Source organism: Serratia sp. TMDUHS_CL (assembly GCF_037137105.1).
GTDB lineage: Bacteria > Pseudomonadota > Gammaproteobacteria > Enterobacterales > Enterobacteriaceae > Serratia > Serratia nevei.
In genome coordinates this window covers 1-54,077 of sequence record NZ_JBBBDV010000007.1, presented here as the reverse complement: position 1 = coordinate 54,077, position 54,077 = coordinate 1, and the positions used below count along the sequence as shown (strand labels likewise).

At 58.8% G+C, this 54,077-nt stretch carries 61 protein-coding genes (1 of these 61 running past the window's edge); 23 read left to right on the top strand and 38 right to left on the bottom strand.

All coding sequences use genetic code 11. From position 1 onward, the window contains the following. The 3 genes from WCL58_RS14495 to WCL58_RS14485 all read right to left on the bottom strand — a co-directional run. Positions 1-24: the 5' portion of an RNA polymerase sigma factor gene (locus tag WCL58_RS14495; RefSeq protein ID WP_060423284.1), read on the bottom strand. The gene continues 477 nt to the left of window position 1, outside the view; only the first 24 of its 501 coding nucleotides appear in the window; its start codon is at positions 22-24; its stop codon lies beyond the left edge, outside the window. A gap of 144 nt (positions 25-168) precedes the next feature. Next, positions 169-369: a YaiA family protein gene (locus WCL58_RS14490; protein ID WP_046688340.1), complete on the bottom strand. Its 201-nt coding sequence runs from the start codon at positions 367-369 to the stop codon at positions 169-171. Between the two features lie 47 nt (positions 370-416). Next, a complete protein-coding gene (locus tag WCL58_RS14485) occupies positions 417-821 on the bottom strand; it encodes a nuclear transport factor 2 family protein (protein WP_336851346.1) in 405 nt (134 codons plus the stop codon). A 96-nt stretch (positions 822-917) separates the two neighbouring features. Between WCL58_RS14485 and WCL58_RS14480 the strand changes: the two genes are divergently transcribed. Further along, entirely contained in the window at positions 918-1,661 is a 744-nt protein-coding gene (locus WCL58_RS14480) for a helix-turn-helix domain-containing protein (RefSeq protein WP_336851316.1), read from the top strand. Between the two features lie 36 nt (positions 1,662-1,697). Here the strand turns inward: WCL58_RS14480 and aroL are convergent, their stop codons facing one another. The 4 genes from aroL to WCL58_RS14460 form a co-directional block, all read right to left on the bottom strand. Next, positions 1,698-2,222 carry a shikimate kinase AroL gene (gene aroL / locus WCL58_RS14475; protein WP_336851315.1) on the bottom strand — a complete coding sequence of 175 codons (525 nt, stop codon included), beginning with the start codon at positions 2,220-2,222 and terminating at the stop codon, positions 1,698-1,700. A 109-nt stretch (positions 2,223-2,331) separates the two neighbouring features. After that, positions 2,332-2,850, bottom strand: coding sequence for a GNAT family N-acetyltransferase (locus tag WCL58_RS14470; protein ID WP_070915512.1), 519 nt, complete (start codon positions 2,848-2,850; stop codon positions 2,332-2,334). Positions 2,851-2,903: 53 nt separating this feature from the next. Continuing rightward, positions 2,904-5,027, bottom strand: coding sequence for a TonB-dependent siderophore receptor (locus WCL58_RS14465; RefSeq protein ID WP_164114086.1), 2,124 nt, complete (start codon positions 5,025-5,027; stop codon positions 2,904-2,906). Continuing rightward, on the bottom strand, positions 5,020-6,135 hold the full coding sequence (locus tag WCL58_RS14460) for an ABC transporter substrate-binding protein (RefSeq protein ID WP_060423264.1): 1,116 nt from the start codon (positions 6,133-6,135) through the stop codon (positions 5,020-5,022). The genes WCL58_RS14465 and WCL58_RS14460 overlap by 8 nt, the downstream gene beginning before the upstream one ends. 214 nt (positions 6,136-6,349) lie before the next feature. Between WCL58_RS14460 and WCL58_RS14455 the strand changes: the two genes are divergently transcribed. Then, the gene (locus WCL58_RS14455; RefSeq protein WP_060423260.1) at positions 6,350-6,811 is read left to right on the top strand and encodes a GNAT family N-acetyltransferase; all 462 of its coding nucleotides are present in this window, start codon (positions 6,350-6,352) and stop codon (positions 6,809-6,811) included. Here WCL58_RS14455 and WCL58_RS14450 read toward each other — a convergent pair whose 3' ends face one another. Beyond that, positions 6,812-7,369: a class I SAM-dependent methyltransferase gene (locus WCL58_RS14450; RefSeq protein ID WP_060423257.1), complete on the bottom strand. Its 558-nt coding sequence runs from the start codon at positions 7,367-7,369 to the stop codon at positions 6,812-6,814. 240 nt (positions 7,370-7,609) lie between these two features. Continuing rightward, positions 7,610-7,894 carry a YdgH/BhsA/McbA-like domain containing protein gene (locus WCL58_RS14445; protein WP_038873191.1) on the bottom strand — a complete coding sequence of 95 codons (285 nt, stop codon included), beginning with the start codon at positions 7,892-7,894 and terminating at the stop codon, positions 7,610-7,612. Positions 7,895-8,203: 309 nt separating this feature from the next. On the opposite strand from WCL58_RS14445, the gene WCL58_RS14440 reads away from it, so the two are divergent. Further along, positions 8,204-9,379: a low temperature requirement protein A gene (locus WCL58_RS14440; RefSeq protein ID WP_180548155.1), complete on the top strand. Its 1,176-nt coding sequence runs from the start codon at positions 8,204-8,206 to the stop codon at positions 9,377-9,379. 198 nt (positions 9,380-9,577) lie between these two features. Here the strand turns inward: WCL58_RS14440 and WCL58_RS14435 are convergent, their stop codons facing one another. Beyond that, positions 9,578-10,939, bottom strand: coding sequence for an esterase-like activity of phytase family protein (locus tag WCL58_RS14435; RefSeq protein WP_336851314.1), 1,362 nt, complete (start codon positions 10,937-10,939; stop codon positions 9,578-9,580). A 426-nt stretch (positions 10,940-11,365) separates the two neighbouring features. On the opposite strand from WCL58_RS14435, the gene aqpZ reads away from it, so the two are divergent. Next, a complete protein-coding gene (gene aqpZ / locus WCL58_RS14430; protein ID WP_025301712.1) occupies positions 11,366-12,061 on the top strand; it encodes an aquaporin Z in 696 nt (231 codons plus the stop codon). 57 nt (positions 12,062-12,118) lie between these two features. Here the strand turns inward: aqpZ and WCL58_RS14425 are convergent, their stop codons facing one another. Then, positions 12,119-12,889, bottom strand: a complete 771-nt coding sequence (locus WCL58_RS14425; RefSeq protein ID WP_336851313.1) for a class I SAM-dependent methyltransferase — start codon at positions 12,887-12,889, stop codon at positions 12,119-12,121. A gap of 117 nt (positions 12,890-13,006) precedes the next feature. On the opposite strand from WCL58_RS14425, the gene WCL58_RS14420 reads away from it, so the two are divergent. The 3 genes from WCL58_RS14420 (at position 13,007) to WCL58_RS14410 (ending at position 15,335) form a co-directional block, all read left to right on the top strand. After that, entirely contained in the window at positions 13,007-13,792 is a 786-nt protein-coding gene (locus WCL58_RS14420; protein ID WP_038873182.1) for a helix-turn-helix transcriptional regulator, read from the top strand. Between the two features lie 125 nt (positions 13,793-13,917). Then, positions 13,918-14,691, top strand: a complete 774-nt coding sequence (locus WCL58_RS14415) for a DUF2076 domain-containing protein (protein ID WP_336851312.1) — start codon at positions 13,918-13,920, stop codon at positions 14,689-14,691. Positions 14,692-14,786: 95 nt separating this feature from the next. Continuing rightward, positions 14,787-15,335, top strand: coding sequence for a GNAT family N-acetyltransferase (locus WCL58_RS14410; RefSeq protein WP_336851311.1), 549 nt, complete (start codon positions 14,787-14,789; stop codon positions 15,333-15,335). On the opposite strand, the gene WCL58_RS14405 is transcribed toward WCL58_RS14410, so the two are convergent. The 6 genes from WCL58_RS14405 to WCL58_RS14380 form a co-directional block, all read right to left on the bottom strand. Further along, positions 15,326-15,577 (bottom strand): hypothetical protein, encoded by a 252-nt coding sequence (locus WCL58_RS14405; protein ID WP_033642017.1) that lies wholly within the window; start codon positions 15,575-15,577, stop codon positions 15,326-15,328. The two genes, WCL58_RS14410 and WCL58_RS14405, sit on opposite strands and share 10 nt — an antisense overlap. A gap of 86 nt (positions 15,578-15,663) precedes the next feature. Further along, the gene (locus WCL58_RS14400; protein WP_070915503.1) at positions 15,664-16,116 is read right to left on the bottom strand and encodes a thiol-disulfide oxidoreductase DCC family protein; all 453 of its coding nucleotides are present in this window, start codon (positions 16,114-16,116) and stop codon (positions 15,664-15,666) included. Positions 16,117-16,191: 75 nt separating this feature from the next. Beyond that, positions 16,192-16,521, bottom strand: coding sequence for a hypothetical protein (locus WCL58_RS14395; RefSeq protein ID WP_025301705.1), 330 nt, complete (start codon positions 16,519-16,521; stop codon positions 16,192-16,194). A 236-nt stretch (positions 16,522-16,757) separates the two neighbouring features. Then, positions 16,758-17,933: a type I restriction endonuclease gene (locus WCL58_RS14390; protein ID WP_060440607.1), complete on the bottom strand. Its 1,176-nt coding sequence runs from the start codon at positions 17,931-17,933 to the stop codon at positions 16,758-16,760. Between the two features lie 305 nt (positions 17,934-18,238). Then, positions 18,239-18,865, bottom strand: coding sequence for an isochorismate family cysteine hydrolase YcaC (gene ycaC, locus WCL58_RS14385; RefSeq protein ID WP_004928476.1), 627 nt, complete (start codon positions 18,863-18,865; stop codon positions 18,239-18,241). A 117-nt stretch (positions 18,866-18,982) separates the two neighbouring features. Further along, a complete protein-coding gene (locus WCL58_RS14380; protein WP_038873171.1) occupies positions 18,983-19,864 on the bottom strand; it encodes a pirin family protein in 882 nt (293 codons plus the stop codon). A 125-nt stretch (positions 19,865-19,989) separates the two neighbouring features. Between WCL58_RS14380 and WCL58_RS14375 the strand changes: the two genes are divergently transcribed. Continuing rightward, on the top strand, positions 19,990-20,898 hold the full coding sequence (locus WCL58_RS14375; protein WP_049273915.1) for a LysR family transcriptional regulator: 909 nt from the start codon (positions 19,990-19,992) through the stop codon (positions 20,896-20,898). Here the strand turns inward: WCL58_RS14375 and WCL58_RS14370 are convergent, their stop codons facing one another. Together WCL58_RS14370 and WCL58_RS14365 are read right to left on the bottom strand one after the other, a co-directional pair. Continuing rightward, positions 20,899-21,282 (bottom strand): VOC family protein, encoded by a 384-nt coding sequence (locus WCL58_RS14370; RefSeq protein ID WP_060423221.1) that lies wholly within the window; start codon positions 21,280-21,282, stop codon positions 20,899-20,901. A 2-nt stretch (positions 21,283-21,284) separates the two neighbouring features. Continuing rightward, positions 21,285-22,067: a DeoR/GlpR family DNA-binding transcription regulator gene (locus WCL58_RS14365; RefSeq protein ID WP_060423217.1), complete on the bottom strand. Its 783-nt coding sequence runs from the start codon at positions 22,065-22,067 to the stop codon at positions 21,285-21,287. Between the two features lie 138 nt (positions 22,068-22,205). Between WCL58_RS14365 and WCL58_RS14360 the strand changes: the two genes are divergently transcribed. Both WCL58_RS14360 and WCL58_RS14355 read left to right on the top strand, forming a co-directional pair. Next, positions 22,206-22,895, top strand: coding sequence for a ZIP family metal transporter (locus WCL58_RS14360; protein ID WP_060440611.1), 690 nt, complete (start codon positions 22,206-22,208; stop codon positions 22,893-22,895). A 106-nt stretch (positions 22,896-23,001) separates the two neighbouring features. Continuing rightward, on the top strand, positions 23,002-23,619 hold the full coding sequence (locus WCL58_RS14355; protein ID WP_047728779.1) for a hypothetical protein: 618 nt from the start codon (positions 23,002-23,004) through the stop codon (positions 23,617-23,619). A gap of 35 nt (positions 23,620-23,654) precedes the next feature. Here the strand turns inward: WCL58_RS14355 and WCL58_RS14350 are convergent, their stop codons facing one another. The 4 genes from WCL58_RS14350 to WCL58_RS14335 all read right to left on the bottom strand — a co-directional run bounded on the left by WCL58_RS14350 (position 23,655) and on the right by WCL58_RS14335 (position 25,810). Beyond that, on the bottom strand, positions 23,655-23,918 hold the full coding sequence (locus WCL58_RS14350; RefSeq protein ID WP_004940597.1) for a putative hemolysin: 264 nt from the start codon (positions 23,916-23,918) through the stop codon (positions 23,655-23,657). 50 nt (positions 23,919-23,968) lie between these two features. Beyond that, positions 23,969-24,457, bottom strand: coding sequence for a DUF2501 domain-containing protein (locus WCL58_RS14345; protein ID WP_015376789.1), 489 nt, complete (start codon positions 24,455-24,457; stop codon positions 23,969-23,971). 126 nt (positions 24,458-24,583) lie between these two features. Then, entirely contained in the window at positions 24,584-25,174 is a 591-nt protein-coding gene (gene pagP, locus WCL58_RS14340; protein WP_336851310.1) for a lipid IV(A) palmitoyltransferase PagP, read from the bottom strand. A 156-nt stretch (positions 25,175-25,330) separates the two neighbouring features. Continuing rightward, the gene (locus tag WCL58_RS14335) at positions 25,331-25,810 is read right to left on the bottom strand and encodes a universal stress protein (protein ID WP_060423210.1); all 480 of its coding nucleotides are present in this window, start codon (positions 25,808-25,810) and stop codon (positions 25,331-25,333) included. A 674-nt stretch (positions 25,811-26,484) separates the two neighbouring features. Between WCL58_RS14335 and WCL58_RS14330 the strand changes: the two genes are divergently transcribed. Then, a complete protein-coding gene (locus tag WCL58_RS14330; protein WP_336851309.1) occupies positions 26,485-28,164 on the top strand; it encodes an alpha-keto acid decarboxylase family protein in 1,680 nt (559 codons plus the stop codon). Positions 28,165-28,217: 53 nt separating this feature from the next. Here WCL58_RS14330 and WCL58_RS14325 read toward each other — a convergent pair whose 3' ends face one another. Further along, positions 28,218-29,321: a DUF1615 domain-containing protein gene (locus tag WCL58_RS14325; protein ID WP_060423200.1), complete on the bottom strand. Its 1,104-nt coding sequence runs from the start codon at positions 29,319-29,321 to the stop codon at positions 28,218-28,220. A gap of 178 nt (positions 29,322-29,499) precedes the next feature. Between WCL58_RS14325 and tehB the strand changes: the two genes are divergently transcribed. Beyond that, entirely contained in the window at positions 29,500-30,363 is an 864-nt protein-coding gene (gene tehB, locus WCL58_RS14320; RefSeq protein ID WP_060423195.1) for an SAM-dependent methyltransferase TehB, read from the top strand. On the opposite strand, the gene WCL58_RS14315 is transcribed toward tehB, so the two are convergent. After that, positions 30,358-31,071 (bottom strand): 2OG-Fe(II) oxygenase, encoded by a 714-nt coding sequence (locus tag WCL58_RS14315; RefSeq protein WP_336851308.1) that lies wholly within the window; start codon positions 31,069-31,071, stop codon positions 30,358-30,360. The two genes, tehB and WCL58_RS14315, sit on opposite strands and share 6 nt — an antisense overlap. Next, on the bottom strand, positions 31,068-32,123 hold the full coding sequence (ada, locus tag WCL58_RS14310) for a bifunctional DNA-binding transcriptional regulator/O6-methylguanine-DNA methyltransferase Ada (protein ID WP_060440615.1): 1,056 nt from the start codon (positions 32,121-32,123) through the stop codon (positions 31,068-31,070). Before ada ends, WCL58_RS14315 begins: the two co-directional genes overlap by 4 nt. A gap of 237 nt (positions 32,124-32,360) precedes the next feature. Here ada and leuE point away from each other — a divergent pair, with 237 nt between their 5' ends. Further along, positions 32,361-32,999 carry a leucine efflux protein LeuE gene (gene leuE, locus WCL58_RS14305; protein ID WP_016928933.1) on the top strand — a complete coding sequence of 213 codons (639 nt, stop codon included), beginning with the start codon at positions 32,361-32,363 and terminating at the stop codon, positions 32,997-32,999. 159 nt (positions 33,000-33,158) lie between these two features. Then, entirely contained in the window at positions 33,159-34,658 is a 1,500-nt protein-coding gene (locus WCL58_RS14300) for an aldehyde dehydrogenase family protein (RefSeq protein ID WP_336851307.1), read from the top strand. A gap of 33 nt (positions 34,659-34,691) precedes the next feature. Here the strand turns inward: WCL58_RS14300 and feaR are convergent, their stop codons facing one another. Further along, entirely contained in the window at positions 34,692-35,591 is a 900-nt protein-coding gene (gene feaR / locus WCL58_RS14295) for a transcriptional regulator FeaR (RefSeq protein WP_060440616.1), read from the bottom strand. 222 nt (positions 35,592-35,813) lie between these two features. Between feaR and WCL58_RS14290 the strand changes: the two genes are divergently transcribed. Further along, positions 35,814-36,536, top strand: coding sequence for an acid phosphatase (locus tag WCL58_RS14290; protein WP_336851306.1), 723 nt, complete (start codon positions 35,814-35,816; stop codon positions 36,534-36,536). A gap of 35 nt (positions 36,537-36,571) precedes the next feature. Here the strand turns inward: WCL58_RS14290 and WCL58_RS14285 are convergent, their stop codons facing one another. Further along, positions 36,572-37,213: a DsbA family protein gene (locus tag WCL58_RS14285; protein WP_336851305.1), complete on the bottom strand. Its 642-nt coding sequence runs from the start codon at positions 37,211-37,213 to the stop codon at positions 36,572-36,574. Positions 37,214-37,320: 107 nt separating this feature from the next. Beyond that, positions 37,321-37,725: an Exc2 family lipoprotein gene (locus WCL58_RS14280; protein ID WP_197783854.1), complete on the bottom strand. Its 405-nt coding sequence runs from the start codon at positions 37,723-37,725 to the stop codon at positions 37,321-37,323. Between the two features lie 193 nt (positions 37,726-37,918). On the opposite strand from WCL58_RS14280, the gene WCL58_RS14275 reads away from it, so the two are divergent. Continuing rightward, positions 37,919-38,167: a hypothetical protein gene (locus WCL58_RS14275; RefSeq protein ID WP_038873128.1), complete on the top strand. Its 249-nt coding sequence runs from the start codon at positions 37,919-37,921 to the stop codon at positions 38,165-38,167. Here the strand turns inward: WCL58_RS14275 and WCL58_RS14270 are convergent. Next, complete coding sequence (locus tag WCL58_RS14270; protein WP_197847940.1) at positions 38,164-38,931, bottom strand: NAD(P)H-dependent oxidoreductase; 768 nt, start codon at positions 38,929-38,931, stop codon at positions 38,164-38,166. The two genes, WCL58_RS14275 and WCL58_RS14270, sit on opposite strands and share 4 nt — an antisense overlap. An 84-nt stretch (positions 38,932-39,015) precedes the next feature. On the opposite strand from WCL58_RS14270, the gene WCL58_RS14265 reads away from it, so the two are divergent. Next, positions 39,016-39,396, top strand: a complete 381-nt coding sequence (locus tag WCL58_RS14265) for a winged helix-turn-helix transcriptional regulator (protein ID WP_038873124.1) — start codon at positions 39,016-39,018, stop codon at positions 39,394-39,396. Here the strand turns inward: WCL58_RS14265 and WCL58_RS14260 are convergent. Continuing rightward, complete coding sequence (locus WCL58_RS14260) at positions 39,393-39,974, bottom strand: flavin reductase family protein (RefSeq protein ID WP_033641194.1); 582 nt, start codon at positions 39,972-39,974, stop codon at positions 39,393-39,395. The two genes, WCL58_RS14265 and WCL58_RS14260, sit on opposite strands and share 4 nt — an antisense overlap. Positions 39,975-40,148: 174 nt before the next feature. Between WCL58_RS14260 and WCL58_RS14255 the strand changes: the two genes are divergently transcribed. The 5 genes from WCL58_RS14255 to WCL58_RS14235 all read left to right on the top strand — a co-directional run bounded on the left by WCL58_RS14255 (position 40,149) and on the right by WCL58_RS14235 (position 45,765). Then, the gene (locus WCL58_RS14255; protein ID WP_055312975.1) at positions 40,149-41,750 is read left to right on the top strand and encodes an ABC transporter substrate-binding protein; all 1,602 of its coding nucleotides are present in this window, start codon (positions 40,149-40,151) and stop codon (positions 41,748-41,750) included. A gap of 278 nt (positions 41,751-42,028) precedes the next feature. After that, positions 42,029-42,553 (top strand): cytochrome b561, encoded by a 525-nt coding sequence (gene cybB, locus WCL58_RS14250; RefSeq protein ID WP_072265465.1) that lies wholly within the window; start codon positions 42,029-42,031, stop codon positions 42,551-42,553. Between the two features lie 53 nt (positions 42,554-42,606). Continuing rightward, complete coding sequence (locus WCL58_RS14245; protein ID WP_336851304.1) at positions 42,607-43,893, top strand: hypothetical protein; 1,287 nt, start codon at positions 42,607-42,609, stop codon at positions 43,891-43,893. Continuing rightward, positions 43,890-45,053, top strand: coding sequence for a hypothetical protein (locus WCL58_RS14240; RefSeq protein WP_336851303.1), 1,164 nt, complete (start codon positions 43,890-43,892; stop codon positions 45,051-45,053). The genes WCL58_RS14245 and WCL58_RS14240 overlap by 4 nt, the downstream gene beginning before the upstream one ends. Before the next feature lie 16 nt (positions 45,054-45,069). Further along, a complete protein-coding gene (locus WCL58_RS14235; RefSeq protein WP_336851302.1) occupies positions 45,070-45,765 on the top strand; it encodes a hypothetical protein in 696 nt (231 codons plus the stop codon). A gap of 3 nt (positions 45,766-45,768) precedes the next feature. On the opposite strand, the gene WCL58_RS14230 is transcribed toward WCL58_RS14235, so the two are convergent. Further along, positions 45,769-46,884 (bottom strand): hypothetical protein, encoded by a 1,116-nt coding sequence (locus tag WCL58_RS14230; protein ID WP_336851301.1) that lies wholly within the window; start codon positions 46,882-46,884, stop codon positions 45,769-45,771. A 485-nt stretch (positions 46,885-47,369) separates the two neighbouring features. Between WCL58_RS14230 and WCL58_RS14225 the strand changes: the two genes are divergently transcribed. Continuing rightward, on the top strand, positions 47,370-47,903 hold the full coding sequence (locus tag WCL58_RS14225) for a hypothetical protein (RefSeq protein WP_060423146.1): 534 nt from the start codon (positions 47,370-47,372) through the stop codon (positions 47,901-47,903). 51 nt (positions 47,904-47,954) lie between these two features. On the opposite strand, the gene WCL58_RS14220 is transcribed toward WCL58_RS14225, so the two are convergent. The 6 genes from WCL58_RS14220 to WCL58_RS14195 all read right to left on the bottom strand — a co-directional run bounded on the left by WCL58_RS14220 (position 47,955) and on the right by WCL58_RS14195 (position 53,362). Continuing rightward, a complete protein-coding gene (locus WCL58_RS14220; protein ID WP_015376761.1) occupies positions 47,955-48,173 on the bottom strand; it encodes a TM2 domain-containing protein in 219 nt (72 codons plus the stop codon). 613 nt (positions 48,174-48,786) lie between these two features. Beyond that, positions 48,787-49,677: a nucleoside hydrolase gene (locus WCL58_RS14215; RefSeq protein WP_197794065.1), complete on the bottom strand. Its 891-nt coding sequence runs from the start codon at positions 49,675-49,677 to the stop codon at positions 48,787-48,789. A 10-nt stretch (positions 49,678-49,687) separates the two neighbouring features. Further along, on the bottom strand, positions 49,688-50,896 hold the full coding sequence (locus tag WCL58_RS14210; RefSeq protein ID WP_197794064.1) for a PfkB family carbohydrate kinase: 1,209 nt from the start codon (positions 50,894-50,896) through the stop codon (positions 49,688-49,690). A gap of 490 nt (positions 50,897-51,386) precedes the next feature. Further along, on the bottom strand, positions 51,387-51,794 hold the full coding sequence (locus WCL58_RS14205; protein WP_197794063.1) for a LuxR C-terminal-related transcriptional regulator: 408 nt from the start codon (positions 51,792-51,794) through the stop codon (positions 51,387-51,389). A gap of 846 nt (positions 51,795-52,640) precedes the next feature. Continuing rightward, positions 52,641-52,844: a helix-turn-helix domain-containing protein gene (locus WCL58_RS14200; RefSeq protein WP_070915477.1), complete on the bottom strand. Its 204-nt coding sequence runs from the start codon at positions 52,842-52,844 to the stop codon at positions 52,641-52,643. Between the two features lie 2 nt (positions 52,845-52,846). Further along, positions 52,847-53,362: a DUF2975 domain-containing protein gene (locus tag WCL58_RS14195; RefSeq protein WP_070915475.1), complete on the bottom strand. Its 516-nt coding sequence runs from the start codon at positions 53,360-53,362 to the stop codon at positions 52,847-52,849. Positions 53,363-54,077: the final 715 nt, after the last annotated feature.

Genomic DNA, 54,077 nt, shown 5'->3' with positions numbered 1-54,077 from the left:
CGCCTGCAACTCGGAATTGGACATCTCTTTTCCCAGAAGTGAAACACCCAATAGGGGCGATAAAAATCACATAAATGATTATCATTATCAATATTGTTCTGGGAAATATGTGCTAAGGCGGGGATAAACAGGAAACCGGCCTGACGCCGGTTTCCGCTGGGCTGCAGGTCAGAGCTCTAACGCCTCGTCCTCATAGCGATGCTTGGCGTCGAGCGCTTCCTGCTCGGTTTCATGTTCACTGAGCAGCGTATTCGGCTCAATGTCGTCGGTGCGCACTTCAAAACGGCGCAGATGCAGGCTCGGGTCGCCCCGAAACACCTCTACGACGCGGGCGCTCCGTGGATAAGCAGGTTGATCATTTTCGCGCATGCCGTTCTCCCGTGTGTTTCACACAGTAGCAAGTATAGCAGCCGCCCTCATTCCGACACGCGCGAGCCAAGATCGCGATCGCCGGGGGAGCCCGCCAACAGCTCGGTCAGTTCGTCACAGGCGCAAATGCGGCCCTCACGCACGGTGAAGTGCGCCAGCACCCGCACGCGGCTGCAGGAACCATCGCACTTTTCCAGCTCGACCAGATGGTGGGTCAGCACCGCCTCGCCCTGCTCCGCCGCCGCGATCACGCTCAGCGTCATGCGGCGGGTTTGCCGCTTCAGCAGCGCCATGTGTTGCTCAAACTGCTCGAAGTTCAGCGCCTTGCCATCCACCTGCTGGCGGTAGTCAGCGCTGAAACGGGCGGCGATCTGCGTCGGCCGGTGCTCCGGGCTGGCGACGACCTGCTGCAGCGTATCGAGTACCAGATCCAGTGGGGTAAGTTGAGTCATCATGTTTCTCCGAAATAGGGTGAACGACGATCCTATCCCGCTCAAGCGATGGCATAATAACCACATCAAGACTTTTAATAACGTTAAACGGCCAACATGACGCAGATCCGCAGCCAACGCCTTCAGCATGAAAAAAAACACCTGACGCCCTGGCACCGGCACGAAGGCGGCCAGATCTATCTCTTGACGCGCGGCATGCTGGCCATGGAACTCCCGGGCCGGCAATGGGCGATCGCCGGCGGTACGCTGGGCTGGCTGCCGCCGGGATGCGCCCATCAGGCGCTGGCCTGCGGCGACGTGGCAGGCTGGAGTCTGTATCTGCCGGTGGAAAGCGTGCCGGAGATGCCGCCGCAGCCGCAGCTGTTCACGGCCTCTGCGCTGTTGCAGGCCCTGGTAGAGCGCATCGCGCAGTTCCCCGCCGGCCCGCTGAGTGCGCCGCAACGGCGGCTGCTGCAGGTGCTGCTGGACGAAATGCACGCGGCAAGCCGCGCCCCTTTGCAATTGCCGCTGCCGCAGGACGCCCGGTTGCTGAACATCGCCCGGGCGCTGCTGAACGATCCCGCCAGCCTGCGCAGCCAGCGCGACTGGGCCGCCTGGGCCGGGCTCAGCCCGCGCACCCTGAGCCGCCGTTTTCTGCAGGAAACCGGCATCAGCTTCGCGCTGTGGCGCCAGCAGGCGCGGGTATTGCGTTCACTGGAGGGATTATCACGCGGCGAAGCGGTCGGCGAGGTGGCCGACGCCTGTGGCTATGACAACGTCAGCGCCTATATCGCCGCCTTTCGCCGCCGCTTCGGCGTCACGCCCGGGGCGTACTTTGCGCCGGCTCGGCAAACGGAATAAGAAAACGGGCGCCCAGCGCCCGAAGAGAAGAAAGGGTTACTTCACCGTCTCACGCGGCAGCACCGCGAGGATTTGTTCCACCACCCGCTGCGGATCGGCGGCGCCGTCTATCACGTAATGCGCGGCGTCCTGATACAGCGCTTCGCGCGCCGCCAGCACCTCGAGCATCTCCTCGGCGATCGGCCTGCCGGTGAGCGTCGGGCGCTGCGCATCTTCCGGGTACTCTGCCAACCGCCGCGCCAACACGCTGGCCGGCGCGCGCAGGTAGATAACGGTGCCATGCTGACGCATAAACTGACGGTTCTCCTCCGCCAGGATCGCCCCGCCGCCGGTGGCAACTATAGTTGACGGCTTGGTCACGGTTTGCAACGCGATGGTCTCGCGGCGGCGGAACCCCAGCCAGCCCTCGCGCTCGACCATTTCCGCCACGCTCATCTGCGCCGCCTGCTGCATAAACAGATCGGTATCGACGAACTGATAGCCCAACGCCAACGCCAATGCGCTGCCTACCGTGGTCTTGCCGGCTCCGCGAGCGCCTATCATGAACAGGGTTTGTGTCATTACGGGTTGTCCCTTATGCGGTGACTTGAGTGCATTGCATACCAAAATACCGAGCGGGTGCGATGGCGTGGTGGTGGCATCATACCCTGCCCGCTCTGTATTTCAACATTTACGATAGTGTAAATTCCATGGCACAGCGACTGCCTGCGGCAAAGCCGTGCGCCAGATCCTCATCCAGATGCCGCCGCAGGGCAGCCGTGAGCCGCGCGTCGTCGAGCGGCCGGAATCCCAGCCGCCGGTAGTAAGGCGCATTCCACGGTACCTCGATGAAGGTGGTGAGCGTCAGGCGGCCAGCGCCCTGCCGTTTGGCCTCTTCCGCCACCGCGCCGATCAGGCGACGGCCGACGCCCTGCCGCTGCCAGGTGCCGGCGACCGACAATTCGGCGATGTGCCAATCGCCCCCCTGAACCTGCACGGCGATAAAACCGGCGCACTCGCCGTTGTCGCTTTCCGCCAGCCATTCACGGCGTTCGGCAATAAACGCGGCATGCTGCTGCGGGGCCATCACCTCGCCTTCGGCGATAAAGCGCCATTCCGGCTGCTGGCGAAACAGCTGCGCCGCCGAACGTTCAACCGCCATCAGATGCACGATATCCCGCTGCTGCGCCAAACGAATCTGCAGGCTCATGGGTTCTCCTTAACGTTGGGGCGGTTATTTAAGCAAATTTCACCGCCCGTAGCTTAGAAATCGATACTGCCGCGCAGCACCACCTCACGCGGTTCCCCCACCGCCACGCGCAAATTACCGCCGCTGGACGGGTAGTAAGTTTTATCGAACAGGTTCTTCACGTTCAGCTGCCATTTCACCCGATAGCCGTTGATCGGCATGGTGTAAGCGGCGAACGCATCGGCAACGGTGTAATTATCCAGGGAGAAACTGTTGGCAGCGTCACCCGGGCGGCGTCCTACGTAGCGCGCACCGGCGCCAATGCGCACCTCATCGCCGCTGTAGAAACCCGGGCTGCCCAGGTTCTGGGTCAGGAACAGCGAGGCGGTGTGGCGCGCCACGTTGGTCATCTCTTTCCCCTTGTTGTCCGGATCGTCCACCACCCGCGCGTCGGTATACGCATAGGAGCCGATCAGGCTCAGCGAATCGGTGAGGTTACCGGCTACGTCCAGCTCCACGCCCTGCGAACGTACGCGCCCGGCGGTGCGCGTCACGGTTTCGCCCTCCACCAGCTCATTGACCATCACGTTGCGCTTGGTGATGTCGAACAGCGCCAGCGTGCCGGTGACGCCGTTCGGCAACGCCAGCTTGCCGCCGACTTCCCACGACTTGCCCTGCTCCGGCGGCAGCGAACCAATTTGGGTGGCGATGGAAGAGTTCGGCTTGAACGACTCGGTATAGCTGCTGTACAGCGACACATAAGGCGTCAGCTTGTACACCACCCCCGCGCGCGGCACCAGCTTGCTGTCCGAGCTGTCGGTATTGGCCTGGAACGGCCGCCCCTTGCCGGCATAGACGTCGAAAGCATCGTAACGCAGGCCGCCCATCACCAGCCATTTATCGGTTAGCTGGATGGAGTCCTGCATAAACCAACCGTAGCTGGTGAGGTTTTCCCGCTGGTCGCTGTCTTTGGCGCTGACCGCCGTCGACGGCGGCATCAGGCCGTATACCGGATGATAGATATTGAAATCGCTGTTCTTTTTGCCGCGGATCATGTCGCCGCGGTAGGTGCGGTTATCTTCAAAATCGAAGCCGAACAGCATCTGGTGGTTGATGCTGCCCCAGTCCACGTCGCCATTGAGCGTCAGCTGCACCGCGTTGGCGTGGCTGACGGCGTTGGCGGTCGAGTCGGCCTGGCGGCTCAACACGCCGGTCACCGGGTTCAGCGCCGTGGCGCGCGCCTGGTTGTCGCTGTAGCTGTTGCGGCTGTAGGCGTAGGTCAGTGAGCTTTTCCAGCGCTCGTTGAGCGTCTGATCGATCTGCAGGGTAATGCTGTCCTGATCGCCGCGGGTGGCATTATAGGCTTCGTCGAAACGGCGATCGCGCGGCGTATTCACCGGTTTGCCGGTGCGCGAATCGATAATGGTGCCGCGATCGAACGGCACCAGATATTCCATATGTTCATAGGCCAAGCGCACGGTGGTGTTCTCGCCGTACCACATCAACGACGGCGCGATCACCGTCTGGCGATTGCGGCCAAAGTTGCGCCAGTAATCGGTTTCATCGTGATCGACGATCATGCGATAGGCAAACCCCGACGTGCCGAGCGGCCCGGTAACGTCGAGCTGGCCGCCGCCGCCGTTGAAGCTGCTGCCCCAGCCTTCCACGTGGGTATGCTGCTGCAGCTGGGGCTTTTTGGTGATCATGTTGATCATCCCGCCCGGCTCGCCCATGCCGTACAGCATCGAGGCCGGCCCCTTGAGCACCTCCACCCGCTCGGTGGTCGGCGTAAAGTTGCGCGCCTGCACCGAGCGCACGCCGTCGCGCAGAATGGAGCCGTCGCGGTTGTCGCCGAAGCCGCGTTTCATGACCGCGTCCTGGGTGCCGCCCAGCGTGTTGGCCTGGGTAATGCCGCTGACGTTGTACAGCGCTTCGTCCAGGCTGCTGACCGCCTGATCAGTAATCACCTGCTGCGGCACCACGTCGATCGCCTGCGGCACGTTCAGCAGGTTGGTTTCGCTGCGGGTGCCGGTGACGCTGGTCAACGGCTGATAGCTCTGCACGCCGTCGGCATCTTTGCGGCCGACCACGACCAGGCTCTCTTCCTGCGGCGCGGCTTTCTCCGCCGCCCACGTCGGCGATGTCGCGCAGGCCGCCAAAGGCAATGCGCACCACCAGCCGCGCTTGTTGTTATTCATTATCTAACTGACTCCAATAGGTCCCTGAAAAAGGTAACGGCAAAAACTGCTGATACAGCTGTTGGAAGGTCTGCTGCGGGTTAATGTCGGCGAACAGATCCGGGTAAAACGCTTTGGCGAACATCTCGACCAGCACCACGTGGTATGGGCTGAGGTAAAAGTTGTGCCAGACGCTCCAGGCGCGGTGATGCTTCACCGCCTGCAGGCTGGCCAGCATCGGCTGTGTGGCGATCAGCCGGCGGAAGCTGTCGGCGGCGTCCTGTTGGCTGACCTGCGGCCCGAGGCGCAGATCGGATAGCCGCTTGCCCTGCGGCCCGGCCATGCCGGTGGCGAGGTAAACGTCGGGATTGGCGCTCAGAATGGTTTCCGGGTTCAGCTCGCCGTACACCCCTTTGACGCTGGCGTTGGCGATGTTGTCGCCGCCGGCGAAGGTCAGCAGATCGCCGAGGTTGCCGTGCGCGGCGGTGGTGCAGCAGGTGTCACGCCGCCCCAGATGCAGGTGCAGCATCACTTTGGGCTTCGGCCCCTGATAGCCCGCCAGCCGCTGCTGAATCACAGCCATATGCTGCTGATAAAACGCGATAAACTGCTCAGCGCGCTGCTGGCGATTGAGCACTTCGCCCAGCAGCCGCACGCTCGGCACGGTGTTGTTCAGCAGATCGATGCGCAGATCGACGTAGATTACCGCCACGCCGGCCTTGTTCAGCGCGGAAACCAGCAGATCGTTATCGCCGTCTTCACGCGCGTAGCGCGCCAGGATCACCAGATCCGGCTTCAGCTGCAGCAGGCTTTCAATATTGACCTGGCGGAAATTATTGCCGCTGATAATGGGGATCGCGGCGATCTGCGGGAACTTCTGCGTATAGAGCTGCCAGCTTTGCGCATCGAACCGCGCCAGATCCGCCGGCCAGCCGACGATGCGCTGCGCCGGGTTGCCCGGCTCCAGCAGCGCCAGCGTATACAGCATGCGGCTTTCCCCCACCACGATGCGCTGCGGGTTGTCCGGCACCACGACCTGGCGGCCGGTGATATCGGTCACCGTCTTCGCCTGAGCGGAGAACACGCCGAAGCACAGGGAAAGCAGCAGTAAAATGAGGGAATTGCGCATGATTAAGCCGACACGGGGAAATAGTGTGCGCATGATAATCACTCTCATTAGCACTTGCAATCCTGCACGGCGATTGCCAAAAGAAATCCGGGAAACGGCACCGGGCGCGCGGCGAAACATGGCGAAACCGCTAAAAGAGCGGCTTTAAAAAGTTAAAAAAATGGCGGGGAAATCGGTTAAATAGAGCGGAAACCACCAAAATAGGGAGACATCCATGGATCAACGCATTATTCCGCTGTCGGAGTGCCCGCAGTTTGCCGATGTGTGCGCCGCCTGGGCCTTCGGCCAGTGGGGTTCACAACGCGGCGGCACGCTGGAGCGCACCCAGCTGCGCTTCGCCCAATGCAGCCGGCCAAGCGACGATCACCTGACGCTGATGATGATCGACGGCGATCGCCCGGTGGGCATGGCCAGCCTGTGGCCCAGCGACGATCATCAGCGCCAGGATCTCACCCCGTGGCTGGCCGGCGTCTTCGTGCATCCCGATCACCGCCGCAAGGGCATTGCCCACCGCCTGGAGATGGCGATCGTCGAAGCGGCGCGGCAGCGCCATCATTCGATTTTGCATCTCATCACCGACAAATCGGAAGCGCTGTACGCCGGCTGGGGTTGGCAACCTCTGGAACGCCGGCGGCAGTATGACGAAGACGTGGTGGTGATGGTGAAAACGCTGTAGTTAACGCGGCGTACAGACATACACCAGCGCCGGCGGGAAATTGCGCACCACCCGCAGGCGCTTCCAGTGAAAATAGCGGGACAGCAATTTTTCCGACAGGTGGCTGTATTGGAACAGCACCAGCGTGCCGTTGCGCGCCAGCAGCCGCTGCCGGGCCTGCTGAAGGATGCGCACGCTGATCCTGACCGGGATCGACAGCAGCGGTAGGCAGGAAAACACCACGTCATAATCCGTGGCCATTTGGGTCGCCGAATGGGCCATCACCTGCAACCGCCGATCGTCTATCCCCCGCAGCCGATGCACGAAATGCGGTTGGATCTCGAAAGCCTCCAGCGCCGCATCGGCGCGCATCCGCCCCAGAATGCGTTTGGTCAATACGCCGTCCGCCGCCCCCAGCTCCGCGATCGACAGCGCCCGGGTCCATTCAACCTGGTTCAGCATCGCCTGGCACAGCCACGGGGAAGAAGGCGCCAGCGTACCGACGGTGCGCGGTGAAGCCATAAATTGCTGCAGGTAAGCGAAGTGATTCATCAGTTGCAGCCGGGTCGCATTTAACATTGAGGCCTCCTTGGGTTAAGTCCTCAATGTGAGCCGAATTTCTTAAGTATTCATTAACATGATTCCGAAAGCGGCGGACACAGTTGTAATAAAATGCAACCTCAGCCGCAGCGGAAAAATGAAAAACGATCGTAATAATGACCTGAAAATAAGCCGCCCACGCGCGCCCTATCAGATAATTATTACGACCGTTTATTTTATTGGCCACGTTGCCGTGGCCAGAGGGTAAAAAACCAACGCTTAGCGATAAATTTCCGCATTGCCGCGCCAGTTGCTGGAATCCCCGGGGGTGTCCAGACCGATAATGCGGTAATGGCCGGCGCCGTCCGCCGCGGCTTTTTCTTTCAGGGCGTGAATGGCGTCATGCGGTGAGCCGCTAATGCCGGAAACCGACACCACGCCGAGGCTTTGCAGATTGGCGGCCTGTTCGCTGTTGACCTGTTTCACCGACGACAGCGGCGCGGCGAAAGTGGAGAAGGAAGCGGCGGCGATCAATACTGCTGCGATGCTTGGGATAAGTTTCATGATTGACTCCAGGTGTTCTTGTTTATTAGCTCGTTGTCAGTGATGTTAATTATCCGCTAGCCAATGAAAACGGACGTCATGCAACGTAAAGAACATCAATCATTGTGAGGAGAATAAGGAGGAAGTGAGAGCGAGTGTGTATTTTAAGGCGGAAATGACTTTATAGGGTTCACCTTACCCCTATTTGATGAACAATTAAAGACAGGGCGAAAGAAAGAACGCGCGCCGCCGCTATTTAAGATTTTTTACCCGCCGGGGCGCGCTGAGCTACGCTGATTTTGTGGCTTACCCTTTTAAGGAAGAACGCTTATGTCGCAAAACCTGCTGCGCGTGCGTGACGGTCAGGGCGCTTCGGTCTCGTTTTCCGAGCTGCTGTTCGATCTGATCTACGTTTTCGCCGTGACCCAACTTTCCCACTATCTGTTGCATCACCTGACGCTGACTGGCGCGCTGGAAACCCTGTTGCTGTGGTTCGCCGTCTGGCTGGCCTGGCAATACACCGCCTGGGTCACCAACTGGTTCAATCCGGATACCCGTCAGATCCGCCTGCTGCTGTTCGCTATCATGCTGCTGGGGCTGTTCGCCGCTGCCGCGCTGCCGCAGGCGTTTGGCGAGCGCGGCCTGATCTTCGCGCTGTTCTATGTCGCCATTCAGGTCGGGCGCTCCGTCACGGTGCTGCGCCTGCTGGCGCCCGGTCATCCGTTAAAACGAAACTTTCACCGCATTCTCGGCTGGCTGTGCATCTCTGCCGTCTTCTGGATCGCCGGTGGGCTGGAGGAAGGCAACGCCCGCCTGGCGCTGTGGGCGGTCGCGGTCTTGTGCGAATACGTCTCGCCGATGTTCGGCTTCCGGCTGCCGGTGCTGGGGCGCTCGGACAGCAGCAGCGAATGGACCATCGAGGGTCACCATCTGGCGGAGCGCTGCCAGCTGTTCGTTATCGTGGCGCTGGGGGAAACCATTCTGATCACCGGCGCCACCCTGAGCGAGATGGAAAGCTGGAGCCTGCCGGTGCTCATCGCCTCGCTGGTGGCCTTTCTCGGCAGCCTGGCGATGTGGTGGGTCTACTTCGACACCAGCAGCAAAGCCGGCAGCCACGCCATCAGCCAAGCGGAAAACCCCGGCCAGCTGGGCGCTTACTTCCATTACGTGCACGTCGCGCTGGTGGGGGCGATCATCGTCTGCGCCGTGGCCAACGAGCTGGTGATCGCCCATCCCGACGGCCACATCCAAAACGCCACGGCGGCGGTGTTGCTGCTCGGGCCGGCGCTCTACCTGTTCGCCAACGCGCTGTATAAACGGCTGGTGTATCATCGCTTCCCGCTGTCGCACCTGGTGGGGCTGCTGGCGCTGGCGGTATTGGCCCCCGTCGCCTATTTCACCGATCTGCTGATGGTCAATGGCCTGACGACACTGATCATGGTGGTGGTGGCGGTGTGGGAAAGCATCTCGCGCGGCAGAGCGCCGCAGCGGCACGCGGAAGCCTGAAGCAAACGGGGGCGTCACCGCCCCCGCTGTGAGATTGATGACAAACCTCATGCCATTGCCGGGTTTGCAGAGGGCAGCGGATAAAAAAACAAGGAAAATCAATTTATTGATTTTCGGCTGATGGCCACAAAGGAGGAAAAACCACGTTTTTTCCTCCTTTGTCAACGGTCTGACGGGGGCGCTATCGCCCCCGCTGTCTCACTTCAAGGGATGCGGCAAGGTGAGCACCCAGAGCTCGCTCAGCGACTCCGGCTGCTCCAACGGGCGCAATTCGATACGGGCGTCGGTCTTGTCGCCGTCGAGGCTCAGCCGCCCTTCTTTCTCCAGCTGATAATCGCCGATTTTCTTGCTCTTTGGCGATGCGTCCACCAGCTTGGCCTGCAGGCCGAAATCGTTGTCATTAATCACCGCCAGCGTGCGATCGTCGATCAGCGCCAACCCTTCCGCTTTCTCCTGGCGCCAGCCCAACTGGCGCAGGTCCGCCACTTCCCGTTTCTGCGCCAGCTTCACGCCGCGTTTGGCGAGATCTTTCGCATCGTCGAACTCCAGCGCTTTCCCCTGGCCGTCAAACGCGCTCAGATCGCTGGCCTGCGCGAGATCCACCAGATAGATCTTGTTGATCATCGTCTTATCTTTACCGGTTCCTTGTTCAATCAACAGGATACGCTGGTTGTCCAACGCCACCACATCGCCAATCTTGGCGTCTTTGGCTTTTTTATAGCTGTCGATATCGATGGGATAGCCGTACATAGCGGTTTTGCCACTGCGCGGATCGAAGCTCACCAGCCGGGTAAACTGCGCCTTGTTTTTGCTTTTGCCATCGACATCCAGCGTGCTCTGCACCGCCGCCAGAATGCGCCCATCCGGCATCCGGGTCAGCCCCTCAAAACCACGGTTGGGCTGGCGCCACTTCAGGATGTTCGGCAAACCGCCCGCGACCGCCTGCTCGCCGGCCTGCGGCGTTGGGCCGTATTTGGCGAGAATTTTACCTTTGCCGTCGATATGGATCAGAAACGGACCGTACTCATCACACAGCCAATAACCACCGTTGCCGTCACCGGTAATGCCTTCGGTATCCAACCCGCGGCGATCGCCGGGCAGCGGCTGCAACGCGTCGTTCAACGCCACTTCGTTCGTGGAACCAATCAGCTCGCTCGGCAGCGGCAGCCCGCTAATCGGCCCTTTTTCGTCATGCAAGGACCGTGCATTCTCGGCCACGGCCTTGCCGCCACCGATACGAATGTCCATCAACAGAGGCACGAATTGCGGGTTGGCGAAAATTTTGGCTTCTTGCTTGCCCACCGCCGGGGCATCGGCATTCGGGCCGCGATCGGTCAGCGTCGTCAGCACCAGATCGTCGCCCTGCTTGCGATTGAACGTCAGCCCGGAGCCGATCCCCACCGGCAGCCCCTGCGGGAAATTCTTGGCGAACGCCCCCTGATAGGCGACGCGTTCCCCGCCGGGGAAGCCGACCACATAACGCGCTACCTCAATATCTGCAGCGTAGGTGAATACAGGAAACAGTGAAGCCAACAGCAGGGAGAGCGATTTTATTTTCATGGTTTTTACCCGAGGTTGAACGAAGCGTTATCAGGCAGAAGAAGATATTAATTTAGCATGACACTGAGATGACAACAGGCGTTTCGTCAAATGTGCAATAGGCAACAAGGTTGACTGGCAAATAGAAATTAGCAATTAACCTGGGGATATTGAATGGAGAAAACCGCTGGAAAAAAGCGCCTGAAAATAACCCGTCATTTCGCTTAGGGTAAATTCTTATATCAAAGATAAAAAAATCGGCAAACGCGCGCCGGCACGGCGAAAAACGGCGTTTTTCTCATAGACAAAATAAAATACCGGGGATTTAATACCGCCGTTATTCAAGGTGCATTAAGAAAATTCTATAGAATATCTGCATGAACTGAAAAAGCTGTTCTATAGTTTTTAGTGCTAACACCCGTTAGTCTATTCCGCAGGATGGAATCTATGTCAAAGCGACTTTTTGCCGAATTTTTTGGCACATTTTGGTTGGTGTTTGGTGGTTGTGGTAGCGCAGTATTAGCCGCGGCATTCCCACAGCTGGGTATTGGTTTCCTCGGCGTCGCGCTCGCTTTCGGCCTGACCGTGGTGACGATGGCCTATGCCGTCGGCCATATTTCCGGCGGGCACTTTAACCCGGCAATCACCGTTGGCTTATTCGCCGGCGGCCGTTTCGCGGCGAAAGACGTGATTCCTTACGTTATCGCACAGGTGATCGGCGGTATCGCCGCAGCGGCGGTGCTGTATTTGATCGCCAGCGGCAAAGCCGGTTTCGACGCCACCGCAGGCGGTTTCGCCTCCAACGGTTACGGCGAACACTCTCCGGGCGGTTATTCTCTGCAATCAGCAATCGTGATTGAACTGGTGCTGACGGCCTTCTTCCTGATCGTTATTCATGGCGTGACCGACAAACGCGCGCCGGCAGGCTTTGCCCCGCTGGCGATCGGCCTGACGCTGACCCTGATCCACCTGATCAGCATCCCGGTGACCAACACCTCCGTCAACCCGGCGCGCAGCACCGGCGTAGCGATCTTCCAGGGCACCTGGGCGCTGCAGCAGCTGTGGGTCTTCTGGCTGGTGCCGCTGGTCGGCGGCATTATCGGCGGCCTGATCTACCGCTGCCTGCTGGAAGACAAAAAATAAGCGCATCGCAGCCGATAGCGTTTCACGGGGCAGCCTTCATCGGCTGCCCCGTTGCTTTCAGCCCTTCGTCACGTCAAACATCATGATATCGCTGGTAAAGGAGCCGTCCGGCTGAATGGCGAAATGCGCCGCCACCTCCTGCGATACGCTTTGCTGCAGCGCACGGATCGCGGTAACGAAATGCGCCGGCGTGCGCATGCGCGCCACCCAGCTGCCGAACTCCAGCATCAACCGATCCGACGTCACCTCACGCACCACCAGCCCGGCCTCGGTCAATAACGCCAGCCACTCGCCCGGCGCATAGTTGCGCACGTGTGAGGTGTCGCGCAGCACTTCCACGGTTTGCAGGTAGATATCCAGCAGCGGATGCCCCGGCGAGACCACGTCCATAAAAATCGCTCTGCCGCCCGGCTTCAATACCCGCCTGACTTCGCGCAGCGCCTGGCCGACGTCATGCCAATGGTGCGCCGAATAGCGGCTGATAACCAGATCGAAGCTGGCGTCCTCAAACGGTAAAGACTCCGCCACGCCCTGCTGCAGCTGAATGTTACTCAAGCCTTTTTCCGCCGCCGCCTGCTCCACCACCGCCAACATTTGCGCCGACAGATCGTAGGCCACCACCTGCGCCACCCTGGCCGCCGCCGTGAAGCTGGCGTGCCCGGCGCCGCAGCCCAGATCGAGCAAGCGCGCGCCGGCGTGCGGTTCCAGTAACTGTGCAAGGCGTTGCAAATCCTTGCCCTGCGCGTGCACCGCGCTGGTTAAGTAGGCGTTGGCCTGCTCGCCGAACTGCCGGTCTACCGCGTTTTTATGGCTGTTGCTGATGCTCATGTTTACTCCCGTTATTATCCGGCTTGCGCCTGTGCCTGAAGGCTTTCGGCTACTATAATCAGGCTACTATACGGGTACAATATGAGCAGTTATCCTGGTATAAATAGGTACCACGCTATGTCATCAGAAGCCTTATCCGGGCCAAAGGCCCTCGGCGCATTCCTGCGCGCGCACCGCGAGCGCATCACGCCGGAAATGCTCGGCCTGCCCAGCTCCTCGCGCCGCCGCACCAGCGGCCTACGGCGCGAAGAGCTGGCGCAAATCAGCGGCATCAGCGCCACCTGGTATACCTGGATCGAACAGGGGCGCGAGGTGTCCATTTCCCCCTATACGCTGGCACGCATCGCCAAGGCGCTGCGGCTCGGCCCCGCCGAACGCCACTACCTGTTTACCCTGGCGCGCGTCGCCGATCCCGAGCAGGAAACGCACCGCGAAACCGCCAACGACGCGGTGCTGCAAAGCGTGCACCAGATGACGGTGCCCTGCTACCTGCTGGACGTGACCTGGAACGTCGTCGCCTGGAACCCGCAGGCGGCGGCGCTGTTCAGCGGCTGGCTGGATGTGGCCAACAGCCCTAATTTGCTGCACTTCATGTTCTTCCACCCGCTGGCGAAAACGCTGGTCAGCGATTGGGAAGAACGTGCCCGCCGCGTGGTGGCCGAGTTTCGCGCCGAGACCAGCCATCACCAAAACACCGAAGAGATGCGCGCCTTCGTGCGCAACATGACGCACAACAGCGCGGACTTTAATCACTGGTGGAAACAGCATGACGTGATGGCGCGCGAAGGCGGCGAGCGCGCGTTCGAGCACCCTCAGCAAGGTGCGCTGCGCTATCGCCAGCTCACCTTCCATCCGGCGGAGCACGGCGGTCTGAAGCTGGTGATGCTGATCCCGCTGCCGTAATTGGTAACAAATTCATAGACAGGTTTACCCGCCATTTATTTATTGGTTCATGCAAACGCGCTAGGGTGATTGTTACCGATGACAACGATCATCCAGCACCGTTATTTATCTCCCGAGGTACGCCTATGCAATCCGAAGAACAACGCCTTATCGATGGTCTGTTTGGCCGCCTGAAAGAAGCCGAGACCAAGACGGGCCCACGGGATCTCCAGGCAGAACAGCAAATCAATCAGCATATTCGCGAGCAGCCTTCCGCCCCTTATTACATGGCGCAGGCGATGATCATTCAAGAAGCGGCGCTCAAGCAGATGGACCAGCGGGTCAAAGAGCTGGAAGCCCAGGTCGCGCAGCTGCAGCAAACCGCCAGCGGCCAACAGAGCAGCGGCGGCTTCCTGGCCGGCCTGTTCGGCGGCGGCTTCCTGGCCGGCCTGTTCGGCGGCGGCAGCCGCAGTACGCCAAGCCCGCGTGAACAGTATCAGGCGCAGCAGCAAAATACGGCGGCCTGGAACAACGCGCAGCAAGGGGGCTACTCACAGCCGCAGCAGCCAGCCTATGCCCAACCGCAGCAGGCGGCGCCTTCGCGCGCCGGCGGCTTCCTGGGTGGGGCTTTGCAAACCGCGGCGGGCGTCGCCGGCGGCGTGGTATTGGCCGACATGCTGACCGGCATGTTCCGCCATTCGCAGCCGCAGGAAATCGTGAATATTATCGAAGAAAACCCGGCACCGCCGGACGACAGCGCGATGCGCAATTTCGACGCCTCCAACAACCTTGATACCTTCAACAACGGCGACGGCGGCAGCTTCCTGAATCAGGACAACGGCTTCCAGAACGCCAACTATCAGGATGACACGGACTACGCCGACGACGATTACAACGACGACGACGATTCCTTCCTGTAATGCTCCTCTCCCCCTCTCACTCGCAGAGGGGGATTTCCCGTTTCGCCGATCTGGACTACAGTGAACGCTGTTCATTGATCCGGCCGGGAGAAACGATGCCGAGCTTTAATCCTTCAGCCCCGTACTTCAGCGAGCGCCTGCAGATGCGGCCGCCGGTGATGGCGGACCTCGAACGTTTCTACGCCATCTTTGGCGATCCGCAAACCCAACTCTTCAACCCCGCCGGCCCGCTCACCAGCGAAGTGCAGGCCGCTTCGGCGCTGCAGGAGCGGCTCGCCGTCTGGCGGCAACACGGCTACGGCTCCTGGGCGCTCGCCCTGCGCGAACGGCCGGATTGGGTTATCGGCTTTGGCGGCTTGTCCTGGAAACCGCTCGGCGCGCAGCGCACCGTTAACCTCGGCTATCGCTTCGACACCCGGGTGTGGGGCATGGGGCTGGCCACCGAGATGGCGCGGGCTTCACTGCAATACGGGTTTGTCGGTCTGGAGGTGGGTGAGATTTCTGCCATTGTGCGCGCGGAGAATCAGGCTTCGTGGCGGGTGCTGGAAAAGATTGGCATGCAGCGGGTGGATACGCTGGATGACGTGCCCGGCGCAGCGCCGAGCCTGGTGTATACGCTAAAGCGCGGCGACTATCAGGGCTGATCGTCGCTGATTTTGGCCAACGCCATGCGGTAAGATTTGACCTTCTGACGCTTTTTCAGCCAGGTGGCGGTAGAAACGATGAACACCGCGCCCGACATCGCCAATACGCCGGTCGGGTGGCCGTAAAACACCATCAAGGCAAAGTACACGGCGGAAACGATCGCCACCCATTTCGCCGTATTGCCCATGTCGTTCTTCTCCTGGGTCAAACGGCGGATGTGCTCTTCTTCACTGATTCCCATACGCGCTCCTTGTTGGCTGAACGTTCCATTATATGGAGCCGGAGTGTTGATATTTCAAGCGGTTGGATGGTAAAGAAGCGTAAAGCTCAGGCCGGCGGTTCCCGCCGCCGGGGCAGATAGCGCCCGGGCTGGTCGGCGCCCGGCAAACCGGTGCCGTCGTTGCGGCCAAATAGCCGGTAGCGATTGCCGGCAACCGCATCGTAGACCTTGTCCGCCAGCCGCGGCGGCAGGTAACGCGCCAGCGCCAGCGCGCGATACGGCCATCCCAATTGGCGCAACGCCTGGAACAGCGCCGCCGAACGCAGCCAACAGCGCCCCTGCTCAACATAGACCACGGAATCGAAACGATCGGTCGGCAATCCCAGCGCCTGCAGGATCGCCTGCCCTTCGACGGATTGCACCGTCGCCAACAGAATGCGCCGCTGCCGATCGGCGCGAATAAGATACCTCACCAGCCCGTGACACAGATTGCATTCGCCGTCGAACAACAGCGCGCACTCGCCGGGCTGGAGACAGGGCAGTTGTGCTAAAAGGGTCATCCCGCCTCCCGATAAACGCTCGCCTTAGCCTAACGCGCCTTGAGCGTGCGAACCAGAGCGGGATGACAGGGCCCGTTAAGGCGCAGGCGGGGCGTCAGGCACGGCCACCACCGCGACGCGCACCTCGTAATGCTTGGCGCTGCCCGCCGGGATCACCGCCGTCAGTTTGTTGATGGTTTCCACCGGATTGTCGCTGGCCGAGGTGGCGCAGAACAGTTCGCCGCCGTGGCAGAACCCCGGCTTGGGCGGGTGCCCGCCCGGGAAAGGCGGCATGCGCATCGGTTCATCCGCCACAGGCGGCAACGCTTTGGCCGCAGGCGCCTCAGGGGCCGACATCGCGCTCGCGCTGAACAACAGCGCCATGCCCATGCAGGGCAGCGCCAGGATCTTGATTGCTTGTTTCATTGAATTAGCCTCATTTGCCGGGTTCGGGATTACGCTACCCCGCCCCCGGCCCATGAGAAAGCCGCTTTTCGCTACCTTTTCGCCCCGCTACGTTTTGCTTACATCCCGCGTCTAACGTGATGAAAACAGAAGATTTGGTAAGCATTCCGACTTTTCCATCCTTCCACACAGCGCATGCCACCCTACGTGGAAACTCTTCATGTTATTTTTCTAATCCCCCCTTAACGGGGTATGAGCTAGCTTTCCTGCTTATCTTTTCTCTTCTGCCTAAAGTTTTCGTCATTAATACAATATTGGTAAGAATCAACGATCAAACCCGTTAGCCGCAAAATATTTTCCGGGCGGTCGATAATGATATGCCCCCCTGCAGCCAACTCCAGCCCGGCACGAGTTATCTCAGCCAGCCTGGCATCGTCTATCTCAAGCGGAAGCAAAATGGTTGGGCGTTGCTTATTGTCGAAATAACGCAGAACCCATCGCGTCGTCTTCCCTTGAAAGAGGATGCTGTAATAGCTTTCCGTGTCTTTCGCAATCAGCTCTGCCTCAGCGCCCAAGATCATCGCCACATTGTCAAACAAGCACCTTTCTGCAAAGGTCGTCACTATTTTACTATTTTCGGGATCAACGATCGGGGCGAGCGGATCGGGTCTGTTTTGCGTTTCACCTTCATCTGAGGATTCAGACGCTACAACATTTTCCGACGTCACTGACAGGCCAGAAACGACCATCGCACTCACCGCTTTTTCAACAGCCAAACGAACCAATGGCGTTATTGTGTCCAAAAAACGTTGGTTTAGCTGACGCTGAACGTTAGAACGACTTGCCACATAACGAACAAAATCTGAATCAACGTCTCGAAGGCTGGCGCTGATAGTTTTTGTAAATGAAGTCAGATAGATACTTTCTTCAGCTAACGTCCGCAATGCTTCAGGCTGAAATTGGTCGTGCCTAAATCTATATAGTTGATCAATATCAGAATCATTTAGATTATTAAAATCTATTTTCAGGAATGGCGTATCATCCATGATGTTCTTATCTTTCAGATCGGTGAAAAATCGCCATTCTTTTCCATTGGTTATTGCAGAAACCGTGACCTCTGGTGTCGCATTAAAATAACGAGATAGCTGGGGGCTATGGTTTGACAGATTTTGACTGAAAGACTTCGCCTCGATGAACATGACGGGAACTGCATGGCAAAAAAGGGCGTAATCAACGCGTTCACCCACCTTAACACCTGGAAAATCAGCACCATACTCTGCCTTCACTTTAGTGGGATCATACGGGTGAAAGCCTAAGGTTTCTAATAACGGCAAAATTAATGCCTGCTTAGTCGTTTCCTCAGTATTGCAATGCTGGCCAACAGAGGCCACATGAAGAACATGGGCCTTAAGCTTATCTCTGAATGCATTCATCAACCGTCCCTCTGCTGTGTTAAGTCGCTGTAGTCTTAAATCACACGTTCAAAAGTGCTTTTCTTGCAAAAAAGCGGGGTTCTTAAATAGAACTCCGTCAATATTTAATAGAATTAACATTAATTATTAGTTATATAGCAGAACAAATGGCCTTAATCAAAATAGGAACACAAAGACCTACAGCCGATCACAATAAAAAGAGATAAGTATTAACAGATGGGAATTTATAGCGAGTGAACCATTATTGGTACTTATACAGAATCTAGATACAAATGATGGGCAGGGAATACTGCCCATCTATCGCATTATTTACCGTTCGTCAGCGTGTTATAGCTGGTCATCAAATTGCGGTAGTCCGGGATATGGTTGGAGAACAGCGTGCCCAGGCCTTCGATGTCGTTGCGCCAGTCGCGGTGCAGCTCGCAGGCGACGCCGAACCAGGTCATCAGCTGCGCGCCGGCGGCTTCCATGCGGCTCCAGGCCGACTGACGCGTCAGCTCATTGAAGGTGCCGGAGGCGTCGGTCACCACAAAGACCTCAAAGCCTTCATTGAGCGCCGACAGCGCCGGGAATGCCACGCACACTTCGGTCACCACACCGGCGATGATCAGCTGTTTACGGCCGGTGGCTTTTACCGCCTTGACGAAGTCGTCGTTGTCCCAGGCGTTGATTTGGCCGGGGCGAGGAATGAAAGGGGCATCGGGGAATTGGGCCTTCAGCTCCGGCACCAGCGGGCCGTTGGGGCCGTTTTCGAAACTGGTGGTCAGAATGGTCGGCAGATTGAAGTACTTCGCTAAATCACCCAGCGCCAGCACGTTGTTTTTAAACCGATCGGGATCGATATCGCGCACCAGCGAAAGCAGCCCTGCCTGATGATCCACCAGCAATACGGCGGCCTGGTCCTTGTCGAGGCGCTTGTAATTTGCAGTCATGGTTTTACTCCTGTGGGGGTTGATGTTGCGGATGAAACGCCCCGCCGCTGGGACGGGGCGTTGAGGTTTAAGTGTAGCGCCTGGGCCGGGGAACACGTCCCGCCCCAGGCACCAAGGTCAGCCGGCGCTCGCTTCGGCGTTCATGCTACCGAACTTGCCGCTGTTGAAGTCGCGGAACGCCTGCTGGATTTCCGCGTCGCTGTTCATGACGAACGGGCCGTAGCCGACGATAGGCTCATCGATCGGTTCGCCGCTCAGCACCAGCAGCGCGACGTCGTTGTTGGCTTCAATCGTGATCGAATCCCCCGCCCGGTCGAAACGCACCATTTGGGTTTCGCGCACCACCTCTTCGCCGTTGACCAGGATCGCGCCATGCAGCATCACCAGCGCCAGCGTATGGCCTTCTTTCACCGTCAGCGTGGTGGTGTGGCCGGCATTCAGCTTCATATCCCACACGTTGAGCGGGCTGAAAGTGCGTGCCGGGCCGGCGTGGCCGCCAAAGTCACCGGCGATCACCCGCACCTGCCCTGCGCCGTCCGCCAGCGGAACCACCGGAATATCGGCGTTCAGCAGCGTCTGGTAACCGGGCTCGGCCATTTTGTCCTTGGCCGGCAGGTTGACCCACAGCTGCACCATTTCCATGGTGCCGCCCTTGCGCGAGAAGTCCCGCGAATGGAACTCTTCGTGCAGAATGCCGGAGGCGGCGGTCATCCACTGGACGTCGCCGGGGCCAATCACCCCGCCGCTGCCGGTCGAGTCGCGGTGTTCCACTTCGCCCTGATAGACGATGGTCACCGTTTCAAACCCGCGATGCGGATGCTGACCCACGCCGCGGGTGCCGGAGGCAGAGCGGAATTTGGTGGGCGCCGCGTGATCCAGCAACAGGAACGGGCTCATTTCCGCCCCCAAATCGTTATAAGAGAACAGCGAATTCACCAGGAAACCGTTACCGACCCAATGCGCTTCCGGGCTGTTGTGAATACCGAGGATTTTTTTCATCTTGAACTCCCGTTTCAGACCTCACGGCCTTAAGTTGATGGCAGAAGTTTAATCTGTCGGGGTTTGCTGCAGTAGTAGGCAAGATGTACACTCAGCGTTCTACAGGTAGAACGATAAGGGATACGATGCTGACCGATCTGAACGATCTGTTTTTCTTCGCCAGCGTGGTCGATCACCAGGGATTTGCTCCCGCCGGCCGGGCGCTGGGCATTCCCAAATCCAAGCTCAGCCGCCGCGTGGCGCTGCTGGAAGAGCGGCTGGGCGTGCGCCTGATCCAGCGCTCGACGCGGCGTTTCTCGGTGACCGAGGTCGGCCAAAACTATTACGCACACTGCAAGGCGATGCTGGTGGAAGCGGAAGCGGCGCAGCAGGCGATCGAACAGACGCGCGCCGAGCCCTGCGGCACGGTGCGTATGTCGTGCCCGGTGGCGATCCTGCACACCCGCGTCGGCAGCATGGTGGCGGCCTTTATGGCCGACTATCCGAAGGTGACGGTGCATCTGGAGGCCACCAACCGCCGGGTGGACGTGGTGGGGGAAGGGTTGGATCTGGCGATCCGCGTGCGGCCGCCGCCGCTGGAAGACAGCGATCTGGTGCTGAAGATCCTGGCGCAGCGCACCTGGTGCGTCGCCGCCAGCCCGGCGCTGGTGCGCACCCTCGGGCCGGCGCACACGCCGGAAGACCTGCGTAAATACCCGACGCTCGATCTCGGCCCGGCGCGCGCTCAGCACCAATGGCGGCTGACCGGCCCGCAGGGTGAACGGGTCGAGTGGGAACACACGCCGCGGCTGGTCACCGACGACATGCTGATGCTGCGCACCGCCGCCATCGCCGGCGCCGGCATCGTTCAGCTGCCGGCGATGATGATGCGTGACGACATGCTGCGCGGCGAACTGGTCCAGCTGCTGCCCGGCTGGCAGCCGCAGGGCGGCGTGGTGCATGCGGTCTACCCGTCGCGCCGCGGTTTATTGCCGGCGGTGCGGCTGCTGCTCGATTATCTGGGCGAGCAGTTCGCCAGCATCGAAGAGGAGTGATCAGGCGGTAATTTCGATCGCGTTGCCGTCCGGATCGCGGATGACGGCCTCATAGAAGCCGTCGCCGGTCCAGCGCGGCGCGGACTGCAGGATACCCTCCTGCTGCGCGCGCTGCGCCAACCGGTCGACCTGCCGTTCATCCCCCAGCGACAGCGCGATGTGCGCCCAGCCCACCCGTTCTTCCAGGGCCTGCGCCGGCAACAGCGTCGGCACGCGCATGATCTCCAGCGTCGGCCCGGCCGCCAGGCTGACGAAACGGGAAACAAACCCCGGCCGGTTGCGGCTGACGTACTCCTCACCCGCCTCACCGTTGAAATAGCGCTGCCAAAACGCCAGCTGCGCGTCGATATCACGGGTCCACAGGGCAACATGGGCTATTTTCATCATCATTCTCCGGTCGGTAAATCGCTGTGCCAAACCTGGCCGCCGCCCTGCGCCACCTGCAGCTCGAGCTGCGGGTGCGCGCCGCGCGCCGTCACCAGATGATCCACCCGCCCGGCGGGCAGGAAGGGGTAAGGGGCGTAGGTATTGAGCTTGTCGCGGGTACACAGCACCGCCACGCTGCCGGCGCGCGTCAGCAGCCGCTTTTTGAAGGTGGCGTCCTGGTAGCTCAGCGCGGAGAAGCCGCCGTCCGGGTCGTAGGCGCAGATGCCGGTGAACACCAGATCGAAATGGAAACCATCTATCTCTTCCGCCGCCTTGGCGTCCACGCAGCCGCCAACCTGCGCATCCAGCTCACCGCCGATCAGGATGGTGCGGATCCCCGGCCGTTCCAGCATTTTGCCGGCGATGCTCAATGCATTGGTCACCACCGTCAAACGCCGATCGCGCGGCAACATATCCGCCAGATACAGGTGGGTGCTGCCGGCATCGAGGAAGATCAGCTGCTCTTCACCGATCAACCCCAGCGCGGTCTGCGCCAGCGTCAGCTTCTCATCACCGCTGAGCGCCATGCGCGCCGCAACGGGGCCTTCGGCCGGCGTCGGCGCCAGCGCGCCGCCATAGATACGTTTACACAGGTTCTGCGCCGCCAGCTGGCGCAGATCGCGGCGGATGGTGGCTTCGGTGGTATTCAACCGCTGCGCCATCTCCAGGGCCAGCACCCGCCCCTGTTGGCGAAGCGCGTCGAGAATGGCCTGGTGGCGTTCATTCGGTAACAGTTTGGACATCGCGTAAATCCGGTGACGCTAAAGTGATCACAAATGTACACAAACGTACAAAATCGAACAATCATTTTTTTCGCCACGCTGAAGCGGCGGCGCTCGTCTAGACTGAGAGTGACATCACCGATAAGGGATTATGACGCGATGACCTCCGCCGTGCTTTATACGCTGTTTCCCGCCGCAGCCACCGTCATCGGCGCTGCGGTGGCACTCTATCGCCGCCCCGGTGCCGCCACGATGCGCGTCATCCATCACTTTACCGCCGGCATCGTTTTTGCCGCCGCCGCCACCGAAATCCTGCCCGATCTCAAGCAGCAGTCGCCTTTGGCCGTGTTGCTGGGCGGCGCTGCGGGGGTGCTGTTAATGCTGTTGGTTAGGCAACTGGGTGAAAAAGCGCAGGGGCCGGTCGGTTTTATCGCCGCGGTCGGCGTCGATATCTTTATCGATGGGCTGGTGCTGGGTATTGCCTTCGCGGCCGGTGCCAAGGCCGGTCTGCTGTTGACGCTGGCGTTGACGCTGGAAGTGCTGTTCCTGGGGTTGTCGATCGTCGGCGATTTGAAAGACTTTCTCGGCAGGCGGCTGCGGGCCATGGCGGCGATAGTCGGCCTGGCGCTGCTGCTGCCCATCGGTGGCCTGCTGGGGGCGCCGGTGGCCATGCTGGGCGCATTTTGGCTGACCGCCTTTTTGGCCTTTGGCCTGATCGCCCTGCTCTACCTGGTCACCGAGGAGCTGCTGGTCGAAGCGCATGAAGGCGGAAAAGAGACACCGTTCGCCACCGCGATGTTCTTTGCCGGCTTCCTGCTGCTGTTGCTGTTAGAGGAAGGTTTGGGGTAAAAAAACAGGCATTTCATGGCGCATGCCGCCCGGAGGCAACGCTTTGGCTATACTGAGGCAGGCGAAGTTACCGTAGACGTAACGGCTTGGGCGTAAAGGGAAAACGATGTTATTGACGATCGCAAGGTGGCTGTTTCAACTCCCCGGGAAGCTGTTCGGGCTGATTTTTAAAAATCGCCTGAGGATATTTTTGTTCTTTATGCTGGTCGCCATCGCGGTGCTCGGCGCCAAGCGCTATCTGCGCGCTCATCAATATGACGACGAGTTCAGCCTCGCCGCCCCCACCGATTACAACCGCGCGATAAAGCGCGAAATGCCGCTGCGCGAGGCGCGTGAACAGTGCGGGGGGCCGCTGCACGACAATGCCGGGCAGCCGTGGCCCGCCTCAGCCGGTTATCTGCACCAGCCGACGCGGCTGCCCGCGACCGGTCTGCATCGGCTGACGCTGGATAATCAGGGCAACGATTTCGCGGTGCTGGTCAAGCTGGAAACGCCGACGGCGCCGCAGCAGCTGGCGGAAGTCTTTATTCCGCCCGCCGGCAGCTTCGAGGTGAAAATCAATGCGGACGCGGAACACGTCATGAAAATCAAGAACATCAAGACCGGCTGCATGTTCCGCTCCCGGCCGTTCAACCTGGATAAACAGAGCGATTGGCGCATGCCGCTGACGCTACAAAAAGACGGCAGCCTGCAGCTGCAGTCGATAGGGGATCGCCAATTCTGATCGGGCGCCGGGCGGAAGCGCCGGCGCCGCGAGGGTTACTTTTTCACCGGGTGATCGCGGCGGAACAGTTCCCAGCTTTCAATTTCCTGCCCACTCGGCAAGGTGCAGGTGGAATACTGGCCTGCCGCGTTCTCTTTGGCATTCAGCTTGCCGCCGATTTGGGTGCAATACACGTCGGCCGGGTTCGCCATGCCGATCGGTTTCACCTGCGGCGGTGGCGGCGCATCGTTGGATTTCACGGAACACCCCTGCAACATCGTCATCCCCGCCAACAGGGAAAGCATCAACGTTTTTTTCATTTTTCCAGCTTATGCAAAAAAGAACGGCGGAGCGCTCCGCCGTTCGTTCATCATGAAATAAAGGATTTGCCCTGTTTCAGCACCAGATCGCAGGCTTTTTGCTTCACCTTCTCGGTGATCTGCGAGGTGCCCAGGCTGTTCAGATCCAGGCTCTTGCCTTCGCCGGTCTGCAGCAAGCCGCCCAGGCCCTGCTGATAATCCTGGCTCTTGGCGTTTTCGGTGCTGGTGATGCCCAGCTTGCTGAGCAGCTGATCTTTCACCCCTTCGGCACCGTTAGCCGACAGCACGTTGTTTTTCACACAGTACTGCAGGATACCGGCGGCATTGGTCATGCTGCTGGAGCTCAACGCCTTGTCGCCACCGTTCAACAGGCCGGTCAGCGAGGAGAGCGACATGCCGCCGCTGCTGTCGCCGCCCGACTTGCTCAGTTCGCCCGCCGCGCTGCTGAGGGAATCCATCAGCCCGGCAGCCTGAGTGGCGCCGCTGGCCAGGGTAGCGGACAGCGCCAAGGCCAGCAGTAAACGATGTTTGGTGATCATAGTGGTAAAACTCCTGTAATAACGGCATGCGATCGGCGCAGCGCGCCGGGATACCCTTCCGACGCCGCCGGCGGCGACAAGTTCCTTTTATCTCGCCGCCGCGCCGTTTTTCGGAATTCAGGAAATTTAGAACTGCCAGCGCAGCCAGGCGAAGAACACGTTGCCGTTGTTATAGGTGCCGGGAATGTAGGTCGCCTGGAACGTCAGCCGCTGATAGCCGATAGAGGCCAGCGGCAGCGGTGCCGGGATAGGAATGTATTTCCAGTTGTCACGCGCGGTGACGCTGGCGGTGAAGCCCAGCCCCAGGCGGAAATCCTTGTCATCCAGCGGGCGCCAGATCTTCTCGCAGGCGTAGCCGCCGATCGGCTCCCACTTGTTGAAGGAATCCTTGAACGCCATGATGTAGATGCCGTGCCAGTCACCGTCGCTGTCGTAGCGGGAGATACCGTAACCGGCCCCCCACGGGCGCTCGTTGTACTTATCGATATGTTCATCATCGTAAGTCCAACGGTTGTGCCAGGTGATGGCCGGAATATAGAGATCGTGGTTAGGCGAGTTGTTCCAGGTCTCCGCCACGTTATCGGTAAAACGCTGCCATAGACCCGGTTTTTCAGCCTGCGCGGTATTGCCACTTTCTGTACCAACCTCAGCGTAAGAAGGCAGTGCAGGAAATATCAACGCCAGAGAACATGCCAAAAGAGTCCGTTTGAGAAACATCGTAAAGCTCCTGTAAAAATACGGCCGAAGATTCTTACCGATAGCCCAGGCAAGATCAAGCTGTATCTAATTTATCCAACGCCCGTTGTGCTTTGGTTAAGTTTAGCACCGGAAAATTCCCGATAACTTTTAACAGGTTGTGCCGGCCTGCGTATGCTATCGCCTTTCGGGCGGCAAAGCCGTGGGAAAAGTCCGCTTTGTCGCACACGACTCGCGGGCAAGGTGCTTGACCAACACATCGACATCGAGACGGTTCACAAACTCCAGGGAATAAGAAGAATAGAGACCGAACAGGCGATTCTGGTGCCCGACCACCACCAGATCGATACCGGCCTGATGAATGAAATCGTTGACGTCCTTAAAGCGCCGGATAGTGACGATTTCCTTGACCGCAACCGGCGCCTCGACGGCGCTCACCAGCCGGCTCAGCATCGCCTTGGCGGCGATCACCTCCTGCGCCTGGCGATCTTTGACCAGCGCATCGCTGCCGTACTCCAGCTCCGCATAGTCGGCGTTGAGGTGGCCGACGGTGATAGCGATCGGCAGCCCGCCCACCATCGCTAGCGTTTGACGCAGTAACGGCAGCCCATCGCGCTCATCGTGAATCAGTACCAGAATGTGTCGATAGCTTTTCATCGCTCTTTCCCCCGTCAGTCAGTGCCACTGGGGCACCGCCCTCTTTGGTAGGTATACGCCATCTGCGCGCACGTAGAGAAAAGTTTACGTATCACTTCCCACGGAATGTGATGGCCACCACGTTATCTTAGCGACCGTGGCGGCGCATTTTAACGCCGGCCCGACGTGGCGCGCACCGCCGCCCCCGTAAAGCAAAGCTGACGGAAACCGACGAATAAAAAATGATCGCTGTTAATTTTTTGTTTTTAATTGGTTACAGAATGGTTTCTTGAAATAAGCGTGCGGCGGATCACCAAAATCCCCCTTTACGTCAGCGTCGGCTTTTCTTTTCCAGGCTAACTGCCGGGTACCGCCAGACAGGATTTAACGCGGCATCAAAAGTACCGGTAAACTCCCCCTGCGTCATGATAAATGCCAACGCGGCGCCGTTTCTCTGCTGATATTCCATCAAGGAAAAATACCGCCGCACGCCAATACGCAATACCCCTACTTTTTATGTATTACTCAATCGCGTAAAGCGCCGAATACAAACCGCCCATTTTTCGGCTGCCAACCCTATCTTGAACAAGTCGACGCTTTAAATAACTGTTAAAGCTAACGACACAACATCGCCAGCAATTTATTTTTGCTGATTTTCGCCTGACAAAATAAAGATAAATAATCCGGAGCAATCAATGAAAATAACTATCGGGTCATTCATTCTGCAACAGCTTCACGCCCTGAACGTCGATCGTATTTACGGCGTGCCCGGCGACTATAACCTCAGCCTGCTAGAGCTGCTGGAAAGCGACGACCGATTGGCGTTTATCGGCAACTGCAATGAATTGAACGCCTCCTACGCCGCCGACGGCTACGCCCGAATGAAAGGCGCCGGCGCGCTGATCGTCACCTACGGCGTTGGCGATCTGGCCGCGCTGTCCGGCATCGCCGGTGCCTATGCCGAATCTTCGCCGGTGATCTGCATTGCCGGCACGCCGCCGCTGCACGCGATGAAGAATCATCAGCTATTGCACCATACCCTGGGCGACGGCAATTTCGACAACGTCATGAACTGTTTTAAACAATTCACCGTTGCTCAAGCCTTGATTACGCCGGAAAATGCCGCGCAGGAAATTCCGCGCGTTATTTCCCGCGCCTGGATAGAGAAGAAACCGGTCTATTTACAGCTGCCTTCCGATATTTGCGACGTCGAAATTGAAATCACCGCAGCCGCAGCGGCGCCGCAGTTGCCGGCCAGCGATAAATACAATGTGCAATTAGCGGCGATGGCGCTGTTAACCAAAATAAAACGCGCACAGCGCCCGATCATGTTGATCGACCAAATGGTGGATCGCTATCAGCTGCAGCAGCGGGTTATCGAGGTCGCTCATCGCTTTGCCATTCCGCTGACCAATATGCCGACCGCCAAATGCATTATTCCGGAAGATACCGCCGGTTGGATGGGCGGCTACAGCGGCAACCTGTCGCGCCCCGAACTGTATGAACGCATGGCCCACTCGGACTGCGTGCTGAGCTTCGGCGTGCGTCTGGTGGACTCCACCACCGGCTATTTCTCGCAGCAAATTCCCGCCGCCGCTCAGGTGGATATCCAGCCGTTCTCGCTGAAGCTGGACAACACCTCCTACCCGGCGGTGGCGGCTGCGGATCTGCTGCAGGCGCTGCTGGATCTGAGTGAAGACGCGCCGGTACAGCCCCTGGCGCCGCTGCCCGATCCACGAGAGAAGCTGGCGACGCCGAGCGATACCCCCATCGACCAGGCCTATCTGTGGCAACGGATCCAGCGATTTGTCCGGGCAGATGACGTGGTAGTGGTGGAAAACGGCACCTCGGGCGCCGCCATCGGCGGCATGCGCATGCCCGGCGGCGTCAAGGTGGTCAACCAACCGATCTGGGGTTCGATCGGCTATACCCTGCCGGCGCTGCTCGGCACCCTGATGGCGGCGCCGAAGCGCCGGCATCTGCTGTTCATCGGTGACGGCTCCTTCCAGCTCACCGCGCAGGAAGTGTCTACCCTGCTGCGCTGCGAGCAAAAGCCGATCATCTTCCTGATCAACAACGACGGCTACACCATCGAGCGTTATATCCTCGGCGAAAACTCGTCCTACAACGACATCGGCCCGTGGGACTACGCCAAACTGCCGGCGGTGCTGAATACTCAGGCGCAGCCGTTCAGCGTGGCGGTGGAGACCACGCAGCAGCTGGAAATGGCCCTGGAACGCGCCTCGCGGCAGGATCGGCTGGCGTTTATCGAGGTGAAAGTGCCGATGATGGACACGCCGCCGGTGATGAAAGAGTTCTGCAACCGCTGCAACAGCTTTAACTTCGGCCTGACCAACCCACGCCGCAGCGCCTGAGGCGCTACCGCGCCGCCGGTGGTTCAGGCCACCGGCGGCATTTTTTTATGTCGTTACCCGCCGGCGCGCGCCATGCAGCGCTGGCGGCGTTCGTCCACCCGCTTGGCGAACCAGGCGGTGGTCAGCTTGCGGGTGATTTTCGGGCTCTCCAGCTGGATACCCGGCAGCATCTCTCGCGGCAGCTTGCCGCCCGCCAGCGCGTAGACCTTCTTATACAGGTCGGTGTCGGCAAAGCCGGCCGTGTCGCCTTTCTCGAGCGCCCGGCGAATGGCGCTGTCGCTCATGTTCAGGCGCTTGCCGAGCGTGCGCACCGCCAGCTCGGTCGAGCCGGGCTTGTCGCTGCCGAAGTCGATCAGGTCGCCGTCCAGCGCCAGCGGAATCGCGCTCGCCCGGCTGACCGCGTTTTGGAACGCCGCGTTGCGGCTGGCGTACCAGCCGGCGTTGAAGTCGGCAAAGCGATAAATCGGCCGGCTGTAATCGACCGGATACCCCAGCAAATGCATAATGCCGAAGTACATGCCACCGCGCCGGCTGAAGACTTCGCGGCGAATCGAGCCGTCGATCGGATAAGGGTACCCTTTGGCGTGCGCCTCGGCGAAGGCGACGCTCACCTGCATCGGGCCGCCGGTATGTACCGGGTTTAAATGCCCGAACAGCTTCTGCCCCATCGGCACGCGGTCGATCATGTCATCGAAGATATCGCTCAGATCCTTCTCGGTACGCACCTTATCCAACCGCTCGCTGTAGCTCTTCCCGTTCGACGACGAGATCTTCAACGCGGTGTGCACCAAAAAGTTCGGGATGTGCATCTGATCGGCACGGCGATCGATCTCCTTCCAGGCGATCTTCGGCAGCCCCGGCACCTGCGGGTTGGCCTGGAACGTCGATTCCTGTTCGGTCACCGCCAGCACCGAACACAGGTTCTCATCGCTCGGCTCGATGCCCTGCGCGGCGAAGGCGGCGGTAATATCGGTAGCCCAGCCCTGACGATCGCCGGCGTTGGCCGGGATCAGCGTCATCAGTCGGGCTTTGACGTCGGCGGGGCGCGCCGCCGGCGCCGTGGTGGGGGTTTTACTGGTACAGCCCGCCAGCGCCAGCAGCGCGGCCAGGCTCAGCCAACGGAAGGGCGTCGGGTGAAATAAACGAGGTATCGGCATCTTTTCCCTGAACGTGATGACATGAACAGCACTGAAATTAGCCCAGCCGCCGCGCACAATCCAGTATAAAGATATCGCCGCGCCTTCCCGTCAGGCCGCTATGTTCAAACGCCTCATAAAGATGTATTTTATATACATCATATAAATCACTTTGCTTGCCCAGCCAGAGGAGCCCCTTATGGAGCAGCAGCTGCTTTGCTATAAAACCCTGCCGGAATGGAACAGCGACACGCTGCCGGAAGCTTTCCGCCAGCGCCACAACACCCAGAGCGGCACCTGGGCGAAGCTCACCGTCCTGAGCGGCAGCCTGACGTTCGCCATGATGACCGAAGACGGCGCCACCACCGAGACCTGGCAGTTCAGCCCCGAAAGCCAGCCGCCGTTTATCGCGCCGCAGCAGTGGCATCGCATCGTTTCCTTCTCGGACGACATGACCTGCCGGCTGGCGTTTTACTGCACGCCGGAAGATTACTACCACAAGAAATACGAACTGACGCGCACCCACTCTGAAGTGATCGAGGCGGCGGCGCGCATCGCGCCGGGCAAGGCGCTGGATCTGGGCTGCGGCGGCGGCCGCAATTCGCTCTATCTCAATCTGAAAGGTTTCGACGTCACCGCCTGGGACAAGCACGCGCCGTCGATAGACCGCCTCAATCAGATCATCGACGCCGAGCAGCTGACCCGCCTGAGCGCCAGCGTGCAGGATCTCAATACCCACCGCTTCAGCGGCGAATACGACTTCATCCTGTCCACCGTGGTGATGATGTTCCTCGAACGCCAGCAAATTCCGTCTATCGTGCAAAACATGCAGGACAGCACCGTGCGCGGCGGCCATAACCTGATCGTGGCGGCGATGGATACCGAGGATTATCCCTGCCCGCTGCCGTTCCCGTTCACCTTCAGCCCGGGTGAGCTGAAGCATTATTATCGCAACTGGGAGATCCTCAAATACAACGAAGACGTCGGCCAACTGCACAAGACCGACGCCGCCGGCAACCGCATCTCGCTGCGCTTCGCCACCCTGCTGGCGCGCAAGCTATAGCGCGTCGTGAAAGATAACCCCCAGCGTGTGGCGTTGGCCGGCGTGTATCCGGCTGACGCCGTGGCGCAGATTGACCCGATAGTAGCCTTTCACTCCCGCCACCGGCCGGTGATGCACGGCGAACACTACCGCGTCGCCCTGCTGCAGCGGCACCACCTCAGGCCGACTCTGCATCCGCGGCCGCTGTTCGGTCAGCACGAATTCGCCGCCGGTGAAGTCCCGTTCAGGGGCGGAAAGTAAAAACGCCACCTGCAGCGGAAACACCCGCTCGCCGTACAGATCCTGATGCAGGCAGTTGTAATCCCCCGCTTCGTAACGCAACAGCAGCGGCGTCGGCCGCCGTTGGCCGGCCCGGTGGCATTCGGCCAGGTAGGCCTCGTGTTCGGCGGGATAGCGCGCCGTCAAGCCCAATAAGGTATTCCAGCGGTTGGCCACCGGTGCCAGCCGTGCATACATCAGGCTGCGCACCTCGGCCACCGGAAGCGGCAGCGGATAGGCGAAATACCGGTACTCGCCGCGGCCAAAACCGTGCTTCGCCATCACGATGCAGCTGCGGAAGTGCGCATCGTGCGGGTAGAGCGCCGCCAGCTCGCGGCACAGGTCTTGGCTGAGCACGCCAGGCAGCCGCGCGCAGCCCTGCGCATCGAGTTCGCGTTCGATTGCCGCCCAGTCCAATTCGGCCAGCCGCGCCGCCAGCAGGCCGCTCATCGCTGCGCCTCTTTTTCCAACAAGGCTTGCTTGCGCTCGACGCCCCAGCGATAGCCGGACAAGGCGCCGTCGTTGCGCACCACCCGGTGGCAGGGGATCGCCACCGCCAGCACGTTGGCGGCGCAGGCGCCGGCCACCGCGCGCACCGCTTTGGGCGCGCCGATGCGCCGGGCGATATCGGCATAGCTGACGGTTTCGCCGACCGGTATCGCCCGCAGCGCCTGCCAAACCCGCTGTTGAAACGCGGTGCCGCGAATATCCAGCGGCAGCGCCAACCCGTTCTCCGGCGCTTCAATCAACCCCACCACCTGCGCCATCAGCGCTTCATACTGCGCGTCGCCGCCGATCAGCTCGGCATTAGGGAACTTGTCCTGCAGATCCTGCACCAACCGCTGCGCATCGTCCCCCAGCAAAATGGCGCAGATGCCCACCTCACTCTGTGCCGCCAGGATCTCGCCCAGCGAACAGCGCCCGACGGCGAAATGGATGCGCATGCCTTTGCCGCCCGCCCGGTAAGCCTTCGGCGTCATGCCCAGCGCGGCGTTGGCTTGCTGGTAGAAGCGGCCGTTGGCGCCATAGCCGGCGTCGAAGATCGCGTCAGTCACCGTCTCCTGCTGCGTAAGACCGGTGCGCAGCCGTTGGCTGCGCTGCGCGTCGGCATAGCCTTTCGGCGTCAGGCCGGTGATCGCTTTGAACAACCGGTGGAAATGGTATTGGCTCAACCCGACGTGGCGCGCCAGCGTCTGCAGCGACGGCGCTTTCTCCGCCCGTTCGATATAGCGGCAGGCCTCAGCTATCTGCCGCGCATGCTGCTCCGTCAACGGCGTCAGCCCCTGGCGGCAGCGTTTGCAGGGCCGATAACCCGCTGCCTCCGCCTGCTCGGCGTCGTCGAACAGCTCCACGTTTTGCCGGTTCGGCTGGCGTGACGGGCAAGAAGGTGAGCAATACACGCCGGTGGTTTTCACCGCGTAGATAAAGCGGCCGTCGGCGTGCTTGTCGCGGCTGACGATCGCCAGCCAGCGCGGATCGGCGCTGTCGATTACGTTTTTCATCATCCGTTCCTCACTGCGGTTTCGATGTTAACCAGCATAGTGACGGGCCGTTGGCGAAACACGCCGACTCTTGCTTTTTAATTCGGCGCCGACGTTTTCGACAATGTTTCGACAATTTTTAACCAACAACATGAAGTTTATTACGTTGCCAACCCGGTTGCACAGCGTTAGGATCGCGGCCGGCCACGGGCGTGGCCAGTGTTTTTGCCTGTTAGTTGCGCGCATGGAGAGGTTATTGTGTTAGAGAGTTTTGGCGTCCTGAATTTATGGACCTATTTGGCCGGGGTGGTCTTCATTATCATTCTGCCGGGGCCGAATACGCTGTACGTGCTGAAAACCGGCGTATCGCGCGGCGTGCGCGCCGGCTACACCGCAGCGCTCGGCGTATTCATCGGTGATGCGATCCTGATCTTCTGCGCCTATATCGGCGTGGCTTCGCTGATCCGCACCACGCCGTTCCTGTTTACCCTGGTGCGTTTTCTCGGCGCGATTTACCTGCTGTTCCTCGGCGCAAAAATCCTCTACGCCACCTTCGTGCAGAAGGCGCAGGCGCAACAGCAGCAGATTGAGGGCGGCCACAGCATTCTGCGCAAGTCGCTGACGCTGAGCCTGACCAACCCGAAAGCTATCCTGTTTTACGTGTCGTTCTTCGTGCAGTTCATCGATTTCAACTACGCGCACACCGGGCTGTCGTTCACCATTCTGGCGCTGATCCTCGAAGCCGTCAGCTTTATCTACATGAGCACGCTGATCTTCTCCGGCGCGATGCTGGCGCATTTCTTCAATCACAAGAAAGGCCTGGCGAAGCTCGGCAACGGCCTGATCGGCCTGCTGTTCCTCGGCTTCGCCACCCGTCTGGCAACCCTGAGTTCGTGATCCCTCCCGGCCGGCGCCCGCCGGCCGCGGTTTACTCGTTCGTCACGGCAAAATGACACGCAGGGCAAACCGAATGTCAGGCAGACCAAAGCCGCCGCTTTCCCGCTGATCTAGACTTGCAGGGTTAACGATAACCTGATGAGCCTGATCGGAGGATGTATGTCTGACAATACCGTAGCCGTGCTGGATAGCGTGTCGCGTTTTCTCGATCGTCAGCATGGGCTGTATATCGACGGCCAGTGGCGCGCGTCCGCCGCGGAAGGCCGCCTGGCGGTGTATAACCCCGCCAATGGGCAGCAGATCGCCACCACCGCCGACGCCAACGAACACGACGTCGCGCTGGCGGTGCAGTCCGCCCACAAAGCCTTCAGCGAAGGCGTCTGGGCACAGCGTCTGCCGGTAGAGCGCGAACGCATCCTGCTGCGCTACGCCGATTTGGTGGAGCAACACGCCGAGGAGCTGGCGCAGCTGGAAACCCTGGAGCAGGGCAAGTCCATCAACATCGCCCGCGCTTTCGAAGTCGGCAGCACCCTGAACTGGATGCGCTACACCGCCGGTCTGGCGACCAAAATCACCGGCCAGACGCTGGACGTCTCCATTCCGATGCCGCCGGGCGCCAAATATCAGGTTTATACCCGTAAAGAGCCGATTGGCGTGGTCGCCGGCATCGTGCCCTGGAACTTCCCGCTGATGATCGGCATGTGGAAAGTGATGCCGGCGCTGGCGGCAGGCTGCTCCATCGTCATCAAGCCGTCGGAAACCACCCCGCTCACCCTGCTGCGCATGGCCGAACTGGCGAGCGAAGCCGGCGTGCCGCCGGGCGTGTTCAACGTGGTCACTGGCCGCGGCACCCTGTGCGGCAAGGCGCTGACCGAACATCCGCTGATCGCCAAAGTCAGCTTTACCGGCTCCACGCCGGTGGGCAAAAGCATCGCGCGCGCGGCGGCGGATCGCCTGACCCGGGTGACGCTGGAGCTGGGCGGCAAAAACCCGGCCATCGTGCTGAAAGACGCCGATCCGCAGCAGGTGATCGAAGGCCTGATGCTCGGCAGCTTCCTCAACCAGGGGCAGGTGTGCGCCGCCAGTTCGCGGATTTATATCGAAGCGCCGATCTATGACCAACTGGTGGCCGGTTTCGAACAGGCAGTGAAATCGCTGTCGGTCGGGCCTGGCATGGACACCGGCGCGCAAATCAACCCGCTGGTGTCGCTCGCGCACCGCAACAAGGTGGCGGCCTACCTGGACGATGCCCGGTCGAAAAACGCCGAGCTTATCGGCGGCGCGGCCGGGCCGGATGCCAATGGCTTCTACATCCCGCCAACGCTGGTGATCAACCCGGACGACAGGCTGAACCTGACGCGCGAGGAAGTGTTCGGCCCGGTGGTTAACCTGATTCGGGTAGCGAGCGCCGAAGAGGCATTGAGCAAGGCCAACGACACCGACTTCGGGCTGACCGCCAGCCTGTGGACCACCAGCCTGCAGAAAGCGATGGCGCTGACGCCGCGCATCCAGGCCGGCACCGTGTGGGTCAACACCCATACGCTGATCGACCCGAACATGCCGTTCGGCGGGTTCAAACAGTCGGGCAGCGGCCGTGACTTCGGCCCGGATTGGCTGGATGCCTACACCGAAACCAAATCGGTCTGCATCCGCTATTGAGTGAGGCGGCGCGGGCCTGGCCCGCGCCCTGACTTATTGATATTGCCGGCGGTACTCGCTCGGCGACATGCCGAAACGCTGCTTGAAAGCGGTCGAGAAATGGCTGTGATCGGCAAACCCCCAGTCGAGGCCGACTCCGGCCAGCTTTTCCTGCCCGGCGGCACTGCGCAGCGCCTGCGCGCACAGATCCAGCCGGCGGTTTCTGATGTACTGCGCCACCACCAGCCCCTGACGGGCGAACAGCCGATACAGGCTGCGCAGCGACACCCCCAACTCGGCCGCCACCCATTCCGGGCGCAGCTGTGCCGACTGAATATGCCTGTCGATCAACGCCAGCGCCTTGTCGAAAACCGGCTGTTGCCCCTCCGGGCGCGCCTGTTCGAGCGCCAGCGCCGGGCGCAGCAGCGCCGCCAGCGCATTCAGCACCGCTTCGCTTTCCGCCGCGGCGAGCTGAGGATCCTGCATGCTGCTCAGCACCAGCTGGCGGCTGAGGCGCACCGCGCTGAGCTCGGCCCCCAGACGCTGGGCACAAGGCGGCGGCACCGGCAGGCAGCCGCGCGGCAACAGCAGTGAGATTTGGCGTGAATCGCGCTGGAAGGTGAAGCTGCTGGGCCGTGAGGCGTCGATCAGCGTGATGTCGCCGGGAGAGAGCACCGTCTGGCTCTCGCCCTGTTCCATCAACGCGCTGCCGCGCAGCTGGAAGACGGTAAAAAAGTGCGCGCCGTCGCTGCGGGCGATCTCGCGCGACGTGCGGTACAGCCGGGCCTGAGACACGTCGACCACGCTCAGGCGCAGCGCATGGGCGCGGAATTCCTGCATCGCCCCGCTGAAGCCCGGCCCCAGCGTTTTCGCGCAGAATCGGCCGCAGGCGGTGTTGATTTTCCCCAGCCACTCTTCGAAGCCGACGTCCCGGAGCGTTGCCAATGCCGTCATGATCTCTCCCTTCAAACAGCAGCGGTGCTGCGCCGTTGAACAGAAAAACACCATAACAATCCGTTAACACACAATCAATGGCGAGCGGGGGATTTGGCGCCGCGATCACAGTTCACCCGGCGCCCGTCATCAATCCGCCACGAAACCGTCATCTCATCGTCACAGGCCTCGCCAAAGATACAGACTGCTCCCCTTTCACTTTGACACCCTGGACATGACCCGATGAAATCGTTGCAGAAATCCGTTTTAGCGCTGTGTTTGTTTACCACCAGCGCCCTGACCGCGTTCCACGCGCAGGCGGCAGAGGAAGCCCAACCGTTGACCACCGCGCAGCAGGTGGATCTGACCCACATCCTGCCGCCGCCGCCGGCCAACGACTCGGCGCAGACCCAGCGCGAACTGCGGGAAGTGCTCGACATGCAGCAGAAACGCACACCGGAAATGGCCAGCCAGGCCAAGGCGGATGCGGAAGAGAACGTCTGGGTGTACAGCAACGTGATGGGGCCGAAGTTCAACGCCAAAGCGTTGCCGGCCGTGAGCGCCTTCTTCGATCGCATCGTCGCCACCGAAGCGGCGGTGGTCGATCCGGCGAAAGATTTCTGGAAGCGCCCGCGCCCGCATATGCTGGACAGCCGCATCGAGCCGATCGTCAAGCGCTCCAGCTCCGGTTCCTGGCCTTCCGGCCACACCACGCTGGGCACGCTGATGGGCATCACCCTGGCCAATATGGTGCCGGAAAAGCGCGCCGCCATCATGACGCGCGCCTGGCAATACGGTGACAACCGAGTGGTAGCGGGGATCCACTACCCTTCCGATATCGAGATGGGCCGCATCGCCGGCAGCGTGATCAGCCAGCAGCTTTCACAGCAGCAGGATTTCCAGCAGCAGTACCGGCAAGCGCGCGACGAGCTGCGCCTGGCGCTGGATTTGCCTGCGGAAAAATAGACCCGGCGGCTAACACCGGGCCCTGACGGCCCGGTTTACGGCTGTTTGTCCAACAGGTAACGCACCACCGCCGCGTACGCTTTGGCGTAGCCTTCGACGCTGGTGCTGGCCATGCCGGCATTGTCTATCTTGTATTTGCCTGCCACGTAGAACGATGGGGTGCCGCGCACCTCGAATGCTTTCACCGCTTCGTTCTGCTTGGCGATCAATCCTTTGACCAGCAGGCTGTGACGCGCGTTTTCATAGGTAGCGGCATCGATGCCGGCCGCCGTGAACACCCGCTGAATATCTTCGGCGCCGTTGACGGCGCGCTGTTTCTGCACCGCGTCGAACATCGCCCCTTCAATCTTGTCTTCCACGCCCAGCACCGTCGCCACCGCCCAGGCTTCGGTCAGCTCATTGCCCAGTTTACCCATCAGGCTGACGTGATATTTGGTGACTTTCTCACCGGCGGGCAACGCCTGCGCCACAGTACTGCCTACGCGGTAGGTATCGGCGAACTGATAGCAAGGGCCGCAGTAGAAGGAGAAAAATTCCACCACCGCCGGCGCGGCGGCCACCGGCTTATCCAGCCGGGTGTATTGCTCGCCCGCACGGTAATCCGCGGCCTGAACCGCGGGCAACGCCAACATCAATACGACGGCGGCGGCGAACGAACGCTTAACTTTTGCCAACATAAACACTCCTGGTTTCGATTATGAACATCGTCCTTAGCGGCGGTTTTTATAATCAAATAACCGGCAGAAGGCCAGTTTTTATTACCTTCTGTTTATGTGGGATTCAGTCAGCGCCCTTCGTAGCCGTCCCAATAGGCACCTACCGCTTCCTGCGACAGCACCTGGCGACGCTTAGGATTGTCGGAGCCGCTGTAGGCGCGATTGATGAAAATGGTCTTGTGTTCCATGTTCTGCTGGAACTCCGCGCTGGCCAGATAATCGGCCTTTTTCTGCGCCTCGCTGCGCGCCACGCCCGCCACCCGATCCTTTTTCCCCCATTGGTAGAACTGTTCGAACATCGGCACGGCGTTTTTAATGCTGCCGTTCACATCGGTGCGGAATTGCGGATCGAAGTCATCGCGCGTTTGATAAACGTAATGCTTGGCATGCAGCTCCGCGCTGCTGAGGTGGTGGGTGCAGGCGCTGAGCGCCAACAGCGGCAACAACAGCGCCGCGCTTTTCAGTTTTTTCATGTCGTCTGTCCCTGTCAGTGAGGAAGGTCCTTTAGCGCCAAGAGCATAGCGCCGGCCCCCGGTGAACGTCAAACGACAAAAAATCACATCATATTGTTTTATATTAATATTATATACATTGATTGGTATTCATTGCCTGAAACACTATGCTTTAACAGAACAGGGTAAACACTCACCGACAGCGAGGCGGCCAATGAAACCGATCGACAAAAACGTGGGGGAGTACGACCTCACGGCGGAAAAAAAAGCGGGCATGATCACCGGCACTATCCGCGGTGAACTGCCGGACAGCGACGCCAACCTGCCGCTGGTGCCCTTCTCCGGCACCTTCGCCGGCCCGAGCGTGGCCGACGCCATCGCCGATATCCAGCAACAGTTCCCCGACATCGAACCGGCGATTATCGACGACTTGCGCGAGGAACTGCTGAAGGCCGGGTTCTAAATCGGATCGCGGTGCCGCACGAACGGGCTGTAGACCGGCGCGCCGGGCTTCAGCGCCATATCGGCGTCAAAATCGTCATTGCGGTTGAACGGTACCGCCGGCCAGGCGGCAAGATCGCTTAAGCCTTCCCGATACGCCTGCGTCACCTGCGCCAAAGCGGCGTTCTGCGCCCGCCGCTCCTCGCCCGCCAACCCGCCGCGCACGCCATAGACCAGGAACGGCTCCAGCACGCTAAAGCCGATATAGTGCAGCGCATGCATGATCGGCCACAGCATCAACCGCATATCGCCGTCACGCCCGTCCGGCGCACAGGCCTGAGCGGAAGCGCCGGCGGTAACGGTCAGCAGCGCCCGTTTGCCGCGCATCACGCCGTTCTCATGGCGGTGGCGGCTGTCGTACACCCCGCCGTAAACGAACACCCGATCCATCCAGCCTTTGAGGATGGCCGGTGCGCCGAACCACCAGAAAGGGAACTGCAGCACCAGCGTATCCGTCCAGCGCAGCAGCTCGATATGCCGCCGAATCTCCGCCGGCAGCGCCTGGATCGTCCAGTGATGGCGCTGCTCCTGCATCGCATCGAACCTGTCCGCCTGCTTTCTGCTGGGGTAATGGCCGGCGCCTTCGCGCGGATCAAACCCCTCCTGATACAGATCGACCGTCTTCACCTGGTGCCCCTGCGCCAGCCAGGCCTGCCGCGCCTGTTCGGCCAAATGGGCATTGAAAGAATGTGGCTCGGGGTGAGCCAGCACAATCAGCACGTTCATCCTGTTTCTCCCGCGGTAAGGTGGTGCTGCTATGCTGTGGCTTTATCGCATCCTTGGCAATTACGCACCTGAAGGTAACCCCCCATGGCCTATCCCGGCGACGTCTATTCGAGTAAATGCTCCGCGCGCGATGCGCTGGCGCTGATTTCCGGCAAGTGGGTGATGCTGATCCTGCCCGCGCTGGCGCAGCGGCCGATGCGCAACGGCGAGCTGCTGCGCCGCATCGACGGCATTTCACAGAAGGTGCTGACGCAAACGCTGCGCCAGCTGGAACGCAACGGGCTGCTCGAACGGCTGGATTTAAGTGAAAAGAATCAGGCGCATGTGGAATACCGGCTCAGCGCCGTCGCCTGCTCGCTGGTCGAGACGCTGACGGCGCTGGACCGATGGGCGGAATACCATTTCCCCGAGTTGGACGCCGCCCGCGAGCGCTATGATGCCGACCGCAAGCGCGCGGCCGATTAAAGCGGTTTGGCCCGCAGCGTCTCGCCGCTGCGCACGAAGTTGCCCGCCCCCAGATGATGAATCGTATGCAGATCCGCATTGGCGGCGGTGAAGTTCCAGCGCCCTTGCTGGAACACCCGCTCGTCCGCCGCCGCGCTCAGCACCTCGCCGAAGCAGGTGTCGTATTTTTCCTGCGCGCCGCTTTCCGGCAATAAGCGGCACTCCAGCCACGCCACGCAGCCCTGTTCGATCAGCGGCACCTGCAGGGTGGCGCTCGGCGCGGCAGCGATGTGGAAGCGGGCGAACTTGTCGTCATCCAGCCCGGACACGCTGCCGACCGCGTAGGTGGCGTCGATGAACATGGCCGCCGGCACGCAAATGCCGAATGCGCCGCTTTCCTCGATCATTTGCCGGCTGTGCGCCCCTTTGTCCACCACGATGGCAATGCGCGGCGGGCTGAACTCCACCGGCATCGACCAGGCGGCAGCCATCACGTTGCGTTTGGCGCCGTCGCGGCTGCGGCTGGTGATCAATACCGTCGGGCCGTGGTTCAGCAGGCGGCTGGCGTGTTCGAGGGCGACAGGGCGAAAGTGGCTCATCGGGAAATCCTTGCGAGTGACTGATTGTCACGCAGTGTAGATCTGCGCTGCGGCGGCAGGCAACGCGGGGCGCACAGAATGCGCAGCTGAGGCGCTTGTTCCCCGTCGCGCCATCCGTTATCTATAGTTAAATCAATTCGCCGCTAACGGCTCCCCCCACCTGAGGATCTTGCCTTGACGTTTTCAAAACACCCTATCGCCGCGCTGGCGCTGGCAAGCGCCGGCCTGCTGTCGGCGGGCAGCGCGCTGGCCGCTTCCGATGCGCTGGTGTACTGCACCGTCGCCTCGCCGGAATCGTTCAACCCGCAGCTCTCCAGCTCCGGGCCGACCTTTATCGCCACCTCGCAGGTGCTGTACAACCGGCTGGTAACTCTGCGCGAAAGCGATAAAACCCCTGCCCCTTCGCTGGCCACCGAGTGGAGCGTCAGCCCGGACGGCAAGACCTACACCTTTACCCTGCGCCAGGGCGTGAAATTCAACAGCAACAAATATTTCACCCCAACGCGCGACTTCAACGCCGAAGACGTGGTGTTCACCGTGATGCGGCAGAAGGATCCCGCTAACCCGTATCACAAGGTCTCCGGCGGCAACTATGAATACTTCACCGACATGGGCCTGGATAAACTGATCGCCAAGGTGGAAGCGGTGGACGAGCATCACGTGCGCTTCACGCTGAGCCAGCCCAACGCCGCCTTCGTCGCCGACTGGGCGATGGATTTCGCCTCAATCCTGTCCGCCGAATACGCCGACGCCATGCTGAAAAAGGGCACGCCGGAATACGTCGACAACTGGCCGATCGGCACCGGGCCGTTCGCGCTGCAGCAGTACAAGCAGGATTCGCTGATCCGCTACATCGCCAACCCGCACTACTGGCAGGGCGAAGTGGCCAGCAAGCATCTGATCTTCTCGATTACGCCGGATCCGCAAACCCGGCTGGCCAAGCTGAAGACCAACGAATGCCAGATCATCCCCGCGCCGCTGCCGGAACAGTTCGCCGCCATCAAGGCCGACGGCAACCTGCAGCTGCACGACATCACCGGGCTGAACGTCGGCTATCTGGCGTTCAACACCCAGAAAAAACCGTTCGACAACCTGCTGGTGCGCCAGGCGCTGAGCTATGCAGTGGACAAGAAAGCGATCGTCGCCGCAGTGTTCAAAGACAGCGGCACGCCGGCCAACTCGCTGCTGCCGCCGGGCATGCTGGGCTACAACGATAAACTGCCGGAGTACGCCTACGATCCGCAGAAGGCGCGCGAGCTGCTGAAGCAGGCCGGGCTGGAGCAGGGCTTTGAGACCGACATCTGGTCGATGCCGGTACAGCGCCCCTACAACCCGAACTCGAAGCGCATCGCCGAGATGATCCAGAGCGACTGGGCGAAGGTGGGCGTGAAAGCCAAGATCGTCACCTGGGAGTGGGGCCAGTATCTGGCCGGGCTGCGCAAAGGCGAACAGCAGAGCGCGCTGTACGGTTGGGTGTCGGACAACGGCGATCCGGATAACTTCGCCACCCTGCTCGGCTGCGCCGGGGTGCAGAGCGGCGCCAACGTGGCGCGCTGGTGCGATAAGGATTACGACAGCCTGATCCAGCAGGCGATTCAGGAAAATCAGCCGCAGGCGCGCGCCAAGCTGTATCAACAGGCGCAGGTGATCTTCGCCAAACAGGCGCCGTGGCTGCCGCTGGCCACCGGCAAAGTGTTCTACGCCACCCGCAGCAACCTGAGCGGCTACGTGGTGGACGTGAACGGCAGCGACTTCGCCAAGGCCAAATTGAACTGATCCCAGGCGCCGCGGCGAGAGCTGCGGCGCTACCCGCCTCATCGCTTAATAGGCTGCCAGCCTCTGAACCTACCGCGCATTAACTTCACAACTTACGATGCTAGCGCCCTCCCCTGCCGCCAGGCATTTAATCCACTAAGTTCATAGCTTAATAAGCGGCGTAATCCCTGGCATTTTGCTTAAACTGCACGCAGGCGCTTTCCTCGCCTGTAACATTTCGTTACCATCGGCACACAGACCCTTTAACATCAAAAGGTAACCCGGTGCAGAACACCTACATGCCGTGGCAAATTCGCCTGCACTGGCTGGTGGCGATCCTGCTGGTCATCACCTGCGTCACCATCGAGCTGCGCGGCTTTGCCGAACCGGGCAGCGCCCCCTGGTACGTGCTGGTTGTCACCCACTTCAGCTGCGGCGTAACGGTGTTTGCGCTGATGATCGCCCGCCTGTTCCTGCGCTGGCGCCACCCTTCGCCCGCTATCGTGCCCAAACCGCCGAAGTGGCAAACCGGCCTGGCGCACCTGACGCACACCCTGATTTACCTGCTGCTGCTAACGCTGCCGGTACTGGGGGTGTACTCGCGCTATCTGGGCGGCAAGGAGTGGTATCTGTTCGGCCTGCCGATGCCGTTCGCCGACGTGGCGGATCGGCCGCAGGCGCGGATGATTATCGGCTGGCACAAAACGCTGGCGTCGTTCGGCTACTGGCTGATCGGCCTGCATGCCGCCGCCGCGCTGTTCCACCACTATATCGTCAAGGACAATGCGCTGGTGCGCATGCTGCCACTGATGAAAAAGCGCTGACTACCCGGCGCCAGGGATGAATTTTCGGGCCACGCCCGCTGACAGGGAATGACATGCAAACCCAATTTTTTAATGTGACCGTCGAGCAATGCGCTTGCCAACAGACGGCGCCCGACAACCTGGTGAGGATCATCGCTTCCGGCCAGACGTTCTTTTTTTACCGTGACGACTTCAGCGACAGCGAAAATCTGCTGGCCAGGCTCGCCGCCGGCGATCGGGTGAAGATCGGCGCCCACCGCCTGCAAGACGGCAGCTATTGGCTGCACTGGCTGCTACACGGCACTAAAGGCCGGCTGGAGCCAGACAGAACGCTGAAATACAAGCTGAAATACTTCGCCCTGCTGGTGCTGGGCGCGGCGCTGGCCGGCGGTTTCCCGGCGGCCTTTTTCATCATGGACCGAGAAGATTCCTGGCTGACCATCGCCCTGTTCTTTATCGCCATTATCGCCGGCCTTATCGGCATCGGCCTGGTGCTGTTCGTCGGTTCGGAGCTCCTGCTGATCGCGCACCGCGGCCGCAGGCGCCTGCTCAGGGCGCTGGATCGCGTGCTGCAGGGGCAAGACGTCACGCCGCCCGGCTCGCTCAGCCTGAAAATTCCCGGCATCAAATACCGGGCCGTCCGTGCAGACGCAACGCCAGTGCCCACAACGCAACAAACCGAGTTCCCCCTCCCTGACGGCGTCGAGGCCTCCGGCATCGAGACGGTCAACGCCCTGAGCTACGAACTCCTCCACTATGAGATCCCGCGGCAGGTGCAGTATTTGGACACTTATGCGTGGCGCCAGAAGGAGACGCACTTCGCGTTGACGACCCGCGCGCTCAACGTCCCCAATACCAAACTGCATCCGGTATTTCGTCGGCAGCATCCGCTTTTCATCGCCAAAGGCGATTCGCTGCAGGTGTTGTATTGCGAGAACGACACCGTCCCCGAGCTGCCTACGGTGCGTGGGATCATCAATCACCGCGATCGCCAGGCCTATCTCATCGGCGGCAGCCGCTACTTCACCGAAGCCGGCCTTAACCTGAGCACGCGCGTCGTCTTCATCCTCGGCGCGATCATGATGTGTTTGATGCTCGGCCTGATCGTGTGGGATAACGCCGATACCCCAGCGGGCGTTTACCTGGATGCCTGGACCCTGAAGCGCCTCGGCAGTGAATTGCCGCCGATTCTGCTGCTGCTGATGCTGATGATCAGCGGCCTGGCGCTGCTGATCGAGGGCTTCGCCCAGATCTGTCGCCTCTACGCTTTTGAGCAGCACCGCACGTTTAAGACGTTCAAATACCTGCGCAATCTGCGCCGCAGGCTATGGCGGCAGGAGCAGGTGACGGAGCTGAAATGATGACGTTAGCGCTTTATAAAAGACCCCTTATTATCCTGACGCTGTTTTTGGCCAGCGCGCTGGGCGTCTATTTTCTCGCCCCTGAGCAACGCTATGCACAGTGGCAATGGACCCAGAGCAACGAGGCCTTGCCGACGATAGCCCGTTACGATCTCATCCACAGCTACCCGGCGCAGGACGGCGCTCTGCTGCTCATCAGCAAAAGGAGCGAACGCGGGGCTTACAATAGCTTTTACGGCTGGGCGGCCAACTACCTGAGCCAGGTGTTATTCACCGGCCCGAAGGGGCTGCAGATGCTGGGGCAACTCGACGAGTTGATCTACGATGCGGTTTGCGTCGAGCAGGAGTGCGTGCTTTTTCTGTCCAAGGGGCGCAGGCTGGTCGATGTGCAACGGGGCACCATCGGGCCACTGATCCCCTGGCCGGAGGGTGACGACAACCTGCCTTCCTTTATCGGCGGCAAACTGGTGGCGCTGCCGGGGACACGCGCGCTGTATTTCATCAGCACCGAAGGCGTATTCTACAGCCCGGACTTTGGCACCCATTGGCAGCAAACGCTGGATCTGCCGGCACAGCTGGAAGCGCGGCAGCTGCTGGGCTTTGAGCGCGGCGAGGAGGACTCACCCTCCGGTAAGCGCAAATCCATGCCCGAGATCTTTACCGCCGTTGATGGCGAGCGCGTGCTGTTCTGGATGAACCCGGTGCTCGGTTCCGGCGCCTTGCACATCGCCGTTAACGGCAAAACCGGCGAGGTGGCCGAACTGCATTGGCTAACGGTGCGCGTGAAGGAAAGCGCCCAGGCCCCGGATGGCGGCATCTACCTGATCGCGCAAACGCTGGACAGAGGACTGTATCAGCTCCTGCGTTATCAATCCGACGGGCAGCTGACGGTGCTGTTGGAAAACGGCGATAAATCGCTGTATCAGCTGTGGGCGGGCAACGACAAGCTGGTCGCCCAAACGGATAACGGCGATGCGCGTCTTTCGCTGATTTTCGATCTGCGCTCATCCGACGTGCGCTACCGACAGCCGTTGGAGTACCGCTACAACGGGCGCGACGACGCACGTCAGACCGTGATCGAACCGGAAAGCCACTATGGCGATGACGGGAAAACCCCGCCACTGCCCTACTTCGTCCGCTATCGTTCCACCACGCCGTGAACATGAGGAACCTGCCATGCTGCTAGGTTATGGCGCCGGCGCCGCAGGATTGCTGGCGCTGTTGTTGGCCCTGCTGCTCACCGCTATCCTGCTCACCTGGTGGGGCTGGCGCTACGCTTCTGCCCGCTGCGGCCGCCCGCGACCGCCGCTCTCCTGGGGCGGCTATCTGCTGGCCTCGGCGCTGGCGGTCTACCCGGTGGCGTGCGCGCTGATGCTGATCGGCATGGCCATCCAGGACATCAAGAGCCAGCAGGCGGAAGATCGTTGGAATCAACGCAGCTACCTGACGCTCGACGAGGCAAAACCGTTTGGTGAAATCACGCTGCCGAAGGGAAGCTGGGTAAGTCGGCAGGAGCCACGCCTGCCCGGCACCGAAGACAGCCCTATCACGATGGACGGCGTGACCGCCGTGCGTTTTCCTCAGCCACAGAGCGTGGCCGGCGTGCCGATCATCGCCTTTGAGGTTTTACCGCCGGTGATGGAGCTGGCGAGCGCGCACACCTTTACCCGCCCGAGCGGCCAAAGGGTGCACTGCGAAGCCGGTTGGCTGGTCACCTTCTTGTTGCCGCCGGATCGGCCGGCTCCACAGTGGGAGGCCGGGCTGCCTGCGGCGGCGTTTCGGCCCAGTAGTTGGGCCTTTAGGGAGTGCTTCTCCGGCAGCCCGATCGCCGTACTGACCTTGCACAACGGCGAAGTCAGGGTGCTGCCTTAAGCCTTACGCCGTGGCGTTGGGCAAGCGCACGGTCACGCGGTTATTGGCCGTGGGCAGCTGCAGCGGCGCTTCCTGCCAGCTCACCGCGATAACCAAGACCGGCGGCGCCGCTACGCGCGGCGCACGCCCGTCGGGCCCTACGCCGTAGGCATCCCATTCAATCACGAACACGCCGCCGTCTTGCGGCTCGATCCGCTCGACGAAAAAAGTGGTGTCCGAACCGCGCCCGCCCGCCGGTTTGTGCGCGTGAGAGAGCAGGCTGAACCACTCGCCGGCGAAGTACAGATGGTACAGACCATCGACGATATGCTCGCCGCGGAACTGGCAACCGCCGACGCTCAAGCCGTCACCCGCCGGGGATTCCGCCACGCGTTCGAGATCGCGCACAAAACGATCCGTCGGCCGGTTATCCAGCAACAGCTCATAAGGGGGCGCGTGCAGCAACGCGGCCGGATCGTCCGCCTGGCGCAGATCCGCCGGCAACATCGAGCGCGCCGCCAGCGCCCGCCCACTGGGTAAGGCGATCGCCAGACGATCCGCCGGATCCTCAGTCCACTGAGGCACCCACAGACCGCGCAGCTGACGCAGCGGCGTAGCCTCCGCCTGCCGACACCTCGCCCGCAGCCGCGCCAGCGCCTCAGCGGAACCGGCGGCCAATGCCGCCTGCTCGCAATCGGTCAATGCAGGCAGCGCGTACACCACTCGGGCGGCAGGCTCGTACACCGTCAGCCCCTCACCCTCGCGGCTGCGGGTCGGGATCAGGCGCAGCTTGCCGCCGTCCACGTCCTGCGGCGCGGCACAGGCGCTATGCACAATCGCCCCGTCACGCAGCAGCAGCGTCCAAAAATTGGGGCCGCCCATGCCCAGTTCCCCCACGCCGCCAATCTGCCGATCGCTGTCGCCGGCGTGCGCCATCTCAATCGGCTGCGAGCGCCAGTCGGTCTTGCGCCATTCTGCCGCCTCTGCGGGGTCTTGCGCGCTTTTAGCGGCGTACTTCGCCCATTGCAGCACGGCAAACAGCGCGATGCACAGCACGCCGAAAACCGGGTGATCCTGCCAAATCAACAACCAACCGACGATCAAAAGGGCCCAGGCGGCCATGGCGATATCCTTTTCCACGAGAAAACCGCCTGATTCTAGCTCAGGCGGTTAGCGGGGTTGAAGCCTATGCCATGAATAATTAGCCGTTAAATAGAAAGGTAATAATTTCATCGTTATTTCTGTGACTATGAAGATCACATAAATAACGCTTCACAGAGTTGATTTCAACGTAAAAAGATAACCCTCTGTATCTCAATGCAATATTCGCAACCCCATTAAAAGCCAAAAGATAAAAGAGGAAAAAAACCGCAATAATTTGTGTATATTCTAAACATTGACTATGTTTAGACATACTATTTATATGCAGGTAAAAACGCTGAATAAAAAAGTGAAAGGCGTTTAGCAAAGTTGAATCACCCCCGCTAACCGCGAGGGTGGAAAAACATTCTATAGCAATATTCCGATGGGATTTTATTTCCACGGAACGGGTAACCTTGCGTTTTATCAAGCCAATAGGCTACACACCGCAATTAATATCATTATTAGTATTCCGGAGAGCGACAATGAAAATCGTTACAGGCATCATCCTTACCTCTGTAGCCGCCTTCAGCGGCGCGGCTTACGCGGCCGATGCGCAGCCTACCACCGGCAGCGCGGCAGTGACGCTGGAACACGTGCACGCCGTGATGGAAAACGGCAGCCCGGCTCCACAGCACGACGCCGCCTGCAAAAAAGAACTTTCCATGCCGGAATCGAAATATATGGGCATGAAGGTTAAAACCGATTACACCATTAACAGCAGCACCATGATGATGTCGGCCAAATCGATGTTCCCATCACCGGATTCCATGAAGCCCATGGAGCTGACGGTCGATCTCTCCGCGTTGGGCCTGGCGGATGTGTATGCCTTCGGCGCCTTTAAACCGGCCGCACTGCCGCAGGCCTATATTTATTTCACCATCGACAAGGATTTTAAAAATCCGGTCAGCACCTTTATGATCATCAACCAAGGCAAGCAATATAACTGCGTAATCTCCAGCTCGAATAAAATGATGAGCAAAGAGATGCGCGGCAAGATGATGATGAAAAAACAGTAGAGGAATGAAAAGCGGCGCTTCCCTTAGCAGGAAGCGCCGCATGAAAACGCATTAAATCAGACCAGGATTGTATTTCTGGTTGAACTTCTCTTCCGACTGAAACAGATAAATAATGCCTTCGATAAAGCCGACAATCGCCGGGATCCCCGTCCAGCAGAACAGCAGGTAGAACAGCCCCCACCACTTCATTCCTAAGTAAAACTTGTGAATGCCCAACCCACCCAGGAAGATGGCCAGCAGGGCCGCCGCGAGCTTGTCTTTTCTGCTCATAGTGCACTTCTCCTTACTTCTCACCGAACCACCGGCATGTCCAAAAAACGGATGCCGCTCCACAGAGCGCCGCATCGCAATGCTTGAGGAGAAAACATTCATCCATCAAGACTCAACAGGGGTAATTATAACAGCGGATGATTAAACGGTTGTTTAACCGATGCCGGGCCAAGGAGTGGGGACAATAAGAGGAAGGGGTTGCAGCGGAGATTTGCAGAAGACGACCGTATAGGGTGCGGTAAGCGCCTGACCGAACCTGATCATTATCACTGGGATGACTGAGGGTAATGACAATATTTCCCTGACGGACAAGTGCGGTTGCCAGATCATAATGACTCCACAAACTGCCCGCGTTACCATAAAGTATTACCATCGGTAGATATCTGCCCAGAGTTATTTCCACAGCACGATGCATTGCAGCATGGTAGGGACCGACGTTGTTCAGCGTATCGTCCCCTTTACTGCTGCCGGGATAGAATCAAACCGCTTACATAGGAAAAAAGAGGCATAGCGCGATATTGCAAATAAACCGACGAGTATCACTGAGTCACTGCCCTATATCGTCAAAAACCCCCACTCATTTAATTTATGAACTCATTGCGAAATAGCGATATTAAGGCAAGTGTTTCAATACGCTCACAACCCAGCTTTTAAACTTATCCGAATCAATTGCCACGGCATAAGAAATAAGCGCCCCGTCTTCCCTTTCAATCATGGCACCCTCTGAAGCACCGCTAACGACAATATCGACAGTTTTATCCTCAAAGGTAAAAATATCTTTTTCACATAGCAGTGCTATCGTACAGGAGTCATGCATCCAGACACCTTCTATCAGATTACCATCGTCATAATATTTGAATGTTTTTTTAAACATGCCAGAGGATTTATTTTTTCCTGCGAGAAGCTCCTTATCTGTCACCAGTGCCTGACTGGTGACATCGAGTCCGACAACCGTTTTCCTGATACTTGAATCCATAACTAGTTTGGCGGCATGGGGATCAGCCCAAAAGTTAAACTCCGCGTGCTCAGTAATGTTACCACCGACAAGGCTGCCCCCCATGATGACGAGTTCATCTATATTTTCTTCAATTTCCGGGTACGTCTGGATCAATATGGCAATATTTGTCAACGGCCCCATGGCTACCAGTTTAATGGGGACCTCGCTGTTAACCAATAGTTCTCTGATGGCTTCCACTGCGGGAATCGCAAGCACCTTCTTCTCCGGCGCGTTAAAAATATAACCATCCATTCCGCTGATTCCGTGTGCCAGACAACCTTCCTGCCCTCTCAGAAGCGGTTTCGACTCACCGACTGCAATTGGCGTGTCGACATTAAAAAACTCCCTCAACACGCAGGCGTTATAGGTCGTTTTTTCGAGAGAAACGTTACCATGAACAGTGGTGATTAATTTTACATTGATCTTTGGAGAATACAGTGCCAGGCCAATAGCCAGTGCATCATCGATGCCCGGGTCAGTATCAATAATAATATTATGCAATTTCATTGTTATCCTTTTAGTCAATATATATACCGCTTTTAAGTCTTTCTAAAACAGTCGTTCTTGAAGGCATTGATGATGCGCCATGCTTCTCCACTGCCAGAGATGAAAATGCTACAGCCAGCTTAATTGAGTTATCGATATTAAGACCGTCGACAAGAGATGCCGCGAGAGAACCATTAAAGGCGTCGCCGGCTCCGCTGGTATCCACCACAGTGGCCCGTAATGCTTTATAGTGTTTGAGAACCTCACCATTGTAATAAATGCAGCCTTTGCTCCCCAACGTGATAATCACCTCTTTCACACCTTTTTCGTGAATAATTTTGATAGCGCCTTCGGCAGAGGCAATGTCGGTAACTTTAACCCCGGTAAGTAATTCAGCCTCGCTTTCGTTTGGTATCAGAAGATCCACAAGATGAAGGTGAGTGTTAATTTCATCTGAATATGGCGCAGGATTAAGAATGACGTAACAACCCGCTTCTTTAGCCAGTTCTATGACACATCGGGTGGCGTCGATGTTATTTTCAAGTTGCAAAAGACAGACGCTTGCCTGGATGAGATGAGCATAATCATTAATGATTTCATCGCGGGTAACATTTGCATTTGCGCCCAAATCAATAACGATAGTGTTGTTTCCCGTTTTCTCTTCCACCGTCACCAGCGCATTGCCGGTATTGTTTTTTTCATCTCTCACAAGCGCGACAGAGTCTAGGCGAGATGCCGAAAAGTATTTCTCTGCATTATCCCCAAAAGTATCCTTTCCTACTTTGACGAATAAATGAACATTATCATTCAACTGTGCTGCTGCTGTCGCCTGATTTGCGCCTTTACCGCCTGGAAAGAAGGTGGTGGCAAGCGCTGTGATCGTTTCCCCTACCTTCGGAAAACGGCTGACTTCAGTAACCACATCAAGATTAAATGAGCCAAATATATAAAGGGAACTGCCGTTTTTTTCACCTTTAGTTGAAACAACTTCTCTCTCACCAATCAACGTAACGCTCCTCGATTCCTCAATCGCTTTACTGACCATTAGCCCGGTATCAATATTTCCAAGACGAATCCCCCCATGAAACTTAGTACCTATTCCGAGCGAGAAAATTTCATCGATGTAGCGCCTCGTTGTTCGCTCTGAAACATTTAAAAATAGCGACTCCCGCCTGACATTCAGCTCTTTTTCATGGACAAGCTTCTTTCTTAGGTATTCTATCTTTGCCATTTTCTTCATAGAGCCTCCACTATATGAAAAGTTAGCCAATCATTTATTTTCATCCATCACATTTCTCTCGTAAATTCGGACAGAAAAATGTCCGAATTGTCGTTCTTTGCTTTATTTTCGATAGCATCTTATTTTCACCGACTTTCGGTTACAGTGACGAACAGGATGAGTAAGTGCAGTGGTCAATTCATACTGGGAAGCACATTAGTCTGTATGTAAGACTGCCACTCAAACCTGAGTTTTTTGACCGGCTAGCACTGACCGCCTCAGCATTCTCCCCTCTTAATAACACGCCCTAACTCACCCAAAGTATTAACGCTAACGCCGTACCCCAAAAGAACGAACAGAACAAGATAATAGCTATCCATACCCGTCGGCGGCTGAACAACCACCTTTGACCTGCAGGTTTATGGCATGCTGAACACCTGACGCTCTCGACCTCATTTTGACGGTGGCTTTTTTGTTCCCCGCCATTCAGCCATGGCATAGCGAAATCCTCTTAATACCGCAATCCATCACGTCTATAGGCCACCGGCGTAAACTGACGCAACAAGGTCAAAACATCCGGAGCACCCAGTTTCAATAATGCACGGGCACGATGCGTATAAATGGTTTTGGCGCTGAGCTGCGCCTGCCGAGCTTGGTTATAGATGGATATCTCACGCAGCGTCTTACCCAGCACGTAGCGTTCCCGGTGAGACAACAAGTTATGCGGTTCGCAATAAAAGGCCTCATCAGAGCCGTCTATCTCCCCTATTGACGATATAGCGGTCCGGCACAGCACAGGCAACGTGCATCTGGCATCGACTACCCGCGCCTCGCCGTTCACACCGAGATGCGCCAACACTCGACGAACAATATCAGGCGCTACGTTCGACATCACCACCACACGCGTATAACGTGCCATGTGCAGCTCCCTCAATTGCAGTAACACAGACAATGCTTCCTGTGCCCGCATAGGTAATCGCAATACCAGACCCGATGGCGACGTTGCAGCCCCAGGACAAACCGCCAGCATCGATAACATCTCCGCCAGCGCCTCTCTCGCGACAACTCGCGCCACGCAGGGGTCGCTTTGCAAAGCCGCCTTCATTCCTGCACGCCCATAGCAGCACGCGTCAACTACCGTGATCTGCCAGCGAGCATCGGGGGGTACATCACCACCACTTCGCCTCCAGCCACCACGCCGTATCGTCCCCCCTCCACCAAGAGTCTGCACAACTGAGTGATTCACGCCCATTCAAACCTCCCAACATTATTCGATATCGCTGTTTCGCCCCCAGCAGCGATACAGCACGTTCAAAATTAATGCTATAACCTCCGAGAGAAATACCGTCCCCCAATAGAGGCTTGTCGATAACGGAAAAATAAATAGCGAAACCGTGGAATTCCCTGAGGAGGTTCCAGCGAGAGAATGCACAGCAGAGAGATAATCTCTGATATTGAAATTAGTTAGAAAATACCGGGAACACATCACACTGCTGATAAGTATTTTACGCTGACTATCCTTACATGGCTGACGACATTGGCAACCCGTAATTCCGTAAAAGAAAATTCCTGCCAGTCAAACAAAAGATAGGACTACCGACCACCATGACACCAACGGCATGTTAGTAGTATTTTTTCCAGGATAGAGCGCGGCGTCTGCTAATCCTATAATCCGCCGCCAAGAGTACAACCTCAATTTTTATGTTCGATGTAGCGCCAAAATTAGCGCAAAGGCGGCTCGATTATAAAACGACAACTGACCTAATTACTCTGTGTATTTTATAATGTCACCAGGTTGACATTCCAATACCTTACAGATGGCATCCAACGTACTGAACCGGACGGCTTTCGCTTTCCCGCTGTTCAGTATGGATAGGTTAGCTTCCGTAATACCAATTAATTCAGCCAACTCTTTCGATTTCATTTTCCTGTCTTTAAGGATGGCATCCAGTGTGACAATAATCGGCATAGTTAAATCACCAACTCCCTTTCCTCTTCCAGTTCCTTTCCCTTCTCAAAGATATAGCTCAGAGAAAGCACTCCCCATCCCAGCAGTAGTTGTTGCAAGCTATATAGCTCTGAGCTGGCTACGGATACATAGTCGGAGTTCCATTCATCAAGCGAGGAGTCAAAAAATATGCGAATGAAAAGATTAAAGCAATACCCAAGCACAAGGATTAAGCCTATATTTCTTACATTTCTAATTCGTTTTTTAGTAAACAGCTCACCATTGCGTATACCTTTAGAGAAGATAAACATTTGCAGTAACACAAGAAAAGTGACCAGGTTATCAACAATAAAAGTGATATTATCCCCTGACGTCCATTCTATCTCCGTATCAAAAGAAAAAGACTGGCCGTCACTCACTGGCCAAAACAGCAAGTAGCCACATACAATCGGGAGCGTGCTCATTAAAAACAACAGCATGATCTCCATGCCTCGGCACAACCGAATCTGTACTTTGTGCGAGTGTGAAATGACTCTCATGTGCGCTTCCCCTAGATGACTGATTTCATAACGCCATAATTATTGTTTTACAGTAATTCGTCAAGTTTAATTATCGAAAAACAATAATTATATCTTGGTGCCAAATTGCCCACCTCCAAGTGCGGCATGACCGACATGCCGCAGGTTGGGTTGCAAAGACCCCATTTGGATCGTTCGTCAAAATGGCGCGTTTAGCCTTGAGTGCCTAATCATGTTGAATCATAAGCTGAACGTGGCGTACTGATAATGCCACTGCTAGCAGGTATCAGCTGGGGGGGTAAGTATCCCGGTAAAACGGCCCATTCACTTTTAGAGATCTGCCGACACACTGATTATGGGATCCACGACAGCTCCCGATGTTAATAGCACTATCGATGATAAATCCTGAGATCTCAGGAGCATACCTTCGCCAGCCAGAACAGGTGTACTACTTACCCACTTTTCTCTATCCAATTTTTGATACTCACCAGACATCGCTGCCAGACAGCCAATAGACCCACGGCAATCGCACGCGCTTTTCTCATGTCGTTGTTTTTGTTGAAGCGTGAATCTCACGCTGTCCCGTTTAGAGACGGTATCGGGCGGGAACTGCACCGCAGCTACGGCGATACAGATTATCACGTTGAGCCATAGGTTTTAGGGCCTCATATAGGAGAGGCTAAGCGATTTCACTACGAATGAAGTTAATATCAATGAAATGTTATGGAATGGTGCC

What these genes read in the sequence shown, in the direction of transcription:
- WCL58_RS14490 (WP_046688340.1), bottom strand. Translation starts at nt 369, where the DNA reads ATGCGCGAAAATGATCAACCTGCTTATCCACGGAGCGCCCGCGTCGTA.
- WCL58_RS14485 (WP_336851346.1), bottom strand. Translation starts at nt 821, where the DNA reads ATGACTCAACTTACCCCACTGGATCTGGTACTCGATACGCTGCAGCAG.
- WCL58_RS14480 (WP_336851316.1), top strand. Translation starts at nt 918, where the DNA reads ATGACGCAGATCCGCAGCCAACGCCTTCAGCATGAAAAAAAACACCTG.
- aroL (WP_336851315.1), bottom strand. Translation starts at nt 2,222, where the DNA reads ATGACACAAACCCTGTTCATGATAGGCGCTCGCGGAGCCGGCAAGACC.
- WCL58_RS14470 (WP_070915512.1), bottom strand. Translation starts at nt 2,850, where the DNA reads ATGAGCCTGCAGATTCGTTTGGCGCAGCAGCGGGATATCGTGCATCTG.
- WCL58_RS14465 (WP_164114086.1), bottom strand. Translation starts at nt 5,027, where the DNA reads ATGAATAACAACAAGCGCGGCTGGTGGTGCGCATTGCCTTTGGCGGCC.
- WCL58_RS14460 (WP_060423264.1), bottom strand. Translation starts at nt 6,135, where the DNA reads ATGCGCAATTCCCTCATTTTACTGCTGCTTTCCCTGTGCTTCGGCGTG.
- WCL58_RS14455 (WP_060423260.1), top strand. Translation starts at nt 6,350, where the DNA reads ATGGATCAACGCATTATTCCGCTGTCGGAGTGCCCGCAGTTTGCCGAT.
- WCL58_RS14450 (WP_060423257.1), bottom strand. Translation starts at nt 7,369, where the DNA reads ATGTTAAATGCGACCCGGCTGCAACTGATGAATCACTTCGCTTACCTG.
- WCL58_RS14445 (WP_038873191.1), bottom strand. Translation starts at nt 7,894, where the DNA reads ATGAAACTTATCCCAAGCATCGCAGCAGTATTGATCGCCGCCGCTTCC.
- WCL58_RS14440 (WP_180548155.1), top strand. Translation starts at nt 8,204, where the DNA reads ATGTCGCAAAACCTGCTGCGCGTGCGTGACGGTCAGGGCGCTTCGGTC.
- WCL58_RS14435 (WP_336851314.1), bottom strand. Translation starts at nt 10,939, where the DNA reads ATGAAAATAAAATCGCTCTCCCTGCTGTTGGCTTCACTGTTTCCTGTA.
- aqpZ (WP_025301712.1), top strand. Translation starts at nt 11,366, where the DNA reads ATGTCAAAGCGACTTTTTGCCGAATTTTTTGGCACATTTTGGTTGGTG.
- WCL58_RS14425 (WP_336851313.1), bottom strand. Translation starts at nt 12,889, where the DNA reads ATGAGCATCAGCAACAGCCATAAAAACGCGGTAGACCGGCAGTTCGGC.
- WCL58_RS14420 (WP_038873182.1), top strand. Translation starts at nt 13,007, where the DNA reads ATGTCATCAGAAGCCTTATCCGGGCCAAAGGCCCTCGGCGCATTCCTG.
- WCL58_RS14415 (WP_336851312.1), top strand. Translation starts at nt 13,918, where the DNA reads ATGCAATCCGAAGAACAACGCCTTATCGATGGTCTGTTTGGCCGCCTG.
- WCL58_RS14410 (WP_336851311.1), top strand. Translation starts at nt 14,787, where the DNA reads ATGCCGAGCTTTAATCCTTCAGCCCCGTACTTCAGCGAGCGCCTGCAG.
- WCL58_RS14405 (WP_033642017.1), bottom strand. Translation starts at nt 15,577, where the DNA reads ATGGGAATCAGTGAAGAAGAGCACATCCGCCGTTTGACCCAGGAGAAG.
- WCL58_RS14400 (WP_070915503.1), bottom strand. Translation starts at nt 16,116, where the DNA reads ATGACCCTTTTAGCACAACTGCCCTGTCTCCAGCCCGGCGAGTGCGCG.
- WCL58_RS14395 (WP_025301705.1), bottom strand. Translation starts at nt 16,521, where the DNA reads ATGAAACAAGCAATCAAGATCCTGGCGCTGCCCTGCATGGGCATGGCG.
- WCL58_RS14390 (WP_060440607.1), bottom strand. Translation starts at nt 17,933, where the DNA reads ATGAATGCATTCAGAGATAAGCTTAAGGCCCATGTTCTTCATGTGGCC.
- ycaC (WP_004928476.1), bottom strand. Translation starts at nt 18,865, where the DNA reads ATGACTGCAAATTACAAGCGCCTCGACAAGGACCAGGCCGCCGTATTG.
- WCL58_RS14380 (WP_038873171.1), bottom strand. Translation starts at nt 19,864, where the DNA reads ATGAAAAAAATCCTCGGTATTCACAACAGCCCGGAAGCGCATTGGGTC.
- WCL58_RS14375 (WP_049273915.1), top strand. Translation starts at nt 19,990, where the DNA reads ATGCTGACCGATCTGAACGATCTGTTTTTCTTCGCCAGCGTGGTCGAT.
- WCL58_RS14370 (WP_060423221.1), bottom strand. Translation starts at nt 21,282, where the DNA reads ATGAAAATAGCCCATGTTGCCCTGTGGACCCGTGATATCGACGCGCAG.
- WCL58_RS14365 (WP_060423217.1), bottom strand. Translation starts at nt 22,067, where the DNA reads ATGTCCAAACTGTTACCGAATGAACGCCACCAGGCCATTCTCGACGCG.
- WCL58_RS14360 (WP_060440611.1), top strand. Translation starts at nt 22,206, where the DNA reads ATGACCTCCGCCGTGCTTTATACGCTGTTTCCCGCCGCAGCCACCGTC.
- WCL58_RS14355 (WP_047728779.1), top strand. Translation starts at nt 23,002, where the DNA reads ATGTTATTGACGATCGCAAGGTGGCTGTTTCAACTCCCCGGGAAGCTG.
- WCL58_RS14350 (WP_004940597.1), bottom strand. Translation starts at nt 23,918, where the DNA reads ATGAAAAAAACGTTGATGCTTTCCCTGTTGGCGGGGATGACGATGTTG.
- WCL58_RS14345 (WP_015376789.1), bottom strand. Translation starts at nt 24,457, where the DNA reads ATGATCACCAAACATCGTTTACTGCTGGCCTTGGCGCTGTCCGCTACC.
- pagP (WP_336851310.1), bottom strand. Translation starts at nt 25,174, where the DNA reads ATGTTTCTCAAACGGACTCTTTTGGCATGTTCTCTGGCGTTGATATTT.
- WCL58_RS14335 (WP_060423210.1), bottom strand. Translation starts at nt 25,810, where the DNA reads ATGAAAAGCTATCGACACATTCTGGTACTGATTCACGATGAGCGCGAT.
- WCL58_RS14330 (WP_336851309.1), top strand. Translation starts at nt 26,485, where the DNA reads ATGAAAATAACTATCGGGTCATTCATTCTGCAACAGCTTCACGCCCTG.
- WCL58_RS14325 (WP_060423200.1), bottom strand. Translation starts at nt 29,321, where the DNA reads ATGCCGATACCTCGTTTATTTCACCCGACGCCCTTCCGTTGGCTGAGC.
- tehB (WP_060423195.1), top strand. Translation starts at nt 29,500, where the DNA reads ATGGAGCAGCAGCTGCTTTGCTATAAAACCCTGCCGGAATGGAACAGC.
- WCL58_RS14315 (WP_336851308.1), bottom strand. Translation starts at nt 31,071, where the DNA reads ATGAGCGGCCTGCTGGCGGCGCGGCTGGCCGAATTGGACTGGGCGGCA.
- ada (WP_060440615.1), bottom strand. Translation starts at nt 32,123, where the DNA reads ATGAAAAACGTAATCGACAGCGCCGATCCGCGCTGGCTGGCGATCGTC.
- WCL58_RS14300 (WP_336851307.1), top strand. Translation starts at nt 33,159, where the DNA reads ATGTCTGACAATACCGTAGCCGTGCTGGATAGCGTGTCGCGTTTTCTC.
- feaR (WP_060440616.1), bottom strand. Translation starts at nt 35,591, where the DNA reads ATGACGGCATTGGCAACGCTCCGGGACGTCGGCTTCGAAGAGTGGCTG.
- WCL58_RS14290 (WP_336851306.1), top strand. Translation starts at nt 35,814, where the DNA reads ATGAAATCGTTGCAGAAATCCGTTTTAGCGCTGTGTTTGTTTACCACC.
- WCL58_RS14285 (WP_336851305.1), bottom strand. Translation starts at nt 37,213, where the DNA reads ATGTTGGCAAAAGTTAAGCGTTCGTTCGCCGCCGCCGTCGTATTGATG.
- WCL58_RS14280 (WP_197783854.1), bottom strand. Translation starts at nt 37,725, where the DNA reads ATGAAAAAACTGAAAAGCGCGGCGCTGTTGTTGCCGCTGTTGGCGCTC.
- WCL58_RS14275 (WP_038873128.1), top strand. Translation starts at nt 37,919, where the DNA reads ATGAAACCGATCGACAAAAACGTGGGGGAGTACGACCTCACGGCGGAA.
- WCL58_RS14270 (WP_197847940.1), bottom strand. Translation starts at nt 38,931, where the DNA reads ATGAACGTGCTGATTGTGCTGGCTCACCCCGAGCCACATTCTTTCAAT.
- WCL58_RS14265 (WP_038873124.1), top strand. Translation starts at nt 39,016, where the DNA reads ATGGCCTATCCCGGCGACGTCTATTCGAGTAAATGCTCCGCGCGCGAT.
- WCL58_RS14260 (WP_033641194.1), bottom strand. Translation starts at nt 39,974, where the DNA reads ATGAGCCACTTTCGCCCTGTCGCCCTCGAACACGCCAGCCGCCTGCTG.
- cybB (WP_072265465.1), top strand. Translation starts at nt 42,029, where the DNA reads ATGCCGTGGCAAATTCGCCTGCACTGGCTGGTGGCGATCCTGCTGGTC.
- WCL58_RS14245 (WP_336851304.1), top strand. Translation starts at nt 42,607, where the DNA reads ATGCAAACCCAATTTTTTAATGTGACCGTCGAGCAATGCGCTTGCCAA.
- WCL58_RS14240 (WP_336851303.1), top strand. Translation starts at nt 43,890, where the DNA reads ATGATGACGTTAGCGCTTTATAAAAGACCCCTTATTATCCTGACGCTG.
- WCL58_RS14235 (WP_336851302.1), top strand. Translation starts at nt 45,070, where the DNA reads ATGCTGCTAGGTTATGGCGCCGGCGCCGCAGGATTGCTGGCGCTGTTG.
- WCL58_RS14225 (WP_060423146.1), top strand. Translation starts at nt 47,370, where the DNA reads ATGAAAATCGTTACAGGCATCATCCTTACCTCTGTAGCCGCCTTCAGC.
- WCL58_RS14220 (WP_015376761.1), bottom strand. Translation starts at nt 48,173, where the DNA reads ATGAGCAGAAAAGACAAGCTCGCGGCGGCCCTGCTGGCCATCTTCCTG.
- WCL58_RS14215 (WP_197794065.1), bottom strand. Translation starts at nt 49,677, where the DNA reads ATGAAATTGCATAATATTATTATTGATACTGACCCGGGCATCGATGAT.
- WCL58_RS14210 (WP_197794064.1), bottom strand. Translation starts at nt 50,896, where the DNA reads ATGAAGAAAATGGCAAAGATAGAATACCTAAGAAAGAAGCTTGTCCAT.
- WCL58_RS14205 (WP_197794063.1), bottom strand. Translation starts at nt 51,794, where the DNA reads ATGGCACGTTATACGCGTGTGGTGGTGATGTCGAACGTAGCGCCTGAT.
- WCL58_RS14200 (WP_070915477.1), bottom strand. Translation starts at nt 52,844, where the DNA reads ATGCCGATTATTGTCACACTGGATGCCATCCTTAAAGACAGGAAAATG.
- WCL58_RS14195 (WP_070915475.1), bottom strand. Translation starts at nt 53,362, where the DNA reads ATGAGAGTCATTTCACACTCGCACAAAGTACAGATTCGGTTGTGCCGA.